Genomic DNA, 57,671 nt, shown 5'->3' with positions numbered 1-57,671 from the left:
CATCGAGGCCGAACAACCCGTGGCGTTCAACCTTGCAGAAACCCACGAGACGGACTCGTCAACCTCTGACCGCGCCGCTGCGTCACCTTATGCACCGCCACGCGCCGCAGTTGGCGACGACCTGCCGGAGTTCGCCACCCTAAAGGTATTCACCATCCACGGGCGCATCGGGCGCCTGCGCTACCTGGCTTGGACGCTGGCACTGACCGTCGCGATGCTGGTGGCAGCGGGCATCATCAGTACGGTGGGCTTCGCGGTGGCGACAGCCTCGCCAACCATCGCCATCATTATTGGCTCGCTGCTGGGTTTCGCGCTGTTTGTGGCATTGGTAGTGGTGAGCGTGCAAATCGGCGTGCAGCGCCTGCATGACCTGGGCTGGTCTGGCTGGCTGTACCTGCTCAACCTGGTTCCGCTGGTAAACAGCGTATTCCCACTCCTATTGCTGGTACTGCCAGGCAATACGGGCGCCAACCAGTACGGCGCGCCACCACCACGCAACTCCACTGCGGTGAAAATCCTGGCCTCGCTGTGGCTGGCGTTCATTCCCTTGATGCTCATCATCGTCGTCACCCTGGGTATGAATGGCTACCTGGACCAGCTTGAAGCCAACATGGACAGCAGCTACGAAAGCAGCTCCATTACCTCCGATGCAGACGCCGATCAAAGCGCTATCGTTGACGAAGCCGAAGCGCAAAGTGCTGACGATGCAGCCGAACCTGTAGACTCTCCAGAACAGTGAAGAAACGCCCGCCGCCTGTGACGCACTGTCATAGGCCGGTGGCGTTGCGATGGAGAAAGGCATGACCCGTTACGCTCTGATCACCGGCGCCTCCAGTGGCATCGGCCTGGCATTGGCCGAGGCCTTGGCACGGCGCGGCCGTAGCTTGATTCTGGTGGCCCGCCAGCGTGATCAGTTGGAAAGCATTGCATTGGAGTTGACCCAACGCTTCGGCGTCGAGGTGCTGTTTCGTGCCTGTGATTTGAGCGAGCCGCTGCGTTTGTCCGGCTTTTTGCTGGAGCTCGAAGAGGGTGAGCGACAGATCGACCTGCTGGTCAACTGCGCCGGCATCGGCACCAGCGGGCCGTTCCTGGCCCAGGACTGGATGACCGAGCAGGACCTCATCGAGGTCAACATCCTGGCCTTGACCCGCATGTGCCACGCACTGGGCAATGCCATGGCCCTGCATGGCGGCGGGCAAATCCTCAATGTGGCTTCGGTCGCCGCCTTCCAGCCTGGGCCGTGGATGAGCAGCTACTACGCCAGCAAAGCCTACGTATTGCACTTCTCCGAAGGGCTGCGTGAAGAATTGAAGACCTGCGGCATCAAGGTTTCAGTGCTGTGCCCCGGCCCCACGCGCACCGCATTCTTCGGCACCGCGCAGATGGATACGGCGAAACTCGACCGCAGCCAGCAGCTGATGAGCCCGGAAGAAGTCGCGCTCTACACCGTGCGGGCGCTGGAAAAGAACAAGGCCATTATCATTCCCGGGCGCCGCAATCGATGGCTGACGTTCAGCCCACGCCTGAGCCCACGCTGGCTCACTCGCAAAATTGCCGGCGCCATCAACAAGGCCTATTGCCCACGCTGATGGCCTACGTACACTCACCTCACTTTTCACGATGGAGATACAGCTGTGGATACTCTGTTCACCAAGATCATCAACAGGGAAATACCGGCGAAGATCATCTATGAAGATGACCAAGTCCTGGCTTTTCACGATATCGCCCCGCAGGCACCAGTGCATTTCCTGGTTATCCCGAAAAAACCCATTCGTACCCTCAACGACCTGACCGAGGACGATAAGGCGCTGGCCGGCCATATCCTGTTCACCGCCCAACGCCTGGCCGTGGAACAAGGCTGCGAAAAAGGCTTTCGTGTGGTGATGAATTGCAATGAAGACGGCGGGCAAACCGTTTACCACATCCATATGCACGTGCTGGGTCAGCGCCAGATGAACTGGCCACCGGGCTGAGTGCACAAGGGCAAATTGACTCAGCACAAACGCTGGACGCTCTCTTGCGGTAAACTGGCCGCCGAGATTCTTCCCGGAGGTCAGCATGACTACCCAACGTCACTACTCGCCGATTGACCGTCTGTTGCTGCAAGCCGACACGGCCATGCGCACCCTGCTGCCGTTCAGCGGCCAGCCCTACCGTCCCTCGCCCGCCATCGTGCAGCCGGATGTACAGCTGAGCGACACCGATACCCGTCACGTCGCTGGCCTGATGCGCATTAACCATACCGGTGAAGTCTGTGCCCAGGCGTTGTACCAGGGCCAGGCGCTGACCGCCAAGTTGCCACAGGTACGCACGGCGATGGAGCATGCGGCCGAGGAAGAGATCGACCATCTGGCCTGGTGCGAACAACGCATCCGCCAGTTGGGCAGCCATCCCAGCGTGCTCAACCCACTTTTTTATGGCTTGTCGTTTGGTATCGGCGCGGCTGCCGGGCTGATCAGCGACAAAGTCAGCCTGGGGTTTGTGGCCGCGACAGAACATCAGGTGTGCAAGCACCTGGACGAACACCTGGAGCAACTGCCGGCCGAAGACGAAAAGTCACGGGCCATTCTTGAGCAGATGCGCATCGATGAAGAACACCACGCAGAGAGCGCGCTGGACGCGGGCGGCTTCCGCTTTCCAGCCCCGGTACGGTTCGGCATGAGCCTGCTGGCCAAGGTCATGACCAAAAGCACCTATCGAATCTGAACCGAAAAAAAGGGCGCCCGAAGCGCCCTTTCTTTTGCCTGCTGCAATCAACCCAACTCGATGATTTCGTAGTCGTGGGTAATGACCACGCCCGCGGCCCCCAGCATGATCGATGCTGAGCAGTACTTCTCGGCCGACAGCTCGATGGCCCGCTTGACCTGGGCTTCTTTCAGCGCCCGGCCCTTGACCACGAAATGCATATGGATCTTGGTAAAAACCTTGGGGTCTTCAGTGGCGCGCTCGGCTTCCAGGAAGGCTTCGCAGCTTTCCACGGCTTGCCGGGACTTCTTCAAGATGCTGACCACGTCGAAATTGCTGCAACCGCCCACACCCAGCAGCAACATTTCCATGGGGCGTACACCCAGGTTCCGACCGCCGGCTTCCGGCGGGCCATCCATAACCACCACGTGGCCGCTGCCCGACTCACCGAGGAACATGGCTTCGCCCGCCCATTGGATGCGTGCCTTCATCGCCCAGACTCCACTGCTAAAAAAGGGTCGCCAGCTTAGCACAGGGCCTTGAAACAGCAGCGCCCTGCATAAAATCGATAAATGACAGCGTTTGCCCGCTAAATTGGCTAATCGCGACAGAAGGTGTCTGGTAAGCTGGCGCCAAATGAATGGCGCATTGCCATGTCTTGTACGGCGTGTATCAATGAGATGCCGCTGGATAAAAACAACGCCAACGACACCGCGCAGTCTTTTTCGGGATACAACCATGGTTGCTCTTACTCCCACATCCAAGATCAAGAACCTCGACAAGCTGCTGCTTCACTGCCAGCGCCGACGTCATCCGGCCAAACACAACATCATCTGCGCCGGCGAGCGTTCAGAAACCCTGTTCTTCATCATCAAAGGCTCGGTCACCATCCTGATCGAGGATGAGGATGGCCGTGAGATGATCATTGCCTATCTCAACGCCGGAGACTTCTTCGGGGAGCTGGGTTTGTTTGAACAAGCAGGCAAAGAGCAGGAACGTAGTGCTTGGGTACGGGCCAAAGTTGAGTGCGAAGTGGCCGAAATCAGCTATGCGAAATTTCGCGAATTGGCCCAGCATGATCCGGACATCTTGTACGCCCTGAGCGGTCAGATCGCCCAGCGCCTGCGCGACACCACGCGTAAGGTCGGCGACCTGGCGTTCTTTGATGTCACTGGCCGCGTCGCTCGCTGCCTGCTGGAATTATGCAAACAACCCGACGCCATGACCCATCCCGACGGCATGCAGATCAAAGTCACGCGCCAGGAGATCGGACGTATTGTCGGGTGTTCGCGGGAAATGGTCGGCCGCGTGCTCAAGGATTTGGAAGAACGCAACCTGGTGCACGTCAAAGGCAAGACGATGGTGGTGTTCGGTACTCGCTAGAGCGGCAGGAAGCCAGCCAGCATCTGCCGGTACAACGTGTCGAGCCGACGGATCGCGTCCGGCGCGGGAAACGCTTCGTGCAGTGCGATATGGCTATCGGCGCGAACCCGCTGCTCCAAGCCGCAGGCTTGATTGAAGCGGTTGACCGCCGCAATCAATTCCTCACGATCATTCTCCAGCAACATCGCCCCATGCACCAACCCGACCGGGCGGCCACCGCTTTGCCGCCAACGCTGGGCAGTGCCCACCATTTTGCGGCCATTGAGGTTGACGTTGTAACGACCGTCGCAAAACGCACCGTCAATTTCGCCGACGGACGCATCGCCACCCAACTCGATCAACAGATCACAGATCGGTTGGCACAAGCGCTGATAGCCGGTTTCGATGCGCCCCTGGTCGCCTTCGCTACGCGGTGGGGCATAGACCAGGGCGATGTTGACCGTGGCGCCGGACTGCGGCACCGGCTCACCGCCGGTTTCACGCAGCAATACCGGCCAACCCGCATCGGCCGAGACCTGGCTCGCCACCGCGAATGCCGGCAGCCGGCTCAAACGGCGCGGCATGACCAGCGCTTGGTCACTGGGCTGCCAGAACAGCAATCCGAATGCCTGCTCACCCGCGCAAACCGCTGCCAATAGGTCTTGCTCGGCGGCAAGGCCTGCTTCGACAGTCATGATCACGGGCTGGAGCATCGAACACCTACCTACCTGAATAAACACAAAACCAATGTGGGTGCTGGCTTGCCTGCGATAGCGGTGTGTCAGCTACACAGAGGTTGGCTGACCCGCCGCTATCCAGGCAAGCCAGCGCCTACAGTTCCGAGCGTATTTCAAATCAGTCTAGTGTCGAACCGCTGATCGTCGTACCGCGCTCCGGGAAGAACAAACGCTGCAGTTCCGCCCCCGGGTTCTCGGCGCGCATAAAGGTCTCGCCCACCAGGAACGAGTACACACCACTGATTTCCATCAATTCCACATCGGCGCGATTGACGATGCCACTCTCGGTAATCACCAAGCGATCGCGCGGAATACGCGGCAGCAGGTCGAGGGTAGTTTCCAGGCTGACGTCGAAGGTATGCAGGTTACGGTTGTTGACGCCCACCAGCGGAGTATCGAGGGTCTTCAATGCGCGCTCCAGCTCGTCGCCGTCATGCACTTCGACCAACACGTCCAGGCCGACGCTTTTGGCCACGGCCGCCAGCTCGGCCATCTTCACGTCATCCAATGCCGAGACAATCAGCAACACGCAGTCGGCACCCAAGGCACGAGCTTCGACGATTTGGTACGGGTCGACCATGAAATCCTTGCGGATCACCGGCAGCTTGCACGCAGCGCGCGCCTGTTGCAGGAACGGGTCGGAACCCTGGAAGTAGTCAATATCCGTCAGCACAGACAAGCAGGTTGCCCCACCCTTCTCGTAACTGACGGCGATCTCAGCGGGTACGAAGTGTTCGCGAATCACGCCTTTGCTCGGCGAGGCTTTCTTGACCTCGGCGATCACGGCCGGCTGCTTGAGCTTGGCCTGGGCGATCAAGGCATTGGCAAAGCCGCGTGGTGCCTCGGCGCTTTTCGCCTGCGCTTCCAACTCGGCCAGGCTCACCCGGGCACGGCGCTCGGCCACTTCTTCAGCCTTACGGGCCAGGATCTTTTCCAGAACAGTTGGCACACTCATCCTTCATTCTCCATCTTGAATACGGCGGTGAATGCTCCCAGCTCTTCGAGCTTCTCACGAGCCAGGCCGGTGTGCAGCGCATCGTGGGCCAAGGCGACACCTTCCTTGAGACTATAGGCATGGTCAGCGGCGTAAAGGGCTGCGCCAGCATTGAGCACAATCATCTCCGCAGCTTTCTGACCGTTTTCGCTCTTGCGACGCCCCAGGGCATCACGAATCAATTCCAACGAAGCTGCCGGGCTTTCCACCGCCAGGCCGTGCAAGCTCTGGCTTTTCATACCCAGGTCTTCGGGCTCGACCCAATATTCGGTGACCTCGTCGTTCTTGAGCTCGGCCACGAAGGTCGGCGCCGCCAAGCTGAATTCGTCAAGGCCATCCTTGGAATGCACCACCAGCACATGCTTGCTGCCCAGGCGTTGCAAGACTTCGGCCAGCGGCCGGCACAGCGCCTGGCTGAACACGCCTACCACCTGGTGCTTCACACCGGCCGGATTCGTAAGCGGGCCGAGCATGTTGAACAGGGTACGCAAGCCAAGGTCCTTACGCGGGCCGGCAGCGTGTTTCATTGCGCCATGATGGGACTGGGCAAACATGAAGCCGATACCAACGCTGTCAATGCAGCGCGCTACTTGCACCGGCGTGAGGTTCAGGTAAATACCGGCCGCTTCCAGCAAGTCGGCACTGCCGCTCTTGCCAGACACTGCACGGTTACCGTGCTTGGCGACGGTGCAACCAGCGGCGGCCACCACAAAAGATGAGGCGGTCGACACGTTGAAAATATTCGCACCGTCACCGCCGGTGCCCACCACATCGACGACGCCGTCGAGAGTCTTGAGCTCGACCTTGTCCGCCAGCTCACGCATCACCGACACCGCACCGACTATTTCGTCGATGCTTTCGCTCTTCATGCGCATCGCCATCATAAAGGCGCCGATCTGGGCATCGGTGCATTGGCCGGTCATGATCTCGCGCATCACATCGCTCATTTCCGCGGTGCTAAGGTCCAGATGGCCGACGATACGGCTCAGGGCAGTCTTGATATCCATGAAAAGTCCTTAGCGCGTGCCGCCGCTCTGCTTGAGAAAGTTGGCGAACAGCTCGTAGCCCTGCTCGGTCAGGATTGATTCAGGGTGAAATTGCACCCCTTCGATGTTCAGCGTCTTGTGACGCAAGCCCATGATCTCGTCGACCGAGCCGTCTTCCAATTGGGTCCAGGCGGTCAGTTCCAGGCATTCGGGCAAGGTTTCACGCTTGACCACCAGTGAGTGGTAACGGGTCACGGTCACCGGCAGGTTCAGGCCGTGGAACACGCCCAGGTCACGATGGAACACCGGGCTGGTCTTGCCGTGCATGACCTCCCGCGCGCGCACCACATCACCGCCAAACGCCTGGCCGATGGACTGGTGGCCCAGGCAGACGCCCAGGATCGGCAGCTTGCCGGCGAAATACTGGATAGCTTCCAGAGAGATGCCCGCCTCGGTCGGCGTGCACGGGCCAGGTGAGACGACGATGCGCTCGGGGTTCAACGCGGCGATTTCGGCAACAGTGAGTTCATCGTTGCGCACCACCTTGACCTCGGCACCCAGCTCGCCCAGGTATTGCACAACGTTGTAGGTAAAGGAGTCGTAGTTATCAATCATCAGCAACATGTGGGTTCAAACCTCTTGAATTCACTGATTTCAAATGACCGCCTTCCAAGAGTGTGACCCGCTGCCAGACACACGTTCCGGTTGCCAGGGTGAGTTGGCAAGGGGCGTCAGGCAACGGGTGAAGAAGGCAAATCGGTACAGGTCCGGCCAGGCCGGCAGAGAAAAATGTCAGGCGCGCCAACGCCAACGGGCGTGTGCCTTGACTACTCGCATCAAGAGTTTGCTGATGATCAACACGGGGAGGGTCTCATTCATACGTTCAGGCACAGTAACGTAGGCTCGCCAGCGGTGCAATATGGAGCCGCAAATACGGGGGCCAACGTAGGCAGATTCCACATATCCCTACAGAAAATGCTAGAAATTTTGCTAGTGTTTCACTTCCAACATAAAAACAACCGAATGGAATCTTGCATGCTCAGACCAGCGTTTTTCACGCCCCTTGCCGGCTGCCTCCTGTCATTGGCCTGCGCCCAGGCGTTCGCAGCCCCGTCACCTTATTCAACTATGGTGGTTTTCGGCGACAGCCTGGCTGATGCAGGCCAGTTTCCCGACGGTTCGGCCGGTGCCACGTTGCGCTTTACCAATCGAACCGGGGCGAACTTCCAGGGTGAGTACGGCCTGGTCTCCTCAACCCTATTGGGTGCCAAATTGGGGGTAGCCCCCAATGACCTGAATGCCTCCACCTCACCCGTTCGCGCAGCCCAAGGTTTGCCAGACGGGAACAACTGGGCAGTGGGTGGTTACCGTACCGACAATATCCTCGACTCTATTACCTCAGTCTCCGATGCTGCGATTCCCCCCGGCAATGCCGGGGGTGGCACCGTGTTGCGCAGCCGGCAGGGCTATTTGCCGGCCAATGGTGGGAGAGCTGACCCGAACGCGCTCTACTTCCTTTCCGGTGGGGGCAACGACTTCCTCCAAGGCCGGGTACTCAGCCCCGCTCAAGCGGTCGCCGCAGGTGGGCGTCTGGCGGACAGCGCCCAGGCCCTGCAACAAGCCGGCGCACGCTACATCATGGTCTGGATGCTACCCGACCTAGGACTGACGCCGGCCATCAACGGCACCCCACAGCAAGCATCGACCTCGGCCCTGAGCAATATTTTCAACCAGTCCCTGGTACAGCGCCTGTCACAAGTGGATGCGCAGGTTATTCCGCTGAACATCCCGCTGTTGTTGAACGAGGCTTTCGCCGATCCGGCCCGCTTCGGCCTCGCCACCGGCCAGAACCTGACCGGCACCTGCTTCAGCGGCAACAGTTGCACCGCCAACCCAACCTACGGCATCGGCGGTACCAATCCGGACCCGACCAAGCTGATCTACAACGACTCGGTCCACCCGACTGTGGCCGGGCAACGCTTGATTGCCGACTACGCCTATTCGCTACTCGCCGCGCCGTGGGAACTGACCTTGCTGCCGGAAATGGCCCAAGGCACATTGCGCGCCCACCAGGACGAGGTGCGTAACCAATGGCAAGCAGACAACGGCAGTTGGCAAGCCGTCGGCCAATGGCGCGCCATAGTGGCCGGCGGCGGCCAACGCCTGGATTTCGATGATCAGAGCAGCTCGGCCAGTGGCGACGGCAGCGGCTACAACCTGAATATCGGTGGCAGCTACCGGCTCGATGAAAACTGGCGCGTGGGCGTTGCCGCTGGCCTGTATCGGCAGACCCTCGAAGCCGGTGCCAATGATTCGGACTACAAGCTCAACAGCTATATGGGCACGGCTTTCGCTCAGTATCAGCAAAATCACTGGTGGGCCGATGCCGCATTGACCGGCGGCAAGCTGGACTTCGACAGCCTCAAGCGCAAGTTCGCCCTGGGTGTCAGTGAAGGCTCGGAGAAAGGTGATACCGATGGCTGGCTCTGGGCACTGAGCGGCCGCGTGGGGTATGACATCGCCACACCGGGCAGCGACTGGCACCTGTCGCCGTTCATCAGCGCCGATTACGCGCGGGTTGAAGTCAATGGTTACTCGGAGAAAAACAGCCGCTCCACCGCCCTGACCTTTGATGATCAACAACGCGACTCCAAGCGCCTGGGCGTCGGCCTGCAAGGCAGCTACCGCATCGCGCCGCAAACCCAGGTTTTTGGCGAAGTTGCACACGAGCATGAGTTTGAAAATGACACCCAGAAGGTGAACATTTCGCTCAACAGCGTCCAGGGAATCGACTTCAAGCTGGACGGCTATACGCCTCGCAGTAACTCTGACCGCTTGAGCCTGGGTGTCAGCCACAAGCTGACTCAGGACCTGGCACTGCGCGCGGCGTATAACCTGAGGAAGGATGACAATTTGACCCAGCAAGGCATCAATGTCGGGGTCAGTCTGGATTTCTAAATACTGCGCAAAACAAATGTGGGAGCTGGCTTGCCTGCGATGGCGGTGGATCAGTCACTGAATATCTCAAGTGACACACCGCCATCGCGGGCAAGCCCGCTCCCACATTTTTTATTCCAGCTTCAGTCTTGTGGAGTTTGCTCTGCCAATGCCACGGCACGGAACATCGCACGACGCTTGTTCAGGGTTTCTTCCCATTCAAGGGCCGGCACCGAGTCCGCCACAATCCCGCCGCCAGCCTGCACATGAAGTTCGCCATCCTTGATCACGGCCGTGCGGATCGCAATGGCGGTGTCCATATTGCCGTTCCAGGCAAAATACCCGACGGCGCCGCCGTAGACGCCACGCTTGACCGGCTCCAGTTCGTCGATGATTTCCATCGCACGGATCTTCGGCGCCCCCGACAATGTGCCCGCCGGCAAAATCGCCCGCAGTGCGTCCATCGCCGTCAACCCGGCCTTCAGCTCGCCGGTGACGTTGGACACGATATGCATCACATTGGAATACCGCTCAATGACCATCTTCTCGGTCAGTTTCACCGAGCCGATTTCCGAGACACGCCCGGTGTCGTTGCGCCCCAGGTCGATCAGCATCAGGTGTTCGGCGATTTCCTTGTCGTCGCTGAGCAGGTCTTCTTCCAGCGCCACGTCGGCTTCTTCGGTCGCGCCACGGGGGCGCGTGCCGGCAATCGGGCGCACGGTGATCAGGTTGTCTTCAACCCGCACCAGCACTTCCGGCGAACTGCCGACGACGTGGAAGTCGCCAAAATTGAAGAAGTACATATATGGCGTCGGGTTGAAGCAACGCAGTGCGCGGTACAGATCAATCGGCGCCGCCTTGAAGTCGATGGACATGCGTTGCGACGGCACTACTTGCATGCAGTCACCGGCGAGGATGTATTCCTTGATGGTATCGACGGCGCGCTCGTAGTCATCCTGGGTAAAGCTTGAGCGGAACACCGGGTCGGCCGCAGGTGGGCGGCTGAGGTCCAGGCCGCGACGCGGGGTGATCGGCTGGCGGAGTTTCTCAAGCAGCGCTTCCAGGTTGGCCTGGCCTTGCTCGAAGGCATCAGCCTGGGCAGGGTCGGCAAGGACAATCGCATGCATCTTGCCGGCGAGGTTGTCGAACACCACCACCGCGTCGGACACCATCAGCAAAATGTCCGGCACGCCCAGCGGGTCCGGGTTCGGGCATTTGCCCAAGCGCTTCTCCACATAGCGCACGCAGTCATAGCCGAAGTACCCCACCAGGCCGCCATTGAAGCGCGGCAGGCCAGCGATGGTCGGCACGTTGTAGCGCGCCTTGAAGGTTTCGACAAAAGCCAGCGGATCTTCTACGTCATGGCTTTCGATCTCCACACCATCATGGGTGATGCTCACATGATGGTCGTGTACCCGCAGCACCGTGCGGCATGGCAAGCCAATGATCGAGTAACGCCCCCACTTCTCACCGCCCTGTACCGACTCGAGCAGGTAGGAGTTGGGCTCGTCGGCCAGCTTCAAGTAGATCGACAGCGGCGTATCGAAGTCGGCCAGGGTTTCGCAAGCCATGGGGATACGGTTATAGCCGGCAGCGGCCAAACGCAGGAATTCTTCGCGGGTCATGAGGTGCCTCGTGGTGTGAGGGTCAAACAGTCAGGTAGGCAAACGTGCCGCAAACGCGGCCAGGATCAGTCAGGCGCGCCAACGCCAGCGGGCCAGGGCCTTGATGACTTTCATCCAGAGTTTGCGAGTGACCACCACGATGGAATTTCCAGAAGGGGACGAATCAATGTCGGGCAACGTTATCTCAGCGCCAGCGCCCAAGCAACCGGGGATTAGCAGTCGCAGGTCATCAATGACCAACGCTGGAGACTCCTCCGCAATCGGCCGGCCATGGTTGTAACCATAACTCAAGGCCACACACTGCACGCCCGCCGCCTTGGCCGCCAGCACATCACTGCGTGAATCGCCGACAAACAGCGACTGAGATGCCGGAATATTGGCCATTTTCATTACGAAAAACAGCGCCGCAGGGTCGGGTTTTTTCTGCGGCAAGGTATCGCCGCCGATGATCCAGCGGAAGTAGCGACCGATTTTCATCTGGTCCAACAACGGCGCAACGAAGCGCTCCGGCTTGTTGGTGATCAGGGCCATTTCCACGCCCTGCTTGTTCAACCACTTGAGGGTGTCGCGCACACCGGGGTAAACCACGGTCAGTTCGTGGCTGCTTTCATAAGCGGCATTGAACAGTTCCAAGGCATGTTCTGCCTCGACCTCATCCACACCCGTGGCATCGATGTCGTTGGCCAGGGCCCGGCGCACCAACATCGGTGCGCCATTGCCAACCCATTCGCGCACCGACTCGATCCCTGCCGGCTTGCGCCCCAGCTTGAGCAGCATCTGGTCCACCGCGGCCGCCAGGTCGGGCACCGAGTCGATCAAGGTACCGTCCAGATCGAACATCACCAGCCGTGGCAATTTGCCGGGGAACAACTGCTCAAAACCGCTCATGGACGCGCCAGCGCCAGTTCGGCACGCATCTTGTCGATGACGGCCTGGTAGTCCGGGGCGTTGAAGATCGCCGAGCCGGCCACGAAGGTATCGGCACCCGCTGCGGCGATCTCACGGATATTGTTGACGTTGACCCCGCCGTCGATCTCCAGGCGAATGTCACGCCCCGACGCATCGATCAGCGCACGGGCCTCACGCAGCTTGTTCAAGGTGCCAGGGATGAACTTCTGCCCGCCGAAGCCTGGGTTGACGCTCATCAGCAAGACCATGTCGACCTTGTCCATCACGTACTCAAGCACGCTCAGCGGAGTGGCCGGGTTGAATACCAGGCCCGCCTTGCAGCCGCCTTCGCGGATCAGTTGCAAAGTGCGGTCAACGTGCAACGTAGCTTCCGGGTGGAAGGTGATGTAAGTCGCACCCGCCTCGATGAAGTCACCGACGATACGGTCCACCGGGCTGACCATCAAGTGCGCATCAATCGGCGCAGTGATGCCGTACTTGCGCAACGCGGCGCACACCATCGGGCCGATGGTCAGGTTGGGTACGTAGTGGTTGTCCATGACATCGAAGTGCACGAAGTCGGCACCGGCGGCCAACACCTTGTCCACTTCCTCACCCAGGCGGGCGAAGTCGGCAGAGAGAATCGATGGAGCAATGACGAAGGGCTGCATGACGCACCTTTTTTGAGCTAAATCACGATGGCGCGCATTGTATACCTCATGCTTTGCTGCGCGCACCGTGACCTATCTCAACGGTTAGTAAGCTGCCCGGTAGATTTTTTCGATATCGGCGGCGCTGAGCTTGCGCGGGTTGTTACGCATCAAGCGTTCAATGCCTGCAGCTTCGCTGGCCATGGCCGGGATGGCGTCCTCGGGCACGCCGAAACTGCGCAGGCCGGACGGGATCTCCACCGCCCCACACAGCCGCGTCATCGCCGCTACAGCCTGGTCAGCAGCATCATTCACACTCAGCCCGGCGATATTGACGCCCATGGCTTGGGCGATGTCCTGCATACGCTCGACGCAGGCCAATTTGTTCCAGTGCATGACATACGGCAGCAACAGCGCATTACTGACGCCATGGGCAATATTAAAGCGCCCACCCAACGGGTACGCCAGCGCATGCACGGCACCGACGCCCGCGTTGCCAAAGGCCATGCCGGCCATCAGGCTGGCGGTGGCCATGTCGTCACGGGCCTGCAGGTTCGCCGGATTGGCGTAAGCCTTGGGCAACGCGCTGGCAATCAGCTTGATCGCACCGATGGCCAGGGCGTCGGTAATCGGCGAGGCATTCAGCGACAGGTAGGACTCGATGGCGTGCACCAAGGCGTCCACGCCACTGGCGGCCGTGACACCGCGTGGGCAGGTCAAGGTCATTTGCGGGCTGATCAGCGCGACATCCGGCAGCAAGTAATCGCTGACGATGCCTTTTTTCAGCTGTGCAGCCTTGTCGGACAGTATCGCCACATTGGTCACCTCCGAGCCGGTACCGGCCGTGGTGGGGATGGCGATCAACGGCGGGCCTTTGCGCGGCACCTGATCGACGCCAAACAAGTCCGCCAGCGCGCCGTGATAACCGGCATAGGCCGCCACGCTCTTGGCGATGTCGATGGCACTGCCGCCGCCCACACCGATCAGGCCGTCATGCCCCCCTTCGCGGTACGCACGCATGCAGTCTTCGACGATGGCAATTTCCGGATCGGGCAGCACGCGGTCGAAGATTTCGTAGGCTCGGTCACCCAGATGCTCCAAGGCCAGCGCCACGGTACCGGACTGGACCAGCGCGGCGTCGGTGACGATCAACGGATTATCCACATCCAGGCGCGTGAGTTCGGCAGCCAGTTGTTCGATGGCACCTGCACCGGTCAGCAGTTTGTGGGCGATCTTGAATGAGGAAGTACTCATGTGCGCGGCCTCTTATGAATGATGGGCTGGCACAAGAATAGCCGCACCTGGCGTGTTGTCTGCCATTCACTGGTTGAATGGTCGCGCCGCGCCCATCAAGGCAGCCAACAAACCGCCGATAGCTTGTTGGTAACGAGAACCACGCCTCATACCCCTGACAAATACCGACCAACCCATTAGGCTGCTGGAATCACTTCTGGCCGGGAATCAACGATGCTTTTTCTTCACCGTTCGGCACTGCCAGCACTGTGCCTGTCACTCCTGTTTACCAGTGTCTTGCCTGTTCAGGCCGAGGATGCGCCCTCGCCTGCCGTCGAAAAACCGGCTGAACGCCAGGCCTTGCCCGAGCGTAGCCAGCAAGAAGCCAGTGCGCTCGAACGGCAGGTGCCGCAGCAGGAGCAACAGCAATTGCAAGCTGGTAGCGATTCGTTCCTGGCGCTATGGAAACCCGCCAACAGCGCCGAAGCCGAGGGTGTGGTGATTCTCATACCAGGTGCTGGGGAGAACGCGGACTGGCCGCAAGCAATCGCGCCTCTGCGGCGCAAGTTGCCGGACGCAGCCTGGGGCACCCTCAGTCTGTCATTGCCTGACGTCAGTGTGGACACCCTGCCGCCACGGCTCATCGAACCGCCGAAAGCGGCGGTCGATACCAGCAGCAAGGAAGGCAGCACCGCAGCCAAGCCGGTCGAACAAGCCGCCAGTGCCGAGGCCGAGGGCACAGACCCGGCGGTGGTGCCGGGGGCGGATGAACAGGACAAGACCGACGCCAAGCGCATCTTCGACCGTATCGACGCCGCCGTCGCCTTCGCCCAGACCCAAAGCGCCCGCAGCGTGGTGTTGCTCGGCCATGGCACCGGGGCCTGGTGGGCGGCACGCTACCTCAGCGAGAAACAACCCTCCCAGGTGCAGAGGTTGGTGATGGTGGCCGGCAAGACGCCCGCAGCTCGCCAACCGGACCTGCAGCAACTGGCGCCGGCCTTGAAGGTACCCACGGCGGACGTGTTCTATCAAGAAGGCGCCCTGGAACGCAAAAACGCCCAGGAACGACTCCAGGCGGCCAAGCGCTCGAAGAATGACACCTATAAACAGGTATCGCTCACGGCGTTGCCCGGTAATAGCGCGGCGGAGCAAGAGCAGTTGTACCGCAGGGTTCGCGGGTGGTTGAGCCCGCAGGGCGGCGCAGACTGACACTCCGCTATAGGGGGCAACATCGCTTTCTGTAGGAGCGAGCTCGCTCGCGAAAAACGTCAACGATAATGCGTGCTTCCTGAATAAATGCGGCGCCTGGGAGTTTTTCGCGAGCAAGCTCGCTCCTACAATTAGGGCTTGCCACTGCCACATAGAGTTGAGTGGCGATAGCCTCAGCGAAAATCGCGCCGCTCACGAATCAACGCATAGGCGTTATGCAATTCACGGGTTCGTTCAGTCGCCTCCCGTACTTGCGCGGGGCTGGCACCCGTGCCGGCGATCTTGTCCGGATGGTGACGGCTGAGCAGGCGGCGGTAGGCGCGCTTGATCACCGAAGGCTCAGTGGTTGCCGTCACCCCCAGGATACGCAACGCCTCCTGATAGGCCCCCCCACGATTGGCCACTGGCTTGCGCTCCGGCGCGTAATCGGTCGCCAATGCCTGCAGCTGCTGCGGCGTCCAGCCCAGCCACTTACCCCACTGGTCGATCAGGTCGCGCTCGGCAGCATCCGCCCGGCCGTCCGCCCACGCCATGCGCCAACAGGCGCGCAGCACGCCTTCCGCCGCATGGGGCTGCGTCTTGAGCACCCGCAGGTAACTGCGTACACGGTCACTGCCGGACTTGCCACGGTTGAAGGCGCTGATCGCGCGGCGCTGGGCCGGCTCACTCATGTCCAGTGCGCGCATTTCCTGGCGCGCTTGCTGGATATGCCCATCGACAACCCGGCCATTACTCTTGGCCAGGCGTCCCAGCAGCACGAACAACAGCTCGTCGTTGCGCAAGGCCGGACGCCCACCCAGGCGCTCACGTAACTGCGCCCAACTGTGCAATTGCAAGCGACGATCCAAGGCCTGCCCCAGCAATGCCCCCAACAAAGCCCCCGGAATACTGGCAATGGCAAAGCCAGCCCCGGCGCCGATCAGCGTCCCTGGCCACAACATCCTAGCGTCCCTTTGTCAGCAAGGTTTCGACCTGCGCCAGTCGCTCCAGCGTCCCCACATCCACCCAGCGTCCTGCCATGTGCTCCCCCGTTACCAGACCTTTGGCGATGGCCTCGCGCAACACCGGGGCCAACTTGAAGGCACCGGCGCTGCAACCCGCGAACAACTTGGGGTCGAGCACTGAAATGCCACTGAAGGTCAGGTTATCGGCACCGGGCGCGGCATCATGAAGCACACCGTGATCCAGGTAGAAATCCCCGCCCGACGGGTGGTGCGCAGGGTTGTCGACCATCACCAAGTGCGCCAGGCCCCGGATCGGCTGCTTGAGCTGGGTGAAATCGTAGTCAGTCCAGATATCGCCATTGACCACCAGAAACGGTTCGTCGCCCAGCAGCGGCAATGCCTGGAATATGCCGCCCCCCGTTTCCAGCGGTTCTCCCTCCGGGGAGTAGCGGATGCGCAGACCGAACTGGGCACCGTCGCCCAAGTAGCTTTCGATCTGCTCGCCGAGCCAGGCGTGGTTGATCACGATCTCGGTAAAGCCGGCCTTCGCCAAGGCTTCAAGGTGATACTCGATCAGCCGCTTGCCGCCGGCTTGCACGAGCGGCTTGGGCGTATGCAGGGTGAGCGGGCGCATGCGCTCGCCCTTGCCCGCCGCCAGGATCATCGCCTTCATACGCTGGCCTCAGCAGGTTCGCGCAGGCTGGCGAGCAATTCGCCCAGGTCACTCAACTCAGGTCGGTCGGCCAGCACCGCTTCTATATAAGCAAAGAAACGCGGCACGTCGGCCAGGTAGCGTGGCTTGCCGTCGCGGTGGCAGATACGCGAAAAAATGCCGATAACCTTGAGGTGACGCTGCACGCCCATCAGGTCGCTGGCACGCAGGAACTCTTCAAAGTCGTCCTGTACGGGAATCCCCAACTGCCCGGCGCGCTGCCAATAGCCGCGCTGCCATTCACGCACGCGGGCCTGGGGCCAACTGAGGAAGGCGTCCTTGAACAGGCAGGTGATGTCGTAGGTCACTGGGCCGTAGACCGCGTCCTGAAAGTCCAGCACGCCGGGGCTCGGCTCACTGATCATCAGGTTGCGCGGCATGTAGTCGCGGTGTACCAGCACCTTGGGCTGGGCCAGGGCGCTGTCGATCAACTGCTGGCTGGCACGTTGCCAGAGGGCTTGTTGCTCAGGGTCGAGGTCGATGCCCAGGTGACGACGCACGTACCATTCCGGGAACAGTTCCAGCTCGCGACGCAATAAGGCCACGTCATAGCTGGGCAACGGCGCATCCATCGGCAATTGCTGAAAAGCCAGCAGCGCGTCGATGGCATCGGCAAATAATTGATCGGCATTTTCACCGTCAATCACGTCCAGATAGGTTTTTCTGCCCAGGTCATTGAGCAAAAGAAAGCCACGGGGCAAATCTTCTGCATAAATTTTTGGCACATTTATTCCCGATTTCGCGAGCAAATGCGCAATATCGACGAAAGGTTTGCAGTTTTCCTGGGGGGGTGGCGCGTCCATGACGACGAACGTATGGGCACCGCCCTCCCATCGAAAATAACGCCTGAAACTCGCGTCGCTGCTGGCCGCGGTCAATGTGGCCGGGGGCACGGGGCCCCAGTCCTGAGCGTTGAAGAGGATCGGCAACTGCTCATCCAGCCAGACTTCCAGCTGTTGTAAACGTAGATCTTGCTCGGGCATTACAAGGGTCTCCGACGGCGCTAGCCGTCAAGCGGGGCATGCTTTATTATCACGCATCTTTTTCAGACCATCGAGAGGCGTGCGGCCCAAACCGCGGGCAGATGGCACGCAGGAAGCCCGGACTAATAAGATGGCATTGAAATCCCCCGCGTTTCGTAGAAAATTTCCGTTGCTGGTAACCGGCAGTCTGCTGGCCTTGCAACCTTTCGCCACCTCATTCGTGGTCGCCGCGGAACAGTATGACTGCTCAGTCTCTGCTTCGGGTGCCTGGGATTGCGCGCCGAAGACCGCCGCCGCCCCATTGCCACCGCGCCCGGTGCATGACGGTGCTGCCGTCAGCTCGGCCAACAGCACGCCGCAAGGCAAAGCTGGCGGCAGCGTCGACGCCGAACCCAAGACCATGCTGGTCACCGAAGCCAAGGGCCGTGGCCTGCGTTCGCGCAGTGCCGACTACAGCCACCTTGACTGGGTACCTCGCGACAAGCTGACCGCAGCACAGCTGGCCGAAACCGGCCCTTACTGCGGCGGCGCCTACATCGAGCCGACTCGTCCTGGCATGAACGACAAGACGAACAAGAGCGATGCGCCGACCTTCATCGGCGCCAAGGCTTCTCGTTACGAGCAGGAGCAGCAGGTCGCTACCCTGGCCGGTGACGTGGTCATGCGCCAGGGCAGCATGCAACTGGAGTCGGACGAAGCCAGCCTGTACCAGGCGGAGAACCGTGGCGAACTGAATGGCAAGGTGCGCCTGCGCGATAACGGCGCCCTGATCGTGGGTGACCATGCCCAGGTCCAGCTCGACACCGGTGCCGCCCAGATCGACAATGCCGAATACGTGATGCACAAGTCACGCATCCGCGGTAACGCGCTGTACGCCAAGCGTGCAGAAAACGCGATCATCCGTCTCAAGGACGGTACGTACACCACCTGCGAGCCGGACAGCAACGCCTGGCAGCTCAAGGGCAACAACATCACGTTGAACCCGGCCACCGGTTTCGGTACGGCGACCAACGCGACGTTGCGGGTCAAGAACATCCCGATCCTGTACACCCCGTACATCTACTTCCCGATCGATGACCGTCGTCAATCCGGCTTCCTGCCGCCGAGCTTCAGCACCGGCAGTGAGACTGGCTTTACATTGGTAACGCCGTACTACTTCAACCTGGCACCGAACTACGATGCCACGTTGTACCCGCAGTACATGACCAAGCGCGGCTTGTTGATGGAGGGCGAATTCCGCTATCTGACCAAGTCGAGTGAAGGGCAGTTTGGTGGGGCGTATCTCAATGATGATAGCGACGAGCGGAAGAAGCAGACTGATTACGAAAAGACCCGCTATATGCTCAATTGGCAGCATAAAGGTGGGCTGGATTCGCGTCTGACGACCCAGGTCGATTACACCAAGATCAGTGATCCGTTCTACTTCCAGGATTTGAAGTCGTACCAGGAAGGCGTAGAGAGCCAGGACTTCCTGAACCAGCAAGGCTCGGTTACCTACCGCGGTGATAGCTATCAAGCTCGGGTGAACCTGCAGTCCTATCAACTGGCAACGATTTCCCAGATTACTCCGTATGACCGCTTGCCGCAGATCACCTTTAATGGTCAGCTGCCGTATCATCCGGGGGGGCTCAACTTCTCCTACGAGACAGAAGCCGTAAGATTCGATCGGGACCTCAGAAACGGAAATGTGGTCAATGAAGACGGCGGGCCGTTCAACTCCGATGGCACTATCGGTGAACGGCGCCTGGATAACTACGTAAGCGGCCTGACCCGTGCGAACGGTACACGCCTAAACGTAGCACCCGCTGTAGAGTACCCAATGAACTGGAGCTATGGCTTTATTACGCCGAAGCTCAAATACGTCTACACCAAATATGACCTTGACCTGGATAGCAAAGGCAAGAATGACATTATCGCCGCGCAACTGGCCGCAGCTCAGCCTGGGGCCGCTCCTTACGCCGGCGGCGTATTCAAAAGCTCACAAGACCGTGCAGTCCCGATTGCCAGCATCGACAGCGGCCTCTACTTTGACCGCACGACCAATTGGTTCGGCAAGGATTACAACCAGACGCTTGAGCCTCGCGCCTACTATCTTTATGTGCCGAATAAAGATCAAAGCGATATTCCGGTCTTCGACACGGGTGAGTACTCGTTCAGCTACTCCTCCCTGTTCCGCGATAATCGTTTCAGCGGTTCGGATAGAATCGGTGATGAGAACAAGCTATCCCTTGGCGTAACCAGCCGTTGGATCGAAGAAAACGGCTTTGAACGCCAGCGAGTTTCCGTCGGTCAGGCGCTGTATTTCAAGGATCGCGAAGTTCAACTGCCGGGTGTATTGGCTGCTGACCGCGACGATGCACGCTCCGACGTTTCGCCTATCGCTTTGGAATACGCTTTCCGCTTCAACCGCGATTGGCGCGCCACGGCCGACTACAACTGGGACACCGAAAGCCATGCCCCACGCTCCGGTAGTGCGATGTTCCACTATCAGCCAGAAGACAACCCGAACAAGGTCGTCAACCTCGGCTATCGCTACCGCAATGACCAAGTGGTCTACAACCAACTGACCGGCAAATGGCAGTTCGGTGGGGACTACGGCACGCCAGGTCAAGAGAACTACGTGAAGGATTACTACAAAATCCAGCAACACGACTTCTCGATGATGTGGCCGATCATTCCGCAGTGGAATTTGATCACTCGCTGGCAGTATGACTATGCACGCAACCGCACCCTGGAAGCCTTCGGTGGTTTCGAGTACGACAACTGCTGCTGGAAACTGCGCGTCATCAACCGCTACTGGGTTTCCAACGACGAGTACAGCCAGATCGCCCCGCTCAACGAAAAGGGTGACCACGGGCTCTTCTTCCAGATCGTCCTCAAAGGACTCGGCGGCCTGACCGGCGCCAAGGTAGAGAGCTTCCTCGACAAAGGCATTGAAGGTTATCGTGAACGTGAAGACAAAGCTTTCTGAGTGTTTGCGCCCGCTAGTGCTGGGCGCGCTGTTCCTGGGTACTGTTTCGGCACACGCCGCAGTTCAACAGCTGGATAAAGTAGCGGCCATCGTCGACAACGACGTGATCATGCAGAGCCAGCTGGACCAGCGGGTCAAGGAAGTTCAGCAGACCATCGCCAAACGTGGCGGTGGGGTGCCACCGACCAGCGTCCTGGAATCTCAGGTACTGGAACGCCTGATCGTCGAAAACCTGCAACTGCAGATTGGCGAACGTTCCGGCATCCGTATTTCGGACGAAGAACTGAACCAGGCTGTTGGCACCATTGCTCAACGCAACAACATGAGCATTGATCAGTTCCGCGCCGCCCTGGCCCACGATGGCCTGTCCTATGAGGACGCCCGTGACCAGATCAAGCGTGAAATGATCATCAGCCGTGTGCGCCAGCGCCGTGTGGCCGAACGGGTTCAGGTGTCCGAGCAGGAAGTGAAGAACTTCCTGGCTTCGGACCTGGGCAAGATGCAGCTCTCCGAAGAGTTGCACTTGGCCAATATCCTGATTCCAACCCCGGACGGAGCCAACTCGGAGCAGCTCAATGCCGCTGCCGCTAAAACCCAGGCGATCTACGAGCGCCTGAAAGCGGGTGCAGATTTTGCCCAAATGGCCATTGCTCAGTCCGGCAGCGATAACGCCCTCGAAGGCGGTGATATGGGCTGGCGTAAAGCCGCTCAATTGCCACCTCCGTTTGATCGCGAATTGAGCGCCATGGAAGTCGGCGGCATTACCCAGCCAGCCCGCACCCCGGGTGGTTTTATCATCCTCAAGCTGCTGGAACGTCGCGGCGGCGAAACCTCGTTGAAAGACGAAGTTCATGTTCGTCACATCCTGGTCAAACCGAGCGAAATCCGCACCGAAGCACAAACCAAGGAACTGGCCCAGAAGATCTATGACCGCATTGAAAGCGGTGAAGACTTCGCCACCCTGGCTAAAAGCTTCTCGGAAGACCCGGGCTCTGCCCTTAACGGCGGCGACCTGAACTGGATCGACCCGAGGGCACTGGTGCCCGAGTTCCAGCAGGTCATGGCCGACACGCCACAAGGTGTATTGTCCAAGCCGTTCAAGACCCAATACGGTTGGCATGTCCTGGAAGTCCTTGGCCGTCGCGCCACGGACAACACCACCCAGGCCCGCGAGCAACAAGCCCTGACCGTGTTGCGTAACCGCAAATACGACGAAGAGCTGCAAACCTGGCTGCGTCAGATCCGTGACGAAGCGTATGTAGAGAACAAGCTGCCAGGCGCCGAGCAAACAGGCACCGACCAGGCAACCCAGTGAAACCCCAGCGTTTCGCAGTGACACCCGGCGAGCCGGCCGGCATTGGTCCAGACCTGTGCCTGCTGCTCGCCTCGCAACCCCAGCCACACCCCCTGATTGCCATTACCAGCCGCGACCTGCTCCTTGAGCGGGCCGCGCAGCTGGGTGTGGCCGTCAACCTGCTGGAGGTGGCGCCGGGCAACTGGCCCGACCTGGCGGCCCCCGCTGGCAGCCTGTATGTGTGGGACACCCCGCTGCAGGCCAAGGTGGTGGCCGGGCAGTTGAACACGGCCAACGCGGCATTCGTGCTGCAGACGTTGACCCGTGCGGGCCAGGGCTGCATCGACGGCGACTTTGCCGGCATGATCACCGCACCGGTGCACAAAGGCGTGATCAACGAATCCGGCATCGCCTTTTCCGGCCATACCGAATTCCTCGCGGAACTGACCCATACCGCTCAAGTGGTGATGATGCTCGCCACCCGCGGCCTGCGTGTGGCGCTGGTGACCACCCACTTGCCGCTGCGTGAAATCGCCGATGCCATCACTGCCGAGCGCGTGGAGCGTGTCACGCGCATCCTGCACAGCGACCTGCAACACAAATTCGGCATTGCCCAACCGCGCATCCTGGTCTGCGGGCTCAACCCCCACGCCGGTGAAGGCGGCCACTTGGGCCATGAAGAAATCGACATCATTGAACCAACACTAGAGCGCCTGCGCCAAGAAGGCATGGACCTACGCGGCCCATTGCCTGCAGACACTCTGTTCACCCCCAAATATCTGGAGCACTGCGATGCAGTGCTGGCGATGTACCACGACCAGGGGCTGCCCGTGCTGAAATACAAAGGCTTCGGCGCCGCAGTCAACGTGACACTGGGCCTGCCGATCATCCGCACCTCCGTCGACCATGGCACGGCCCTGGACCTCGCAGGCAGCGGCAAGATCGATACCGGCAGCCTGCACGTGGCCCTGGAAACCGCCTATCAGATGGCCGAGACCCGTATATGACTGAGCATTACCAACACCGGGCGCGCAAGCGTTTCGGGCAGAACTTCCTGCACGACGCTGGCGTGATCGATCGCATCCTGCGCTCAATCCACGCCAAGCCAGAAGACCGCCTGCTGGAAATCGGCCCGGGCCAGGGCGCGCTGACCCAGGGCCTGCTGGCCAGCGGCGGGCAACTGGACGTCGTGGAACTGGACAAGGACCTGATCCCGATCCTCAACCAGCAGTTCGCCGGCAAAGCCAACTTCAACCTGCACCAGGGCGACGCGCTGAAGTTCGACTTCAACAGCCTTGGCGCTGCGCCCAACAGCCTGCGGGTGGTGGGTAACCTGCCGTACAACATTTCCACGCCGCTGATTTTCCACCTGCTGAACAACGCCGGAATCATCCGCGACATGCACTTCATGCTGCAAAAGGAAGTGGTGGAGCGCCTGGCCGCAGGCCCTGGCGGTGGTGATTGGGGTCGTTTGTCGATCATGGTCCAGTATCACTGCCGCGTGGAGCACCTGTTCAACGTCGGTCCGGGCGCGTTCAACCCGCCGCCGAAGGTCGATTCGGCCATCGTACGCCTGGTGCCGCATGCCGTGCTGCCGCACCCGGCCAAGGACCACAAACTGCTGGAACGAGTGGTGCGGGAAGCGTTCAACCAGCGCCGCAAGACCTTGCGTAACACCCTCAAGGCCCTGCTGAGCAATGCCGAGATCGAAGCTGCCGGCGTTGATGGAAGCCTGCGCCCCGAGCAACTGGACCTGGCCGCGTTCGTACGCCTGGCCGACCAACTTGCCATCCAACCTGCATCCGTAGTGGAATAGGCCGTAAGAACTCGATGCAATCCAATGTGGGAGCGGGCTTGCTCGCGAATGCGCAGTACCAGTCACCAAATGTGTAACTGATGCACTGCCTTCGCGAGCAAGCCCGCTCTCACATTTGCTCCGCGTTATACCGATAACGCTTGCCGGCTGCCCGACACATGTCTGGCCTAGCGCCCTCCTCTTGGCCTAGACTGACCCGCATCTGCTGTCCTTCGCTTTTAAGGCCTCTTGCATGTCCGACCCTCGCTATCAGATAGACGTCAGCGTCGTCACCCGCTTCCTGGCGGACCAGTCGCAACCCGAACATAACCGCTTCGCCTTTGCCTACACCATTACAGTGAAGAACAACGGGCTGGTGCCGGCCAAGCTGCTGTCGCGCCACTGGGTCATCACCGATGGCGACGGCCAGGTCGAGGAAGTGCGCGGGGCAGGCGTTGTCGGCCAGCAACCGTTGATCGACAGCGGCGCCAGCCACACTTATAGCAGCGGCACGGTGATGACCTCCAAGGTCGGCACCATGCAAGGCTCGTATCAAATGAAGGCCACTGACGGCCAACTGTTCGATGCAATCATCAAGCCCTTCCGCCTGGCCGTGCCAGGAGCCCTGCACTGATGGCGACGTATGCTGTCGGCGACCTGCAAGGCTGCCTGGACCCTCTCAAGCGCCTGCTGGATCGCGTAGCCTTCGACCCCGCAAATGATCGCTTGTGGTTGGTGGGCGACCTAGTCAACCGCGGCCCCCAGTCCCTGGAAACCCTGCGCTACCTCTATAGCCTGCGTGATTCTTTGGTATGCGTGCTGGGCAACCATGACCTGCACTTGCTTGCGGCCGGCAACAACATCGAGCGCCTCAAAAAAGGTGACACCCTGCGGGAAATCCTCGAAGCCCCGGACCGCGCTCAACTGCTCGACTGGCTGCGCCGGCAAAAACTCATGCACTACGACGAGGACCGCAACATGGCCTTGGTGCATGCCGGTATCCCGCCGCAGTGGACGCTGAAAAAAGCCCTCAAGTGCGCCGCCGAAGTTGAAAGTGCATTGGCCGATGACAACCTGTACACCGCTTACCTCGACGGCATGTATGGCAACGACCCGGTGAAGTGGGACAACGAGCTCACCGGCGTCGCCCGCCTGCGAGTGATCACCAACTATTTCACACGCATGCGCTTCTGCACGGCCGAAGGCAAACTGGACCTCAAGAGCAAGGAAGGTGCCGACAGCGCCCTCCCCGGCTATAAGCCCTGGTTCGCCTACAAGGAACGCAAGACCCGTGACACGAAGATCATCTTTGGTCATTGGGCCGCGCTGGAAGGCAAGTGCGATGAGCCCGGCGTGTTCGCCCTCGACACCGGTTGCGTGTGGGGCGGCGCCATGACCCTGATGAACATCGACACCGGCGAGCGCCACGACTGCCAGTGCGAATCCCCCCTTTCCATTACCCAGCCGGCCGCCACCAAGCCATAGGAGCCCGCCATGACCGAATTCAAACGTATCCCCCCCGAACAAGCCCAGGCCCTGCGCGAGCAAGGTGCTGTAGTCGTCGACATCCGCGACCAGCCTACTTACGCCGCCGCCCACATCAGCGGCGCGCAGCATCTGGACAACGTCAACATCGCCGACTTCATACGCGCCGCCGACCTCGATGCGCCGTTGATCGTCGCCTGCTACCACGGCAATTCCAGCCAGAGCGCAGCCGCGTACTTGATCAGCCAGGGTTTCTCTGACGTCTATAGCCTGGACGGCGGGTTTGAGCTGTGGCGTACGACCTATCCTGCGGAAATTTCTTCAGGCGATTCGCAATAATTTTTTTCACACCCCGCTACCCCGCGTGACGCTTGGGCTTGCGCCGTTTCTGACGAACGGCGCAGCCAAACTAATTGCGCATCGCGCCTTGACCTCCCGGATTCCGAACTATCCTTAAGCGCAGGCCATCCGAATCAGGGGAGAGCCGGTACACCGGCGTACGGGTCATCGGTAACGTTTCAGGGTGTTCTGGGGGGAAAACAGCCATTGGCGTGCGCCAATGACTGCCAGCATCGACTGATTGATCCGGCGTCGGCTCCACGTATCGAGCGAGGTGACGACGTCATGAGTATCTTTAGCCACTTCCAACAACGCTTCGCGTCCACACAGCAGGAAGAACTCACGCTTCAGGAGTATCTCGAGCTGTGCAAGCAGGACCGCAGCACCTACGCCTCTGCCGCCGAACGCTTGCTACTGGCGATTGGCGAGCCAGAACTGGTGGAAACCGCCAATAATTCGCGCCTGTCGCGGATATTTTCCAACAAGGTGATCCGCCGCTATCCGGCCTTTGAAGACTTCCATGGGATGGAAGAATGCATCGACCAGATCGTTTCCTACTTCCGCCATGCCGCCCAAGGCCTGGAAGAGAAGAAGCAGATCCTCTATCTGCTGGGCCCGGTCGGCGGCGGCAAGTCGTCCCTGGCGGAAAAACTCAAGCAATTGATCGAAAAGGTGCCCTTCTATGCGATCAAGGGCTCGCCCGTCTTCGAGTCCCCCTTGGGCCTGTTCAACGCCACGGAAGATGGCGCGATCCTCGAGGAAGACTTCGGTATCCCGCGGCGCTACCTCAACACCATCATGTCGCCCTGGGCCACCAAGCGCCTGGCCGAGTTCGGCGGTGATATCAGCCAGTTCCGCGTGGTGAAACTCTACCCGTCGATCCTCAACCAGATCGGCGTGGCCAAGACCGAACCGGGCGATGAAAACAACCAGGACATTTCTGCGCTGGTGGGCAAAGTCGATATCCGCAAGCTGGAAGAATTCCCGCAGAACGACGCCGATGCCTACAGCTATTCGGGCGCACTGTGCCGGGCCAACCAGGGCCTGATGGAATTCGTGGAGATGTTCAAGGCACCGATCAAGGTGCTGCACCCACTGCTCACCGCTACCCAGGAAGGTAACTACAACAGTACCGAAGGCCTTGGGGCGATTCCGTTTACCGGGATCCTGCTGGCTCACTCCAACGAATCGGAATGGCATACCTTCCGCAACAACAAGAACAACGAAGCCTTCATCGACCGGATCTATATCGTCAAGGTGCCGTACTGCCTGCGGGTCAGCGACGAAATCAAAATCTACGACAAACTGCTGTTCAACAGCTCCCTGGCCAAGGCCCATTGCGCGCCCGACACTCTGAAGATGCTTGCCCAGTTCACCGTGCTGTCGCGCCTCAAGGAGCCGGAGAACTCGAACATCTACTCAAAAATGCGGGTGTATGACGGCGAGAACCTCAAGGACACCGATCCCAAGGCCAAGTCGATCCAGGAATACCGTGACACGGCGGGTGTAGACGAAGGCATGAACGGTCTGTCGACGCGCTTTGCGTTCAAGATCCTGTCCAAGGTTTTCAACTTCGACCCCCACGAGATTGCCGCCAACCCGGTGCACTTGCTCTACGTGCTGGAACAGCAGATTGAACAAGAGCAGTTCCAGGCCGAAACCCGTGAGCGCTACCTGCGCTTCCTCAAGGAATACCTGGCGCCGCGCTACATCGAGTTCATCGGCAAGGAAATCCAGACCGCCTATCTGGAGTCCTACAGCGAATACGGCCAGAACATCTTCGACCGCTACGTGCTGTACGCAGATTTCTGGATCCAGGATCAGGAATACCGCGACCCGGAAACCGGCGAAATCCTCAATCGCGTGGCCCTCAACGAAGAGCTGGAAAAAATCGAGAAACCCGCCGGCATCAGCAATCCGAAGGATTTCCGCAACGAAATCGTCAACTTCGTACTGCGCGCCCGTGCCAACAACAACGGCAAGAACCCCACTTGGCTCAGCTACGAGAAGCTGCGGGTGGTCATTGAGAAGAAAATGTTTTCCAACACCGAGGACCTGCTGCCCGTCATCAGCTTCAACGCCAAGGCCAGCAAGGAGGATCAGCAAAAACACAACGACTTCGTCACACGCATGGTCGAGCGAGGCTACACCGACAAACAGGTACGACTGCTCTCCGAGTGGTACCTGCGGGTTCGCAAATCGCAGTAAGGCAGCGGCAAGCGCGCACTGCCAGGCATCCGGCCTGGCAGTTGACCGCTTGTCTCTAAGCTTCCAGCCCGCGGCTTGAAGCTTGTAACGTGAAGCTGCCCGGAGGGCTCCCCATGAGCTATGTGATCGACCGACGCCTCAATGGCAAGAACAAGAGCACGGTAAACCGTCAGCGTTTCCTGCGGCGTTACCGTGACCACATCAAAAAGGCGGTAGAAGAGGCCGTCAGCCGCCGCTCCATCACCGATATGGAGCATGGCGAACAAATCAGCATTCCCGGACGGGACATCGACGAACCGGTGCTTCACCATGGCCGCGGCGGCAAACAGACCGTGGTGCACCCCGGCAACAAGGAATTCACCACCGGCGAACATATCCAGCGCCCACAGGGCGGTGGCGGCGGCAAAGGTCCGGGCAAAGCCGGCAACTCTGGCGAAGGCATGGATGAATTCGTATTCCAGATCACTCAGGAAGAATTCCTCGAATTCATGTTCGAAGACCTCGAACTGCCCAACCTGGTCAAACGCAACCTGACCGGCACCGATACCTTCAAGACCGTACGCGCAGGGATCAGCAACGAGGGCAACCCGTCGCGCATCAACATCATCCGCACCCTGCGCTCAGCCCATGCACGGCGTATCGCCCTGTCCGGCAGCAGCCGCGCCAAACTCAAGCAGGCCAAGGAAGAGTTGGCACGCTTGAAGCGCGAAGAACCGGACAACTTCGGCGATATCCAGGAAATAGAGGCGGAAATCGAAAAACTCAGCGCGCGCATCCACCGCGTGCCGTTCCTCGATACCTTTGACTTGAAATACAACCTGCTGGTCAAGCAACCCAACCCCAGCTCCAAGGCTGTGATGTTTTGCCTGATGGACGTTTCCGGCTCCATGACCCAGGCCACCAAGGACATCGCCAAGCGCTTCTTTATCCTGCTGTACCTGTTCCTGAAACGGAACTACGACAAGATTGACGTAGTGTTCATCCGCCATCACACCAGCGCGCGAGAGGTGGACGAAGAGGAGTTTTTCTACTCGCGGGAAACCGGCGGGACCATTGTTTCCAGCGCACTGAAGCTGATGCAGGAGATCATGGCCGAGCGCTACCCCGCCAACGATTGGAACATCTACGCCGCCCAAGCTTCCGACGGCGATAACTGGAACGACGACTCCCCAATCTGCCGGGACATTTTAATCAACCAGATCATGCCGTTCGTGCAGTACTACACTTACGTCGAAATCACCCCCCGTGAGCACCAGGCCCTGTGGTTCGAATACGAGCGCATCGGCGAAGCCTTTGCCGACACGTTCGCCCAGCAGCAACTGGTCTCGGCCGGCGATATCTACCCGGTCTTCCGTGAACTCTTCCAGCGCAGGTTAGTGACATGACCGCCAAAAAAGAGAACAAGCGCCAACCCATTTCCACTGGCTCCGAGTGGACCTTCGAACTGATCCAGGCCTATGACCGGGAAATCAGCCGTATCGCGGCGGGTTATGCCCTGGACACTTATCCCAACCAGATAGAAGTCATCACCGCTGAACAGATGATGGATGCCTATGCCTCGGTGGGCATGCCCTTGGGCTATCACCATTGGTCCTACGGGAAACACTTCCTCAGTACCGAGAAGTCCTACACACGCGGCCAGATGGGCCTGGCCTACGAGATCGTGATCAACTCCGACCCGTGCATCGCGTACCTGATGGAAGAAAACACCATCTGCATGCAGGCGCTGGTAGTAGCCCATGCCTGCTATGGGCATAACAGTTTCTTCAAGGGCAACTACCTGTTTCGAACCTGGACCGATGCCAGTTCGATCATTGATTACTTGGTGTTCGCCAAGCAATACATCATGCAGTGCGAGGAGCGCCACGGTATCGATGCGGTAGAAGACCTGTTGGACTCCTGCCATGCGCTGATGAATTACGGCGTTGACCGCTATAAACGCCCCTATCCGATTTCCGCAGAAGAGGAGCGCCTGCGCCAGAAGGAACGCGAGGAGCACCTGCAGAAACAGATCAACGACCTGTGGCGCACCATCCCCAAGCGCGCCGACAAGAACAGCGACAAAGACAATGCACGCTTCCCCGCCGAACCTCAGGAAAACATCCTGTATTTCCTGGAAAAACACGCACCGCTGCTGGAGCCCTGGCAGCGTGAAATCGTGCGGATCGTACGCAAGATCGCGCAATATTTTTATCCACAGCGCCAAACCCAGGTGATGAACGAGGGCTGGGCGACCTTCTGGCATTACACCCTGATGAACGACCTGTACGACGAGGGCCTGGTCACTGACGGCTTTATGATGGAGTTCCTCACGTCCCATACCAGCGTGGTCTTCCAGCCAGGCTTCGACAGCCCGTATTACAACGGCATCAACCCCTATGCACTGGGTTTTGCCATGTACCGCGATATCCGCCGCATGTGCGAGCACCCCACCGAGGAAGACCGCCGCTGGTTCCCGGAAATCGCCGGCAGCGACTGGCTATCGACCATCAAGTTCGCCATGAGCAGCTTCAAGGATGAGAGTTTCATCCTGCAGTACCTGTCGCCCCAGGTGATCCGCGACCTCAAGCTGTTCAGTATCCTGGACGACGACCTCAAGGACGACCTGGTAGTACCTGCCATCCACGACGAACCCGGCTACCGCATCATTCGCGAAACCCTGGCCGCGCAATACAACCTCGGTAACCGCGAACCTAACGTGCAGATCTACAGCATCGATGTGCGTGGCGACCGTTCGCTGACCTTGCGTCACCAGCAGCACGACCGCAAACCCTTGGGCGAATCCACTGAGGAAGTGCTCAAGCATCTGCATCGGCTCTGGGGCTTTGATATTCATCTGGAAACCCTGCAGGGCGACCAAGTGATGAAAACCCATCATGTGCCACCGCGCAGCGATCATAACGACAACGACTACGGCCGCCTCGACATGGCCGTCGTTCATCTCTGAAACAGCAAAGCCTCCATTGGCCAAGCTCAGGCGTTATCCTGTGCCGCTAATGGAGGCTTTTTCATGAAAATCTACAAAGTCGGCGGCGCCGTGCGTGATCGCCTACTGGGCATCAAGGTCACCGATATAGACCGCGTCGTCGTTGGCGCGACGGCCGAAGAGATGCTCGCCAAGGGTTATAAACCGGTGGGCGCCGATTTCCCGGTATTTCTCGACCCGAAGAACGGTGACGAATACGCCCTTGCTCGCACCGAACGCAAGAATGGCCGGGGTTACGGCGGCTTTATATTCCATGCGAGCCCCGACGTTACGCTGGAAGAAGACCTGATTCGGCGTGACCTGACCATCAATGCCATGGCGGAGGACGACGAGGGTAACCTGACCGATCCTTATCAGGGCCAACGCGACCTTGAAGCGCGTATTTTACGGCATGTTTCCCCCGCGTTCGCCGAAGATCCACTCCGTGTATTGCGCGTTGCGCGTTTCGCCGCGCGCTATGCGCCTCTTGGCTTCACAGTCGCCCCTGAGACCCTGGAGTTAATGCGCCAACTCAGTGAGTCCGGCGAGTTGGAGGCCCTTACCCCCGAGCGCAGTTGGAAGGAAATCTCACGGGCGCTGATGGAAGATCAACCCCAGGTATTTATCCAAGTACTGCGTGACTGCGACGCGCTGAAAACCTTGATGCCGGAGGTGGATGCGCTGTTCGGCGTGCCGCAGCCCGCAGCTCACCACCCGGAAATTGACACCGGCGTGCACACCTTGAGCGTGCTGGAACAAGCTGCCCTGCACAAGCAACCGCTGAGCGTGCGCTGGGCCTGCCTGCTGCACGACCTGGGCAAGGGCCTGACACCTGTGGATAAGTTGCCGCAGCACATTGCCCACGAACATCGCGGCTTGAAGCTGATCAAAGCGGTGAACGAGCGTTTCAAGGTGCCGAGGGATTGCCAGGAGTTGGCCTTGCTGGTGGGGCAATATCATACTCACGGGCATCGAGCGCTTGAACTCAAGGCCTCGACATTGCTGGAGTTGCTGCAAAGCTTCGACGTGTACCGTCGGCCGCAACGCTTTGAGGAGTTCGTGGTGGCCTGCGAAATGGACGCTCGTGGCCGCAAGGGTTTTGAACAGCGCAGTTATCCACAGGCCGATTATTTGCGCGGAGCGGCAAAGGCTGCACGCGAAGTGCCGGTCGCGCCGCTGCTAGAAAAGGGTTTCAAAGGCTCCGAGCTGGGCGAGGCGCTCAAGCGCGAACGGTTAAGCGCATTGAAAGCCTACAAGGAAAACCCCTCTCCTTAGGCGATGGCCGTTGTGGCGAGGGAGCTTGCTCCCGCGGGACCGGGCTGGCGCTCCAGTGCGAAGCGCTCCCAAGATAATGGGGCTGCTGCGCAGCCCAGCGGGAGCAAGCTCCCTCGCCACAACAAGCTCGGCTCCTACAAAAGAGCTTGTGGCGTGAGTGGTTGACCCTGCCACTCGAACGCCACAGGTGCCAATACCTGATCAATCTGCGCGTCTCGCCATAACTCGGCCATTGTCTTGCCCGCCTCAGGGTGCATACGGTCCGGCGCCATCATCGACAGCGGCCACAACACAAAGGCGTTTTTCAGGATTTCGGCTCGCGGCAAGATCAAGCCATCGAAATTGCCCACCAGATCGCCATACAACAACACATCGATATCCAGCGGCAGGCCTTTGCGGTCTGGCGCGTAGCGGCCATTGTCAGCCTCGATGGATTTCAAGCGACGATCCAACTCCATCAACGGCAGGTCGGTATAAGCCGACACCACCAGATTGAAAAACGGCCCACTTTTGATCCCCACCGGCTGGCTTTCGAACACCGCCGAACAGCGCATATCCGTCAAGAAACCCGCCAAAGCATCCAAGCCGGCACATAGACGAGCCTCGCGGTCGATATTGCTGCCAAGCCCGAGGTAAACCTGAGTCAACGACATCCGCGCTCGATCTCCACGCCCACACCCTTGGCAGCCGGTACCGCGCCGGGCTTGGTCAACTTGAGGTGCAGCCAGGGAATCTGGAACTCACTCATCAGCACTTCGGCCAGACGCTCGGCAAAGGTTTCCACCAGTTGGTACTGGGACTGCTCGGCAAAGGCCTGGATACGCGCAGACACCCTGGCGTAATCCAGTGCCAGGGTCAGGTCGTCACCTGCCGCAGCTGGGCGATTATCCCAGGCGAAGCTCAGGTCCAGGCGCAGGCATTGCCGGATTCCGCGCTCCCAGTCGTAAGCCCCGATCACGGTGTCGACTTCCAGGCCTTCGATAAACACTCTGTCCAAGCACTTTTCTCCGCAGCACGACAAGGGCGCGATGCCCCGTTAGAATCAGGGCGTCCTCGCCCGGAATAGTTAGCATGTTTTGGTCACTGGCGATTTTCGCCTACCTGCTCGGCTCGCTGTCCTTCGCCATTTTGCTCAGCCGCCTGACGGGAAATCCCGACCCGCGAATGAGTGGCTCAGGCAATGCCGGCGCCACCAACATGTTGCGCCTGGCCGGCAAGAAACTCGCCGTCCTGACCTTGCTGGGCGACGTTTGCAAGGGCCTGCTGCCCGTGCTGATCGCCAGCCTCGTCGGCCTTGGCTTGCAGCAGCAAGCCTGGGTGGGCCTATGTGCCGTCCTGGGCCACCTGTTCCCGTTGTACTTCCGCTTTCGCGGCGGCAAGGGCGTCGCCACGGCGGCCGGCATGCTGCTGGGCATTTACCCCCCTGCGGCGTTACTGGCCATGCTCGCCTGGCTGCTGACGTTCTACCTGACCCGCACCAGCTCGCTGGCCGCGCTGATTGCCACGCCGCTGACCCTGCCGCTGCTGGCCTGGCAGGAACCAGAAGCGCTGCTACCGATGAGCGTGCTGACACTGCTGATCGTCTGGCGCCACCGCGGCAATCTACGCGACCTGTTTGCCGGGCGCGAACGGCATTTTTAAATATACCGCCTGGACCCGGTGCCCTTGAACCTTACAACGGCGGCAATTGTTCCATCGGCCAGCGCGCCTGCACGCTGATCGCCAGGCTTTCGTGCTGCCCGGCCTGCAAGCGCTGGCAACCGGCATAGGCGATCATTGCGCCGTTGTCAGTGCAGAACTCAGGGCGTGCGTAGAACACATTGCCATTCATGTCGCCGAGCATTTTTTCCAGGGAACTGCGCAACGCCTTGTTGGCGCTGACGCCGCCTGCGATCACCAGCCGCTTCATGCCCGCCTGTTTCAGGGCGCGCTTGCACTTGATGGTCAAAGTCTCCACCACAGCCTGCTGGAACGCCAGCGCGATGTCGCAACGGGCTTGCTGGCCGTCGTCCCCGGCGCTGACGCTCTGCTGCCAGGTGTTCAAGGCAGAGGTTTTCAAGCCGCTGAAACTGAACATCAAGCCAGGGCGATCACACATCGGCCGCGGGAAGGTGTAGCGACCGGCAACGCCGTTCTCGGCAAGGCGGGCGATTTCCGGACCACCCGGATAATTAAGTCCCATCATCTTCGCGGTTTTGTCGAACGCTTCACCGGCGGCATCGTCCAGCGACTCGCCCAACAGTGTGTATTGGCCGATCCCGTCCACCTGAACCAGCTGCGTATGCCCCCCCGACACCAACAAAGCGACGAACGGGAACTCCGGCGGTGTTTTTTCCAGCATGGGCGCCAATAAATGGCCTTCCATATGGTGCACACCAAGGGCAGGAATGCCCCAGGCAAACGCCAACGCCTGGGCGCAAGAGGCCCCAACCAGCAGGGCTCCGACCAATCCGGGGCCGGCGGTGTAAGCGATGGCATCGATCTCGGTTGCCACACAGCCGGCTTCATCCAGCACCTGGCGGATCAGCGGCAGCATGCGCTTGACGTGATCGCGGCTGGCAAGCTCCGGCACCACGCCGCCATAGGCGCGATGCAGGTCGATCTGACTGAACAGTGCATCGGCCAAAAGCCCGCGTTCACTGTCGTATAGTGCGACTCCGGTTTCGTCGCAGGAGGTTTCAAGTCCCAGTACTAGCATGGGTTTGCGCCTTGTAGAGGCTGAATTCGAAGGCGCGCATAATAGTCGCCACTCCCCCTCCCGACTAGCGGTTTTCGATCAGAGGCTTTGCATTCCGGGCAATGAGGGGTTAACATCCGCAACCCTTAAAAACCGACGACCTCAGCCGCGAATTTTTTGCGACGAGAACGTTGATTCCCGGTAATGAAAGAAGGTAGCTCTGGATGCCAGCCGTCAAAGTAAAAGAGAACGAACCCTTCGACGTAGCTCTGCGTCGTTTCAAGCGCTCCTGCGAAAAAGCCGGTGTTCTGGCTGAAGTTCGTAGCCGCGAATTTTATGAGAAGCCAACTTCTGAGCGTAAGCGCAAAGCAGCAGCCGCTGTTAAGCGTCACGCTAAGAAAGTTCAGCGCGAACAGCGCCGCGCCGTTCGTCTGTACTAATACACAGACGTTCGTAGCAAGCTTCTGCCAAGCCCGGCCCTCAGCCGGGCTGTTGGCATTTGCGGATATCGCTTGATGCTTCACCGTCGACGCCGCACATGCGACCGAGACACTGCTTCACACGTCAGGGCTGGCTCTTTTGCCAGCGGTGCACGTCTCTTCTGACGAGCCTAACAAGGCTACTGACGAGCACACCTATTCTTCAAACAGACGATCAACCGTGTCGGCTGTGCCCATCGATGCGTTTCCGAGGCTGCCATTGGCCAAGACCGGACGCCCGGGCAACATTTCCATGCCGAAGACTGATCAGAAACTACCCTCAGTGAATATTCGGCAGATACACTTCCTGATGACCCATGCAGACGATGATGATCGAGCCCCCTATACGTGCGCTTGAACACCTCACGGGTCCTCATTTACACGCAGTGATGACGAGAACGCCATGGCCGGGCTGATTCCCCAGAGCTTTATTGACGACCTTCTGAACCGCACCGACATCGTCGATGTTGTCAGCTCACGCGTACAACTGAAAAAAGCCGGCAAAAACTACACCGCCTGCTGCCCGTTCCATAAAGAAAAAACCCCATCCTTCAGCGTCAGCCCCGACAAGCAGTTCTATTACTGCTTCGGTTGCGGGGCGGGCGGGAATGCCCTGGGCTTCCTGATGGACCACGACAACCTGGACTTCCCCCAGGCTGTCGAGGACCTGGCGAAAGCCGCCGGCATGGAAGTGCCCCGCGAAGAAAGTGGCCGCCCGCACAAACCCCGGCAACCCACCGATTCGCCGCTGTACCCGCTGCTGACCGCTGCCGCCGATTTTTACCGCCAGGCACTCAAGAGCCATCCGCAGCGCAAGGCCGCTGTCGACTACCTCAAAGGCCGCGGCCTCACTGGCGAAATCGCTCGGGACTTCGGTCTCGGCTTCGCTCCGCCGGGCTGGGACAATCTGTATAAACACCTGAGCAGCGACACCCTCCAGCAAAAGGCCATGATCGATGCCGGCCTGCTGGTGGAAAACGCCGAGACCGGCAAGCGCTATGACCGCTTCCGCGACCGGGTGATGTTCCCAATCCGCGACAGCCGTGGCCGCATCATCGCCTTCGGCGGCCGTGTACTCGGGGACGACAAGCCCAAGTACCTGAACTCTCCGGAGACCCCGGTGTTCCACAAGGGCCAGGAACTCTACGGCCTGTTCGAGGCGCGCAAGAACAACCGCAACCTCGACGAAATCATCGTGGTTGAGGGTTATATGGACGTGATCGCCCTGGCCCAACAAGGCCTGCGCAACGCGGTCGCGACCCTCGGCACCGCCACCAGCGAAGAACATCTGAAGCGCCTGTTCCGTGTCGTGCCCAGCGTGCTGTTTTGCTTCGACGGCGACCAGGCTGGCCGCAACGCCGCCTGGCGCGCGCTCGAAGCCACGCTGTCGAGCCTGCAGGATGGGCGTCGCGCACGCTTCCTGTTCCTGCCCGAAGGCGAAGACCCGGACACGCTCGTGCGCTCGGAAGGTACCGATGCGTTCCGTGCACGCATCAATCAACATGCACAGCCGCTGGCGGATTATTTTTTCCAGCAACTGACCGAAGAAGCCGACCCGCGCTCCCTGGAGGGCAAGGCCCATATGGCCACCCTTGCGGCGCCGCTGATCGACAAAGTCCCGGGCGCCAATTTGCGCACACTGATGCGCCAGCGCCTGCTGGAGATCACCGGCTTGAGCGGTGAAGCCGTAAGCCAGCTGGTGCACAGCGCTCCGCAAGAGGCGCCGCCAGCCTACGACCCCGGCATGGATTACGACGCCATGCCGGACTACGCTGACTTTCACCAACCTCAGGAGGCCTTCGCCCCCCAGCAGGAATGGACGCCGAAGAAGCCCGGCGCAGGCGGCAAGAAGTGGGATAAAAAGCCGTGGAGCAAAAACGGTAAACGCGGTGATCGCGATGAAGCCTACGCTCCACGCACACCCGTAGCGGTGGAAGCCCCCACATTGATTGCACTGCGCACACTGATTCACCACCCGCAATTGGCCGGTAAGGTTGAAAGCGCCGACCATTTTGCCAACGAGAGCAACACCTACGCCCAGGTGCTTATTGCACTGATCGAAGCCGTGCAGAAAAACCCTAAGCTAAACTCAATCCAGTTGATGGCTCGCTGGCATGGCACGGAACAGGGCCGTTTATTACGGGCACTGGCGGAAAAGGAGTGGCTAATTGACGGCGACAACCTTGAACAACAGTTTTTAGACACCATTAATAGGTTATCCGCGGGTCAACACACTCAGACCCTCGACGAACTTATCAAGAGAGCAAGGCAGCCGGGATTATCGGCTGAAGAGCAAATTCAGATAGCAAAACAGATGCGCGACCTCTTAAAACAGAATGTTTACGCATCAAACCCGACCTCAGCTGGCGTGTGAGGTCATAGCTCGGGTATAATCCTCGGCTTGTTTTTTGCCCGCCAAGACCTTCAGTGGATAGGGTGTTATGTCCGGAAAAGCGCAACAGCAGTCTCGTATCAAAGAGTTGATACTTCTTGGTCGTGAGCAGGGTTACCTGACTTACGCGGAGGTCAACGACCACCTGCCTGAGGATATTTCAGATCCTGAGCAGGTGGAAGACATCATCCGCATGATTAACGACATGGGGATCAACGTATTCGAAGTCGCGCCAGATAAGGATTCCCTTATGCTGGCCGACGCTGATACCGACGAGGCCGCCGCTGAGGAAGCTGCTGCCGCGCTGGCTGCAGTAGAGACCGATATCGGCCGCACGACAGACCCCGTGCGCATGTATATGCGCGAAATGGGTACCGTCGAGCTGCTGACACGCGAAGGCGAGATCGAAATCGCCAAGCGTATCGAAGAGGGTATCCGTGAAGTGATGGGCGCCATTGCGCACTTCCCTGGCACGGTTGACCACATTCTCTCCGAGTACACTCGCGTCACCACCGAAGGTGGCCGCCTGTCCGACGTCCTGAGCGGTTATATCGACCCGGACGACGGCATTGCGCCGCCTGCCGCCGAAGTACCGCCGCCTGTTGATGCGAAAGCCGCAAAAGCGGACGACGACTCCGACGACGACGAAGCTGAAAGCAGCGACGACGAAGAAGAAGCCGAAAGCGGTCCAGACCCGGTCATCGCTGCTCAGCGCTTCGGTGCGGTTTCCGACCAAATGGAAATCACCCGCAAGGCCCTGAAGAAGCACGGTCGCGGCAACAAGCAGGCAATTGCCGAGCTGGTGGCCCTGGCTGAGCTGTTCATGCCGATCAAGCTGGTGCCCAAGCAATTCGAAGGCCTGGTTGAGCGTGTTCGCAGTGCTCTTGAGCGTCTGCGTGCCCAAGAGCGTGCGATCATGCAGCTCTGTGTGCGTGATGCGCGCATGCCGCGTACCGATTTCCTGCGCCAGTTCCCGGGCAACGAAGTTGACGAAAGCTGGAGCGACGCACTGGCCAAGGGCAAGGCGAAATACGCCGAAGCCATCGGTCGCCTGCAGCCCGATATCATCCGTTGCCAGCAGAAGCTGACCGCGCTTGAGACCGAAACCGGCCTGACGATTGCAGAAATCAAAGACATCAACCGTCGTATGTCGATCGGTGAGGCCAAGGCCCGCCGCGCGAAAAAAGAGATGGTTGAAGCGAACTTGCGTCTGGTGATCTCCATCGCCAAGAAGTACACCAACCGTGGCCTGCAATTCCTTGATCTGATCCAGGAAGGCAACATCGGTTTGATGAAGGCGGTGGACAAGTTCGAATACCGTCGCGGCTACAAGTTCTCGACTTATGCCACCTGGTGGATCCGTCAGGCGATCACTCGCTCGATCGCCGACCAGGCCCGCACCATCCGTATTCCGGTGCACATGATCGAGACCATCAACAAGCTCAACCGCATTTCCCGGCAGATGTTGCAGGAAATGGGTCGCGAACCGACTCCGGAAGAGCTGGGCGAACGCATGGAAATGCCTGAGGATAAAATCCGCAAGGTACTGAAGATCGCTAAAGAGCCGATCTCCATGGAAACGCCGATTGGTGATGACGAAGACTCCCATCTGGGCGACTTCATCGAAGACTCGACCATGCAGTCGCCAATCGATGTAGCCACTGTTGAGAGCTTGAAAGAAGCGACTCGCGACGTACTGTCCGGCCTCACTGCCCGTGAAGCCAAGGTACTGCGCATGCGTTTCGGCATCGACATGAATACCGACCACACCCTTGAGGAAGTCGGTAAGCAGTTTGACGTGACCCGTGAGCGGATCCGTCAGATCGAAGCCAAGGCGCTGCGCAAGTTGCGCCACCCGACGCGAAGCGAGCATCTGCGCTCCTTCCTCGACGAGTGATACCAGAACCCCCGGCCCAGGCCGGGGGTTTTGCTTTCTACCGATTGCTTTGACAGATTAACTGCCCCGCACCACCCCACCCTCGCAATGCCCGTCTACACTCGAGACATTCCCCGTGCCATAACGAGACCGTTATGCCCAGATTGCCGACCGTGATACTGCTGTCGCTGCTGACCTGGACCGCAACGGCTGGCGCGTTGACTCTTACGGATGATGAGCGTAGCTGGTTGGCGGACCATCAGGAGCTGCGCCTAGGCGTGGATGCGTCTTGGCCACCTTTTGAATATCGCGATGAAAATGGCCGATATCAGGGCTTGGCAGCCGATTACGTACGCCTGCTTCAGGACCGCCTGGGTGTGCGAATCAAACTGATCGAACCGGTGAACTGGACCGCAGTGCTTGAACAAGCCCGCAATAATCAGCTCGACCTGCTGCCGGGCATCATGTCCACCCCCGAACGCCAAAACTTCCTGGCGTTCACACGCCCCTATCTCGACTTTCCCATCGTCATCTTGGCCCATGAAGGCGGCGCGAAACCACGCAGCCTCAAGGATCTGTACGGGCTTAAAATTGCCGTGGTGGAAAACTACGCGCCCCATGAATTGCTCCGCACCCACCATCCGGACCTGAATCTGGTCGCCCTGCCCAACGTCAGTTCGACGCTGCAAGCCCTGGCCACCGATGAAGTGGATGCCGTTGTCGGCGACCTCGCCTCCAGCGTCTGGAGCCTGCGCCAACTCAAGCTCGACGGCCTGTACGTCAGCGGCGAAACGCCCTACCGCTACCAACTGGCGATGGGTGTCCCGCGGGATGAAAAAATCCTGGTGGGCATCCTGGACAAAGTCCTCGCCGACCTCAGCTCAGCGGAAACGGATGCAATCCAGCAACACTGGGTCGGCAGCTTCACCGATCACCGCACCTTCTGGGCTGATCTGCTCACGTACGGCCTGCCAGCGGTGCTGTTGTTGAGTACGGTGCTGGCTATCGTCATTCGGATCAATCGCCGGCTCAGCTCGGAAATTTCCCGTCGGGTCGCCCTTGAGCAAGAACTGCGAAGCAGCGAGTACCACTATCGCGGCTTGGTGGAGAGCTTGTCCGCCATCGCCTGGGAAGCAAGCATCAGCGACTTCACCTACAGCTATGTGTCGCCCCATGCCGAAGACCTACTTGGCTATCCCCGCGCCCATTGGCTGATTCCAGGCTTCTGGCGCAACATCATCCATCCCGCTGACCTGACCCGCGCCGAGGCCTATTGCTATCGGGAAACTCGTGCCAACCGTGATCACAGTATTGATTACCGGGTCATCACCGCTGATGGCCGCTGCCTGTGGGTACGTGACATTGTCAGCCTGATCGAACACGGCCACGAGCCAGTGCTGCGCGGCCTGATGATCGATATCAGCGAAGCCAAGCGCACCGAAGAAGCCCTGCAATTGTCCGAGCAGAAATTTGCCTCGGTGTTTCAGCAGTGCCCGGACATCCTGGTGATTGCCCGGATGTCTGATGGCTGCCTGCTGGAGGTCAACAAGGCATTCGAGGACCAGATTGGGCTGCGCGCCGACGAGGTGGTAGGCAAAACCGCCACCGACCTGAATATATGGGGCATTCAAGGGGGCGGCCCGGATTTGCTGCAACGGGTACAGACCACCAGCATCCGCAACCTGGAAATGCCTTTTCTGCGCAGCAATGGCCAGGCCTTTACCGGGCTGATCTCAGCCGAGCCGTTCCAACTCGACACCACCGAAGCCTTGGTGGTGGTGGTGCGGGACATCACCCAGCTCAAGGAAACCCAACAGCGACTGCAAACCTCCGAAGAAAAGTTTGCCAAAGCCTTCCATGCCTCCCCAGATGGCTTACTGCTGAGCCGCCAGAGCGACGGCCTGCTGATCGAAGTAAACGAGGGTTTCAGCCACCTGACCGGATTCACCAGCGCCTCCTCACTGGACCAATCTGCCTTGGACCTGGGCATCTGGGTCGACCTCAACGAACGCAAGCACATGCTGGAATTGATGCAACGCGACGGCTTTGTCCGCGATTTCATCTGTCATATCCGTCGTGCCGATGGCCAGATTCGCCTCTGCGAAGTGTCCAGCCGCCCACTGCCGATTGGCGACGAAGATTGCATGCTGACCATCGCCCGGGACATCACCGAACGCCAGTTGATGCAGGAAAAACTGCAGCAGGCCGCCACGGTGTTCGAAAGCACCGCCGAAGGCGTCTTGATCACCGACACACGACAGAACATCAGCGCCGTCAACCGCGCCTTCACTGAGATAACCGGCTACAGCGAGGTTGAAGCCCTTGGCCATACCCCGCGCCTGCTCGCCTCCGGCCTGCACGACAGCGCGTTCTATGCGGCGATGTGGCACCAGTTGACGACCCATGGCCACTGGCAAGGAGAGATCTCCAACCGCCGCAAGAACGGCGAGGTGTATCCGAGCTGGCTGACCATCAGCGCTGTGCGTAACCGCGAGCAATTGGTCACGCACTTCGTTGCTGTGTTTGCCGACATCTCCAGCCTCAAGCTGGCCCAGGCCCGCCTGGATTATCAGGCCCACCACGACCCATTGACTGGCCTGCCCAACCGCACCCTGTTTGAAAACCGGTTGCAGGCCGCACTCAACGGCCAGCAGGAAAGTGGCAAACAGGGCGCGGTGCTGTTTCTCGACCTCGATCGCTTCAAACACATCAATGACAGCCTCGGCCACCCGGTCGGCGACCTGCTGCTCAAAGACATCGCCGTACGCCTCAAGGAGCAGTTGCGGGACGTGGACACCGTTGCTCGCCTGGGCGGCGATGAATTCATCATCCTGCTGCCCGGCTTGCAACAGGCCAGCGACGCCCAGCACTTGGCGAACAAACTGCTCGACTGTTTTACCCCGCCATTCCAAGCCGGCGAGCATGAGTTCTTTATCAGCGCCAGTATCGGCACCAGCCTGTATCCGCAAGACGGTACCGACGTCGCCACCCTGGTCAAAAATGCCGACGCCGCGATGTATCGCTCCAAAGCCAAGGGGCGCAACCGGGTCGAGCGCTACACCCGCGACCTGACCGCCCAGGCCAATGAACGCGTAGCGCTGGAGCACGAACTGCGCCGCGCCATCGAACGTGAAGAATTGAGCCTGTATTACCAACCCAAACGCAGCCTGGTCACCCAACAACTGATCGGCGCCGAAGCCTTGATCCGTTGGCACCACCCGACCTTGGGCGAGGTCCCGCCCGAGCACTTTATTGCCCTGGCCGAAGAGAACGGCATGATCCTGCAAATCGGCGACTGGGTACTGGAACAGGCGTGCCGGCAGTTGCACGCCTGGCAAGCGGCTTTCAAGGATTTCGGCCCCCTGTCGGTCAACCTTGCAGGCGCGCAACTGCGTCACCCCAACCTGCTATCACGCATCGAACAACTGCTGCGCGATTACCACCTCGAACCCGGCTGCCTGCAGCTGGAGATCACCGAAAACTTCATCATGAGCCAAGCCGAAGAAGCACTGGCGGTGTTGCACCAACTCAAGCGTCTGGGCGTGCAGCTGGCAATCGATGATTTCGGCACCGGCTACTCGTCCCTCAGCTACCTCAAACGCCTGCCCCTGGACTTCCTCAAGATCGATCAATCCTTCGTCCGCGGCTTGCCCGACGACCCTCACGATGCAGCAATCGTGCGCGCCATCATCGCCCTTGGCCACAGCATGCAATTCACCATCATCGCCGAAGGCGTGGAAACCCCGGCACAACAAGCATTCCTCGCAAGCGAGGGGTGTGAACAGATGCAGGGCTACATCGTCAGCCTGCCCCTGCCGCCGGAGCTTTTTGCCGCCAGCTTCCTTCGTACACAGCACAAGGATTTTTCGGATGGCACAGTGAACAAACCATCGCTATAATCCGCGACCTACTGAGGGCCTATAGCTCAGTTGGTTAGAGCAGGGGACTCATAATCCCTTGGTCGTAGGTTCGAGTCCTACTGGGCCCACCATACTCAAAGCCGCGCACTGCGCGGCTTTTGCGTATCTGGCATCACGGTTCTTTCAGCCAGGCCAAGCCTGTACCATGCTTGCCCATTGCCCCCGCACTGGAGCCCCCCCTTGCCCGCCCTAGACGAAATCGACCGCCAACTGATCGCCGCCCTGCAGCTCAATGCCCGTGAAAGCGTGGCCATGCTTGCCCGGCAGTTGGGCATCGCCCGCACCACCGTCACGTCGCGTCTGGCCCGCCTGGAGAAAACCCAGGTCATCACCGGTTACGGCGTGCGCCTGGGCCAGCGCGTTGCGGATGGTGGGTTGCAGGCTTACGTGGGCATTACCGTGCAACCCCGCTCCGGCAAAGAGGTGTTGCGCAGGCTGAGCGCCATGGCGCAAGTGCAGCAGCTGTGCGCGGTGAGTGGGGAGTTCGATTACGTGGCTTGGCTGCGCACCGATTCGCCGGAGCAACTGGACCAATTGCTGGACCAGATCGGCAGTGTCGACGGCGTGGAAAAAACCACCACCTCGATCATCCTCAGTAACAAACTGGATCGCGGACAACCAATCTGATCACTACCTTCGTCACATTGACTAAAACTAGTACAATCCGACGACACATTGCGTCTTATTAACGAGCGCAACGCTCCCTAAACTGGCTGCCATCTTTTCCTATACTCAACGGGCCCTCCTCCCGCCGAGCCGTCAGTAAGGTCAGCCATGAGCATTCCGTCCAGCACCCTCAGCAAACCCAATCGCCACCCGGGCGACGGCAAGAAACCCATCACTATCTTCGGCCCGGACTTCCCGTTTGCCTTTGATGACTGGATTGAACACCCCGCCGGGCTGGGCAGTATTCCTGCGGCTAATCACGGCGCCGAAGTGGCGATCGTCGGCGCCGGGATCGCGGGCCTGGTCGCGGCCTACGAGCTGATGAAACTCGGGCTCAAGCCCGTGGTGTATGAAGCCTCGAAGATGGGAGGCCGCTTGCGCTCGCAGGCCTTTGAAGGCGCCGAAGGCATCATCGCCGAGCTGGGCGGCATGCGGTTCCCGGTGTCGTCCACGGCGTTCTACCATTACGTGGACAAGCTGGGACTGGAAACCAAGCCCTTTCCCAACCCGCTGACGCCGGCGTCCGGCAGCACTGTGATCGATCTGGAAGGCCAGACTCACTACGCGCAAAAACTTTCCGATTTACCGGCACTGTTCCAGGAAGTCGCCGATGCCTGGGCCGACGCCTTGGAGGCCGGTTCGCAGTTCGGCGATATCCAGCAGGCGATCCGCGACCGCGACGTGCCGCGCCTCAAAGAGTTGTGGAACAAGCTCGTGCCGCTGTGGGATGACCGTACCTTCTACGACTTCGTCGCCACTTCCAAAGCCTTCGCCAAATTGTCGTTCCACCACCGCGAGGTGTTTGGCCAGGTCGGTTTCGGTACCGGCGGCTGGGACTCTGACTTCCCCAACTCCATGCTGGAAATCTTCCGCGTGGTGATGACCAACTGCGATGATCATCAACACTTGATCGTCGGTGGCGTGGCCCAAGTGCCCATGGGCATCTGGCGCCATGTGCCGGAACGCTGCGCCCACTGGCCGGCCGGTACCAGCCTGAGCTCGCTGCATAGAGGTGCGCCACGGGCCGGCGTGAAGCGCATCGCCCACGCCGCCGATGGCCGTTTCGCCGTTACCGACAACTATGGCGACACCCGTGAATACGCGGCGGTGCTGACCACCTGCCAAAGCTGGTTGCTGACCACCCAGATCGAATGCGACGAAACCCTGTTCTCGCAAAAAATGTGGATGGCCCTGGATCGCACTCGCTACATGCAGTCCTCGAAAACCTTCGTGATGGTTGACCGCCCATTCTGGAAAGACAAAGACCCGCAAACCGGTCGCGACCTGATGAGCATGACCCTCACCGACCGCCTGACCCGTGGCACCTACCTGTTCGATAACGGCGACGACAAGCCGGGGGTGATCTGCCTGTCCTACTCGTGGATGAGCGACGCGCTGAAGATGCTGCCCCAGCCCATCGACAAGCGGGTGAAACTGGCCCTCGATGCACTGAAGAAGATCTACCCCAAAGTCGACATCAAGGCGCGCATCATCGGCGACCCGATCACCGTATCCTGGGAGGCCGATCCGCATTTCCTCGGGGCCTTCAAAGGTGCCTTGCCCGGTCACTATCGTTACAACCAACGGATGTATGCGCACTTCATGCAGAAGGATATGCCCGCCGAACAACGCGGGATATTCATCGCGGGTGATGATGTATCGTGGACGCCTGCCTGGGTCGAAGGCGCGGTACAAACCTCGCTCAACGCGGTATGGGGCATCATGAACCACTTCGGTGGCAGCACCCACCCGGAGAACCCAGGCCCAGGCGACGTGTTCGATGAAATAGGGCCAATCGCCCTGGCAGAATAAGGAGTTGAGCATGCGTGTCGCCCTGTACCAATGCCCGCCGCTGCCGCTGGATGTGGCCGCCAACCTGAAGCGCCTGCACCAGTTGGCCCATGAGGCACACGGCGCCGATGTGCTGGTGCTGCCAGAGATGTTCCTCACCGGCTATAACATTGGCGCCGAAGCCGTTGGCGCGCTGGCCGAGGCACAGGATGGGCCATCGGCGCAGGCGATTGCCGAACTGGCGCAAAGTGCCGGGCTGGCGATCCTGTATGGCTACCCGGAACGGGCCGAAGACGGCCAGGTCTACAACGCCGTGCAGTTGATCGACGCCCAGGGCACGCGCCTGTGCAACTACCGCAAGACCCACTTGTTTGGCGATCTTGACCATTCGATGTTCAGCGCCGGCCCCGATGATTTTCCGGTGGTGGAATTGAACGGTTGGAAGGTGGGCATGCTGATTTGCTACGACCTGGAGTTTCCGGAAAACACCCGGCGCCTGGCCCTCGCCGGTGCCGAACTGATTTTGGTGCCCACCGCCAATATGGTGCCGTTCGACTTTGTTGCCGACGTCACCGTGCGGGCGCGAGCCTTTGAAAACCAGTGTTTTGTGGCCTATGCCAACTACTGCGGGCACGAAGGCGAGATTCACTACTGCGGGCAAAGCAGCATTGCCGCGCCGGACGGCCAGCGAATTGCCCAGGCCGGCCTGGATGAAGCCTTGATCGTCGGCACCCTGGATCGCCAATCTATTGTCGACGCCCGCGCCGCCAACCACTACCTGCAAGACCGTCGCGCCGAACTCTACGGCGCACTGCACAAGCCCTGACCCATTGGGTTTGCTAGCATAGGCACTTCCCACGCCTCGGAAGTGCCCATGCCTGCGCCGGTTCACCCTCATCCCCTTCACCTGACCCTCGCCAATGGCCTGCGGGTTTGCCTGCGCCATGCGCCACGCTTGAAACGCTGCGCCGCCGTTTTACACGTGGCTGCCGGCAGCCATGACGTGCCATTGGCCTGGCCTGGGCTGGCGCATTTTCTTGAGCACTTGTTGTTTCTCGGTACCGAGCGTTTTCCAGCCGGCGAAGGGCTGATGGCCTACGTGCAGCGCCACGGTGGGCAGGTCAACGCCAGCACCCGTGAGCGCACCACCGAGTTCTTCTTTGAACTGCCGGTGCCGGTTTTTGCAGACGGGCTGGCGCGTTTGGCGGACATGCTGGCTCACCCGCGCCTGGCCCTCGACGATCAACAACGTGAACGCGAAGTGCTGGAGGCGGAGTTCATCGCCTGGTCCCAGGATGCCAAGGCCCAACAGCAAGTGACGCTGCTGCAAGGCTTGGCGGCGGATCATCCCCTGCGCGGTTTTCATGCCGGCAACCGCGACAGCCTGCCGGTGGAAAGCGACGACTTTCAGCATGCCTTGCGAGGGTTCCACGCACGCTTTTATCAAAGCGGGCAGATGACCTTGAGCCTCGCCGGTCCACAATCGCTGGCCGACCTGCAGGCCTTGGCCCAGCAGTTCAGTGACCAACTGACGCCCGGCCCATTGCACCCCCAGGCCGCTCCACCGGCCTTGATGCATGGCCCGGCACACCGTTATCAGCACGTCGCCGGCCAACACCTGCATCAGGTCATTACCTGTAACGCGCCACGGGAAGCGCTGGCGTTTCTCTGCACCTGGCTCAACGCCTCGGCCGCCGGTGGGTTGCTCGCCGAGCTGCAAGCACGACGACTGGCCACCGCGCTGCAGGCGTCCGTGCTGTACCAATTCGCGGATCAAGCCGTGCTGGATATCCACTTCACTCTCGGCAGCGCGCGCGAACCGGCCACGTCGATCGAAGAGTTGCTGCACGACTGGCTGAGTTTCTTCGCACACAGCGACTGGACAGTATTACGCGAAGAGTTCGCCTTACTCAATGCTCGCCAGCAACAGGTCCAAGGCGCCCTGGCGTTGGCGCGCAACGATGCCCAAGACCTGTCGGAACAAGGCGCCGCAGTCCTCAAGGCCATGCTCGACTCACTGCACCTGCCCGCCTCCCGGCACCCTTGGCAACTGCCGCCCAATAACCCTTTGCTTCGTGCGCCCGCCAAGGAAGAACGCGCGGGCCTGATTCGTGGCCAAACCAGCGCCCACCGTGGCTTGCGCACCTTTGCCCAGGATCGCTCACGGGGCCGACGGGAGCTGTCAGCGTTGACCTTCAGCCAGGCGTTGGCGGAGGACACTGGCGAAGGCGCGCTGTACCTGCAGTGGCGGTTTGACTCGGCGGTACCCACCGGGCTGGAAAGCCTGTTGCGGCCGTTGCGCGAACAGGCACGCCAGGCCGGCGTCGAGTTGTCTTGCGAAACGATCGCCACTGACTGGCAAGTGAAGATGCACGGCCTCCACGAGCCCATGCCGGCGGTGCTCGAAGCGTTGGCGCGGTGTCTGAGTGACTCGGATGAACCTTTGCCACCGACCGCTCCCGTGCCGATGATCGCCATCCGCGAACTGCTCAAGGCGTTGCCCGCTTGCTGCGCGGGTGTTCAGCCCCAGCCTCAGGAGACAACAGCATCATGGGCTACCGCGCGCTGGCAGGCGCTGGGCGCTGGCCTACCCCCCGCCAGTGAAGCCGCGATCAAAGCCGCAGCGGCCCGGCTGCCTGGGCAACCGGCAAGCGTGCCTTATACACCTCACGTCCTTGACGGACAAAAGCGCTGGCACGCAGTCAGCACCGAATCCAGCGAAGCAGCGCTACTGTTATTCTGCCCGACGCCGACTCAATCCCTAGCCGATGAAGCCAACTGGCGGTTGCTCGGGCACGTGCTCCAGGGGCCGTTCTACCAGCGCTTGAGAGTCGAACTGCAAATCGGCTACGCCGTGTTCAGCGGCATCCGACAGATCAACGGCCAAACAGGCCTGTTGTTTGGGGTGCAGTCGCCCACCATCTCCCTAGACGGCATCGTCCAACAGTTGCAGGCCTTCCTGGGGCAACTGCCGTCGTTGATCGAGCGCAGTCCCGACTTGGGTAACCAGGCCCTCGCACAGCAGTTCGCGGCCCAGACGCTGCCTATCAACGAAGCTGCCGACTTGCTCTGGCATGCGCACCTGGCAGGCCATTCGTCGGGTTATCTGGATCAGATTCAACAGTTGATCCAAGCGTGCACGCGCGAGGATGTGCAGCGCGCCGCGCAACAACTCAATAACGCCGCAGGCGGCTGGCAATGTGTGGCCAACGGGCCGCGCATCAGCGACGACTGGCAAGCAGCGCCGTGATCATTGCCAACCCTGCAACAGGCTTTCTCCACCGAGACAGCGCTAACTTGAATAAAATTGCGTAACATTGCGCAGCAATATCTGAACATCTCCAATGGGAGGTGGACTATATGTATTACTTGGTAGTGAACGTCCCATCCCTTGATAGGAGTAAGAATATGACCTGGTCCAAACCTGCTTACACTGATCTGCGTATTGGTTTCGAAGTCACCATGTACTTCGCCAGCCGTTAATTGGCTGAGTGACACAACGCCTCGGTTCGCCCGGGGCGTTTTTGTTTTGAGCTGTGCTTGATGGAGCGATCATGTTTGTCCAGATTCTAGGTTCCGCCGCCGGCGGTGGCTTCCCGCAGTGGAACTGCAACTGCGTGAACTGCGCAGGTTTTCGCGATGGCAGCCTGCGGGCCCAGGCGCGTACCCAGTCGTCCATCGCGATCTCCGACGATGGCGTGAATTGGGTGCTCTGCAATGCCTCGCCGGATATCCGCGCGCAACTCCAGGGTTTTGCGCCCATGCAACCGGGCCGCGCCCTGCGCGATACCGGCATCAGCGCAATCATCCTCATGGACAGCCAGATCGACCACACCACCGGCCTGCTGAGCCTGCGCGAAGGCTGCCCGCACCAGGTGTGGTGCACCGACATGGTCCACGAAGACCTGAGCACCGGTTTCCCGTTGTTCACCATGCTGACCCACTGGAACGGTGGCCTGGCCTGGAACCGCATCGAACTGGACGCCAGCTTCACCATCCCGGCCTGCCCCAACCTGCGCTTCACCCCGCTGCCGCTGCGCAGCGCCGCACCACCCTATTCGCCGCACCGCTTCGACCCGCACCCCGGTGACAACATCGGTCTGATCGTCGAAGACCTGCGCACCAACGGCAAATTGTTCTACGCCCCGGGCCTGGGCAAGGTCGACGCACCGCTGCTGGACATCATGGCCGGCAGTGACTGTCTGCTGGTTGACGGCACGATGTGGGACGACGATGAAATGCAGCGCCGTGGCGTCGGCACCCGCACCGGGCGTGAGATGGGCCACCTGGCACAGAACGGCCCCGGCGGCATGCTTGAAGTGCTGGAGCAACTGCCCAAACAGCGCAAAGTGCTTATCCACATCAACAACACCAACCCTATCCTCGATGAAGACTCCCCTGAGCGAGCGGAGCTGGTGCGGCGCAATGTCGAAGTGGCTTACGACGGCATGAGTATTGAATTGTAGGAGCGATCGAAATGACCGACACACCGTTGAGCAAGGCTGAGTTCGAAGCGGCCCTGCGCGCCAAGGGCGCCTTCTACCATATCCATCACCCTTACCATGTGGCGATGTACGAAGGCCGCGCCAGCCGTGAGCAGATCCAGGGCTGGGTCGCCAATCGTTTCTACTATCAGGTGAATATCCCGCTGAAAGACGCGGCGATCCTGGCCAACTGCCCAGACCGTGAAATCCGTCGCGAATGGATCCAGCGCCTGCTCGACCATGACGGCGCGCCCGGTGAAGACGGCGGTATCGAAGCCTGGCTGCGCCTGGGCCAGGCCGTGGGCCTGGACCCCGACCAACTGCGCTCCCAGGAGTTGGTGCTGCCCGGCGTACGCTTCGCCGTGGACGCCTATGTCAATTTCGCCCGCCGCGCCAGCTGGCAAGAAGCCGCCAGCAGCTCGTTGACCGAGCTGTTCGCGCCACAAATCCACCAGTCACGCCTCGACAGTTGGCCCCAGCATTACCCGTGGATCGACCCGGCCGGTTACGAGTACTTCCGCACACGACTGGGCCAGGCCCGTCGCGATGTGGAACACGGCTTGGCGATCACCCTGCAGCACTACACCACCCGCGAGGGGCAGGAGCGCATGCTGGAAATTCTCCAGTTCAAACTGGACATCCTCTGGAGCATGCTGGACGCCATGAGCATGGCCTATGAACTCAAACGCCCGCCGTATCACAGCGTGACCGAACAGCGGGTATGGCATAAAGGGATCACCCTATGAGCTTTGATCGCAGCAAAAAACCGACCTGGCGCCAGGGCTATCGCTACCAGTACGAGCCTGCACAGAAAGGCCACGTGTTGCTCTACCCCGAAGGCATGATCAAGCTCAACGATAGCGCCGCATTGATCGGTGGCCTGATCGACGGCGAGCGCGACGTTGCGGCAATCATTGCCGAGCTGGATAAGCAGTTCCCCGGTGTGCCAGAGCTGAGTGACGACATCGAGCAATTCATGGAGGTCGCCCGTGCTGAGCACTGGATCACCCTTGCCTGAAAAGCCAGCCATAGGCCTGCCTCTGTGGCTGCTGGCCGAGCTGACCTATCGCTGCCCGCTGCAGTGCCCGTATTGCTCCAACCCGCTGGATTTCGCCGAGCAGGGCAAAGAGCTGAGCACCGAACAATGGATCAAGGTATTTCGCGAAGCCCGTGAAATGGGTGCTGCGCAGTTGGGTTTTTCCGGCGGCGAGCCGCTGGTGCGCCAGGACTTGGCCGAGCTGATCGGCGAGGCTCGCAAGCTGGGTTTCTACACCAACCTGATCACCTCTGGCATCGGCCTCACCGAACAAAAAATCAGCGACTTCAAGAAAGCCGGCCTGGACCATATCCAGATCAGCTTCCAGGCCAGTGACGAACAGGTGAACAACCTGCTGGCCGGCTCCAAAAAAGCCTTCGCGCAAAAACTGGAAATGGCCCGAGCGGTGAAAGCCCACGGCTACCCGATGGTGCTGAACTTCGTCACCCATCGCCACAATATCGACAAGATCGACCGCATCATCGAGCTGTGCATTGCGCTGGAAGCGGATTTCGTCGAACTCGCCACCTGCCAGTTCTACGGCTGGGCACAGCTCAACCGCGTGGGCTTGCTGCCCACCCGCGAGCAGTTGGTGCGCGCCGAACGCATCACCAATGAATACCGTGCCAAGCTGGAAGCCGAAGGCCACCCTTGCAAGCTGATCTTCGTGACACCGGATTATTACGAGGAGCGACCCAAAGCCTGCATGAATGGCTGGGGCAGCATCTTCCTGACAGTCACACCCGACGGCACCGCCCTGCCCTGCCACGGCGCGAGGCAGATGCCCGTGCAGTTTCCCAATGTGCGCGACCACAGCATGCAGCACATCTGGTACGACTCGTTTGGCTTCAATCGCTTTCGTGGCTACGACTGGATGCCTGAGCCATGCCGTTCATGCGACGAAAAAGAAAAGGACTTCGGCGGCTGCCGTTGCCAGGCCTTCATGCTCACTGGTGACGCCAGCAATGCCGACCCTGTATGCAGCAAGTCCGAGCAGCACGGCATCATCCTGCAAGCGCGGGAAGAGGCCGAACATGCCACCCAGACCATCGAGCAACTTGCCTTTCGCAATGAGCGCAACTCAAGGCTCATTGCAAAAGGCTGAGGGCCTCAACGCTTGGCGATGATGTACACCGCGTGGATGATGCCAGGGAAGTAACCGCACAGGGTCAGCAGGATATTCAGCCAGAATGCACCGCCGAAACCTACTTGCAGGAACACACCCAATGGCGGCAGCAGAATGGCGATGATGATACGAATGATGTCCATGGGTCAGCTCCAGAAAATCGGCTCGTGTGAGCCGTGTAGCTAATCGACCTTGGCGGTTCGTGAGGGTTCAGTGGATTCTGGCATTGGGCCATCTCAGGTCAGAATCTCCCACCATCTTTTCACGCCAGAAATTACCCAGACAAAAAAACGCCCCCAGCCAAAAAAATCAGGCTGGAGGCGCCGCGTATGCCGCGAGACGGTTCAGGAAACTGGGGTCAAACGGCGATGCCCTTGCGGCATTGCACTTGAGCGGTACGCACCCGAGAAAAAGCGCGGGCAAGCCGAAGAAGCATTTCGTCGATATGGGTTTTGCTGATGTTCAGCGCAGGGGTAAAGCGCAGGCAGTCAGGTTGCGCGGCAGTGAGAATCAAGCCTTCGTGCAGCGCGGCCTTGACCACTGCAGCGGCGCAATCGTCCGACAGTGTCAGGCCCCAAAGCAGCCCGTTGCCGCGCAAGGGCCCATGGCCGTAGCGATAGGCGAGGCGGGCAAGGCCTTCTGCCAGGTACAAGCCCGATTCACGTAGGTGCTCGAGAAAGCCGTTCTCCAATAGAGCGTCGAGTACTGCGATACCCGCAGATGCCATCAGTGCATTGCCATGATGTGTACCGTCCAGCTCGCCCGGTTCGAAGCAACAGGCAGTGCCACGCGCCAGCAGCGCCGCCAGGGGCACACCGCCGCCCAGGCCTTTGCCCAGGGCAATGATGTCGGCGCGCACGCCGTATTGCTGTTCGGCGAGCAAGCTGCCGCAGCGGCCGATACCGGTTTGCACTTCGTCGAAGATCAGCAGGATCCCCAGCTCACGACACAGGCGTTCGACGCCCTTGAGGTAATGTTCTGTCGCAGGGAGGACACCGCCGCCGCTTTGTATCGGCTCCAGCATGATGGCGACGGTCTGCGCATCGACCGCTGCATGCAGGGCCGGCAGATCGTTAAACGGCACTTGGCTGAAACCTGGCAACTGCGGTTCGAATCGGTTTTCGCAGGCCACAGCCGACGCCGACATCGCCCCCAGGCTCCGCCCATGACAGCCATTGTTTACGGTGATGATGTGGTAAGCGCCACCGCGATGCAGTTGGCCCCACTTGCGTGCCAACTTGATGGCCGCTTCACAGGCTTCGGCACCGCTGTTGAGCAAATAGGCCTGGTCGCTGCAGGTGTGGTGGCACAGACGATCGACAAGATCCAGTTGCGCGCGGTTGTGCAAACCCAGGCCAGGGTTGATCACGGTGTGCATCTGTTGGGCAATGGCGTCGCGTACGGCCTGGGGACTGTGACCCAGGCTGTTGGCCCCACCGCCTTGACTGAAATCCAGATAAGCGCGGTCGTCAGCGTCCGAAAGCCAGGAACCCTGCCCCTGTACAAACACCTGGGGCGGGCGCGCCACAGTGGGCATCAGGCACTGGCTGGAAACATCTGCACGCGGGGCATGCACAACCAGGTCATCCAGACTCGGCGCGCAGCGACGGAACAAGTTCACACTTCCCCCCCGCTGGCAACCTGACCTTGGTCGATGCCACCTGCCAATGAGGCCTTCAGATTTTTTGCCTTGCCTATGTAAACGCTATCAACAAAAACGCTGTTCATTGTCCGATCCGGCCCTGTAAGCCCTGCGAATAGGCGCTAGACTAGGCGCCTCGGGGGCCAGCGGCCATTTCGATTTTCCAGCTTTTTCGATAAGCAAACCTTATGGATTTCAAGCAACTGCGTTATTTCGTCGCGGTGTATGAGGAAGGCCACGTAGGCCGCGCCGCGGAGCGTCTGTCGATCTCCCAGCCAGCGCTGTCGCAACAGGTTCGCCAACTGGAACAGAACCTCGACGTCAGCCTGTTCGAACGCAGCAGCAAGCGTCTGTTGCCGACCTTGGCGGCCCACACCTTATACAACCACGCATTACCGCTCATTGATGGTATGCAGCAAGCCGTCGAGGCACTGCGCAATTTCAAGGGCCAGGCCATGCGCAGCCTGGCCATCGGCGTGCTGCAAACCGTGCACACCAGCCTGGTACCGCAGATGCTTGAGCGCGTGCGCAAGGCCCAGCCCCATCTGGTGGTGCAGATTTACGAGCTGACCGGGCTTGAGATTGAGCGGCGGTTGCTCAATGGCTCACTCGACATTGGCATCAGCTACCTGCCACCCCGTCAGCCGGGCCTGCATGGCGTGCTGCTGTATGAAGACGAGTTGAAGGTGGTGATACCCGAAGATCATCCGTTGCGCGAGTTCAAGAAAGTCTCGCTCAAACAAGCCGCCGAATTACCGATGTTGCTGCTGGGGGAAGAGTTTCAGGTTAGGCAGATCTGGCAAGGCCAACTGTCCAACCTCGGGCGGCGTCCGCAAGTGCAGGCGGAACTCAATACCATGGTGGGCATTCTCGACAGCCTGCCTCACACCCGCTTGGCGACCGTGCTGCCTGGGCGGTCCCAGGATGAACACAACAGCAAGGCGCTGCTGTGGAAACCCTTGAGCGAGCCCAGGGTACCGCTGAAAGTAGGATTGGTATGCCGCGATGTGCAACGCCAGCAGGCGACGGTGGCGTTGCTGCGTACCCTGCTGGAAGACGTGATGAATGCCCCGCCGGCAACCGCCTGACTTTTTCGCGGGCAAAAGAAAACCCCGCCGAAGCGGGGCTTTGCAGACTGTTTCCCTGACATCCATTTCACTCCGCCGTCCTGGCAGAATCCTACGTGTCCGTGTTGTTGCTTTGCGCTTCCTGCGCGACGTCCATGTGAAGTAGATTAGCCGTGGATCCAATGTGGCGATAGAGGACGATTAGCAGCACGTCATGTAAGAGAATGCTTACACGCCCTCTTCCCCCTTAAAACAGGGCTTCATCCATCAGGAACAGTGATTCGCTACCGGCTTTTACCGATGCACTCAACGAGTGGATACGCGGCAACAGGCGGGCAAAGTAGAAACGCGCAGTCCCCAGTTTGCTGGCGTAGAAATCCTCTTCGCCCTCCTTGCCTAACGCCGCCTTGGCCATGCGCGCCCACATATAGGCATAGGCCATGTAGCCGAACGCATGCAGGTATTCCACCGAGGCTGCGCCGATTTCATTAGGATTGCTCTTGGCGCGGTCCAGCACCCAGGCCGTCAGCTCATCCAGGTTACCTACTGCCACACCCAGCGGCTTGGTGAACTCGGCCAACTCAGGGCCCGATGCGGCGATGAACTGGCGGATCTCATCGGCGAACAAGGTATAGAACGCACCGCCGCTGCCGACGATCTTGCGCCCCATCAGATCCAGGGCCTGAATGCCGTTGGTACCTTCGTAGATCTGGGTGATGCGCACGTCACGCACCAATTGCTCCTGGCCCCACTCGCGGATGTAACCGTGACCACCAAACACCTGCTGGCCGAGTACGGTGGTTTCCAGGCCCAGGTCGGTGAGGAACGCCTTGGCAACTGGCGTCAACAACGCCACCAGGTTATCGGCACGCTCGCGCGCCTGCGCATCGTCGCTGAACTTGGCGATGTCCAACTGCGTCGCCACGTAGGTGGAAAACGCCCGGCCGCCTTCGTTCGCCGCCTTCATGGTCAGCAACATACGACGGACATCCGGATGCACGATGATCGGGTCTGCCGGCTTGTCCTTGGCCTGTGCGCCTAGCGGGGAACGGCTCTGCAGACGGTCACGGGCATATTCAATCGCGTTCTGATAGGACCGCTCGCCAGAAGCCAAGCCCTGGATACCGACGCCCAGGCGCTCATAGTTCATCATGGTGAACATCGCAGCCAAGCCACGGTTGGGCTCACCGACCAGGTAACCCACGGCTTCGTCGAAGTTCATCACACAGGTGGCGGAGGCCTGGATGCCCATCTTGTGTTCAATGGAGCCGCAGTTCACCGGGTTACGCGCGCCCAGGCTGCCATCGGCATTTACCAGGAACTTCGGCACCAGGAACAGCGAGATGCCCTTGGGCCCGGCCGGTGCGTCCGGCAGTTTGGCCAGCACCAGGTGGATGATGTTTTCGGTGAGGTCGTGCTCGCCACCGGTAATGAAGATCTTGGTGCCGCTGACCTTGTAGGAGCCGTCCGCCTGAGGCTCGGCCTTGGTGCGGATCATCCCCAGGTCGGTACCGGCATGGGCTTCCGTCAGGCACATGGAACCGGCCCACTCACCGGAATACATCTTCGGCAGGTAGGTGGCCTTGAGTTCTTCACTGGCGTGGGTGTTGATCGATACACAGGCACCGGAGGTCAACATCGGGTACAGGCCGAAAGCCAGGCTCGACGAGTTGATCATCTCTTCAACCTGCGCCGACACCGCCTTGGGCATGCCCATGCCGCCGTAGGTCGGGTCGCCGCCCACGCCTACCCAGCCGCCTTCGGCGTAGGTGCTGTAGGCCTGGGGAAAACCGTCGGGAGTCGTCACGGCGCCGTCCGCCCAGTGGCAGCCTTGCTCATCGCCGCCGCGGCTGAGCGGGGCAATGGATTTGGCGGTGACCTTGCCGGCCTCTTCCAGGATCGCTTCGACGGTTTCGGCGTCAACGCTGTCTGCCAATGCCGGTAACTGGGCCCAAGTATTAGCGACCTCAAACACTTCGTTGAGGACGAAGCGCATATCACGCAACGGCGCTTTGTAATCAGCCATGGCAAACCTCGTGAGAACGTGAAAAGTAATTCGATAGGATCGGTTTTACAGACGTCGAGTGTACCCGAACAACTTTTCAGACACATAGGGTCCGTTCGTGACCATTAAGTATTTACAAGTCACACAAAGAGCCTTCTTGTAGGAGCGAGCTTGCTCGCGAAAAACTCACAGGCGCCGCGTTCATTCAGCAAGCACGCGTTATCGTTGACGTT

General features: G+C 60.0%; 51 protein-coding genes and 1 tRNA gene (1 of these 52 running past the window's edge). 34 read left to right on the top strand and 18 right to left on the bottom strand.

Annotation, left to right across the window (positions count from 1 at the left end):
• From OC445_RS22400 to coq7, 4 genes are all read left to right on the top strand, one after another.
• On the top strand, positions 1-739 hold the 3' portion of the coding sequence (locus OC445_RS22400) for a DUF805 domain-containing protein (protein ID WP_054896807.1). Its footprint begins 218 nt before the window's first position; only the last 739 of its 957 coding nucleotides appear in the window; its start codon lies off the left edge, out of view; the stop codon is at positions 737-739.
• 61 nt (positions 740-800) lie between these two features.
• Complete coding sequence (locus OC445_RS22395; protein ID WP_072445541.1) at positions 801-1,589, top strand: SDR family NAD(P)-dependent oxidoreductase; 789 nt, start codon at positions 801-803, stop codon at positions 1,587-1,589.
• A gap of 45 nt (positions 1,590-1,634) precedes the next feature.
• Positions 1,635-1,973: a histidine triad nucleotide-binding protein gene (locus tag OC445_RS22390; protein ID WP_003194682.1), complete on the top strand. Its 339-nt coding sequence runs from the start codon at positions 1,635-1,637 to the stop codon at positions 1,971-1,973.
• A gap of 85 nt (positions 1,974-2,058) precedes the next feature.
• Complete coding sequence (gene coq7 / locus OC445_RS22385; protein ID WP_054920673.1) at positions 2,059-2,706, top strand: 2-polyprenyl-3-methyl-6-methoxy-1,4-benzoquinone monooxygenase; 648 nt, start codon at positions 2,059-2,061, stop codon at positions 2,704-2,706.
• A gap of 47 nt (positions 2,707-2,753) precedes the next feature.
• On the opposite strand, the gene OC445_RS22380 is transcribed toward coq7, so the two are convergent.
• Positions 2,754-3,176, bottom strand: coding sequence for an OsmC family protein (locus OC445_RS22380; protein WP_003194686.1), 423 nt, complete (start codon positions 3,174-3,176; stop codon positions 2,754-2,756).
• A gap of 247 nt (positions 3,177-3,423) precedes the next feature.
• Here OC445_RS22380 and crp point away from each other — a divergent pair, with 247 nt between their 5' ends.
• Positions 3,424-4,068 (top strand): cAMP-activated global transcriptional regulator CRP, encoded by a 645-nt coding sequence (gene crp, locus OC445_RS22375; RefSeq protein ID WP_054920677.1) that lies wholly within the window; start codon positions 3,424-3,426, stop codon positions 4,066-4,068.
• On the opposite strand, the gene OC445_RS22370 is transcribed toward crp, so the two are convergent.
• From OC445_RS22370 to OC445_RS22355, 4 genes are all read right to left on the bottom strand, one after another.
• Positions 4,065-4,760: a biotin/lipoate A/B protein ligase family protein gene (locus OC445_RS22370; protein ID WP_054920679.1), complete on the bottom strand. Its 696-nt coding sequence runs from the start codon at positions 4,758-4,760 to the stop codon at positions 4,065-4,067. The genes crp and OC445_RS22370 overlap by 4 nt on opposite strands.
• A 142-nt stretch (positions 4,761-4,902) precedes the next feature.
• Complete coding sequence (gene trpC / locus OC445_RS22365) at positions 4,903-5,739, bottom strand: indole-3-glycerol phosphate synthase TrpC (protein WP_034128811.1); 837 nt, start codon at positions 5,737-5,739, stop codon at positions 4,903-4,905.
• On the bottom strand, positions 5,736-6,785 hold the full coding sequence (gene trpD / locus OC445_RS22360; protein ID WP_072445542.1) for an anthranilate phosphoribosyltransferase: 1,050 nt from the start codon (positions 6,783-6,785) through the stop codon (positions 5,736-5,738). Before trpD ends, trpC begins: the two co-directional genes overlap by 4 nt.
• Positions 6,786-6,794: 9 nt before the next feature.
• Positions 6,795-7,388 (bottom strand): aminodeoxychorismate/anthranilate synthase component II, encoded by a 594-nt coding sequence (locus OC445_RS22355; protein ID WP_032895052.1) that lies wholly within the window; start codon positions 7,386-7,388, stop codon positions 6,795-6,797.
• A 411-nt stretch (positions 7,389-7,799) separates the two neighbouring features.
• Between OC445_RS22355 and estP the strand changes: the two genes are divergently transcribed.
• Positions 7,800-9,722, top strand: coding sequence for an esterase EstP (gene estP / locus OC445_RS22350; protein WP_054896804.1), 1,923 nt, complete (start codon positions 7,800-7,802; stop codon positions 9,720-9,722).
• Between the two features lie 122 nt (positions 9,723-9,844).
• Here the strand turns inward: estP and trpE are convergent, their stop codons facing one another.
• The 4 genes from trpE to OC445_RS22330 all read right to left on the bottom strand — a co-directional run bounded on the left by trpE (position 9,845) and on the right by OC445_RS22330 (position 14,118).
• Entirely contained in the window at positions 9,845-11,326 is a 1,482-nt protein-coding gene (gene trpE, locus OC445_RS22345; protein WP_034128814.1) for an anthranilate synthase component I, read from the bottom strand.
• Positions 11,327-11,395: 69 nt separating this feature from the next.
• Complete coding sequence (locus OC445_RS22340) at positions 11,396-12,214, bottom strand: phosphoglycolate phosphatase (protein ID WP_262020362.1); 819 nt, start codon at positions 12,212-12,214, stop codon at positions 11,396-11,398.
• A complete protein-coding gene (gene rpe / locus OC445_RS22335; RefSeq protein ID WP_003194703.1) occupies positions 12,211-12,885 on the bottom strand; it encodes a ribulose-phosphate 3-epimerase in 675 nt (224 codons plus the stop codon). The genes OC445_RS22340 and rpe overlap by 4 nt, the downstream gene beginning before the upstream one ends.
• A gap of 84 nt (positions 12,886-12,969) precedes the next feature.
• On the bottom strand, positions 12,970-14,118 hold the full coding sequence (locus OC445_RS22330; protein ID WP_198791607.1) for an iron-containing alcohol dehydrogenase: 1,149 nt from the start codon (positions 14,116-14,118) through the stop codon (positions 12,970-12,972).
• A 213-nt stretch (positions 14,119-14,331) separates the two neighbouring features.
• On the opposite strand from OC445_RS22330, the gene OC445_RS22325 reads away from it, so the two are divergent.
• Positions 14,332-15,306 carry an alpha/beta hydrolase family protein gene (locus tag OC445_RS22325; protein ID WP_197880477.1) on the top strand — a complete coding sequence of 325 codons (975 nt, stop codon included), beginning with the start codon at positions 14,332-14,334 and terminating at the stop codon, positions 15,304-15,306.
• Between the two features lie 173 nt (positions 15,307-15,479).
• Here OC445_RS22325 and OC445_RS22320 read toward each other — a convergent pair whose 3' ends face one another.
• From OC445_RS22320 to OC445_RS22310, 3 genes are read right to left on the bottom strand one after another with little or no spacing between them, the layout of a single operon-like run.
• Positions 15,480-16,247 (bottom strand): TerB family tellurite resistance protein, encoded by a 768-nt coding sequence (locus OC445_RS22320; RefSeq protein WP_054920689.1) that lies wholly within the window; start codon positions 16,245-16,247, stop codon positions 15,480-15,482.
• A gap of 1 nt (position 16,248) precedes the next feature.
• Positions 16,249-16,923 (bottom strand): N-acetylmuramate alpha-1-phosphate uridylyltransferase MurU, encoded by a 675-nt coding sequence (gene murU, locus OC445_RS22315; protein ID WP_054920691.1) that lies wholly within the window; start codon positions 16,921-16,923, stop codon positions 16,249-16,251.
• Positions 16,920-17,945 carry an aminoglycoside phosphotransferase family protein gene (locus OC445_RS22310; protein ID WP_072445544.1) on the bottom strand — a complete coding sequence of 342 codons (1,026 nt, stop codon included), beginning with the start codon at positions 17,943-17,945 and terminating at the stop codon, positions 16,920-16,922. The genes murU and OC445_RS22310 overlap by 4 nt, the downstream gene beginning before the upstream one ends.
• A gap of 130 nt (positions 17,946-18,075) precedes the next feature.
• Here OC445_RS22310 and OC445_RS22305 point away from each other — a divergent pair, with 130 nt between their 5' ends.
• The 11 genes from OC445_RS22305 (at position 18,076) to OC445_RS22255 (ending at position 32,277) form a co-directional block, all read left to right on the top strand.
• Positions 18,076-20,916 carry an LPS-assembly protein LptD gene (locus tag OC445_RS22305; RefSeq protein WP_054896799.1) on the top strand — a complete coding sequence of 947 codons (2,841 nt, stop codon included), beginning with the start codon at positions 18,076-18,078 and terminating at the stop codon, positions 20,914-20,916.
• Positions 20,897-22,231: a peptidylprolyl isomerase gene (locus tag OC445_RS22300; protein WP_136624693.1), complete on the top strand. Its 1,335-nt coding sequence runs from the start codon at positions 20,897-20,899 to the stop codon at positions 22,229-22,231. The genes OC445_RS22305 and OC445_RS22300 overlap by 20 nt, the downstream gene beginning before the upstream one ends.
• Positions 22,228-23,217: a 4-hydroxythreonine-4-phosphate dehydrogenase PdxA gene (gene pdxA, locus OC445_RS22295; protein WP_054896797.1), complete on the top strand. Its 990-nt coding sequence runs from the start codon at positions 22,228-22,230 to the stop codon at positions 23,215-23,217. The genes OC445_RS22300 and pdxA overlap by 4 nt, the downstream gene beginning before the upstream one ends.
• A complete protein-coding gene (rsmA, locus tag OC445_RS22290) occupies positions 23,214-24,026 on the top strand; it encodes a 16S rRNA (adenine(1518)-N(6)/adenine(1519)-N(6))-dimethyltransferase RsmA (RefSeq protein ID WP_034128823.1) in 813 nt (270 codons plus the stop codon). Before pdxA ends, rsmA begins: the two co-directional genes overlap by 4 nt.
• 232 nt (positions 24,027-24,258) lie before the next feature.
• On the top strand, positions 24,259-24,639 hold the full coding sequence (gene apaG, locus OC445_RS22285; protein ID WP_003194726.1) for a Co2+/Mg2+ efflux protein ApaG: 381 nt from the start codon (positions 24,259-24,261) through the stop codon (positions 24,637-24,639).
• On the top strand, positions 24,639-25,490 hold the full coding sequence (locus tag OC445_RS22280) for a symmetrical bis(5'-nucleosyl)-tetraphosphatase (RefSeq protein WP_034128824.1): 852 nt from the start codon (positions 24,639-24,641) through the stop codon (positions 25,488-25,490). Before apaG ends, OC445_RS22280 begins: the two co-directional genes overlap by 1 nt.
• 9 nt (positions 25,491-25,499) lie before the next feature.
• Positions 25,500-25,829 carry a thiosulfate sulfurtransferase GlpE gene (gene glpE / locus OC445_RS22275; protein WP_034128825.1) on the top strand — a complete coding sequence of 110 codons (330 nt, stop codon included), beginning with the start codon at positions 25,500-25,502 and terminating at the stop codon, positions 25,827-25,829.
• 285 nt (positions 25,830-26,114) lie between these two features.
• Entirely contained in the window at positions 26,115-28,037 is a 1,923-nt protein-coding gene (locus OC445_RS22270; protein ID WP_003194732.1) for a PrkA family serine protein kinase, read from the top strand.
• Between the two features lie 113 nt (positions 28,038-28,150).
• Positions 28,151-29,422: a YeaH/YhbH family protein gene (locus OC445_RS22265; protein ID WP_034116083.1), complete on the top strand. Its 1,272-nt coding sequence runs from the start codon at positions 28,151-28,153 to the stop codon at positions 29,420-29,422.
• Positions 29,419-30,984: a SpoVR family protein gene (locus OC445_RS22260; RefSeq protein WP_003194736.1), complete on the top strand. Its 1,566-nt coding sequence runs from the start codon at positions 29,419-29,421 to the stop codon at positions 30,982-30,984. The genes OC445_RS22265 and OC445_RS22260 overlap by 4 nt, the downstream gene beginning before the upstream one ends.
• Positions 30,985-31,047: 63 nt before the next feature.
• Positions 31,048-32,277, top strand: a complete 1,230-nt coding sequence (locus OC445_RS22255; protein ID WP_198791606.1) for a multifunctional CCA addition/repair protein — start codon at positions 31,048-31,050, stop codon at positions 32,275-32,277.
• A gap of 134 nt (positions 32,278-32,411) precedes the next feature.
• Here the strand turns inward: OC445_RS22255 and folK are convergent, their stop codons facing one another.
• Together folK and folB are read right to left on the bottom strand one after the other, a co-directional pair.
• Positions 32,412-32,930 (bottom strand): 2-amino-4-hydroxy-6-hydroxymethyldihydropteridine diphosphokinase, encoded by a 519-nt coding sequence (gene folK / locus OC445_RS22250; RefSeq protein ID WP_034128829.1) that lies wholly within the window; start codon positions 32,928-32,930, stop codon positions 32,412-32,414.
• Positions 32,921-33,274, bottom strand: a complete 354-nt coding sequence (folB, locus tag OC445_RS22245; RefSeq protein ID WP_032895029.1) for a dihydroneopterin aldolase — start codon at positions 33,272-33,274, stop codon at positions 32,921-32,923. The genes folK and folB overlap by 10 nt, the downstream gene beginning before the upstream one ends.
• Positions 33,275-33,348: 74 nt before the next feature.
• Here folB and plsY point away from each other — a divergent pair, with 74 nt between their 5' ends.
• A complete protein-coding gene (gene plsY, locus OC445_RS22240; protein WP_198791605.1) occupies positions 33,349-33,918 on the top strand; it encodes a glycerol-3-phosphate 1-O-acyltransferase PlsY in 570 nt (189 codons plus the stop codon).
• Between the two features lie 31 nt (positions 33,919-33,949).
• On the opposite strand, the gene tsaD is transcribed toward plsY, so the two are convergent.
• The gene (tsaD, locus tag OC445_RS22235) at positions 33,950-34,975 is read right to left on the bottom strand and encodes a tRNA (adenosine(37)-N6)-threonylcarbamoyltransferase complex transferase subunit TsaD (protein ID WP_003194748.1); all 1,026 of its coding nucleotides are present in this window, start codon (positions 34,973-34,975) and stop codon (positions 33,950-33,952) included.
• A gap of 203 nt (positions 34,976-35,178) precedes the next feature.
• Between tsaD and rpsU the strand changes: the two genes are divergently transcribed.
• From rpsU to pqqE, 14 genes are all read left to right on the top strand, one after another.
• A complete protein-coding gene (gene rpsU / locus OC445_RS22230) occupies positions 35,179-35,394 on the top strand; it encodes a 30S ribosomal protein S21 (RefSeq protein ID WP_002551877.1) in 216 nt (71 codons plus the stop codon).
• Positions 35,395-35,836: 442 nt separating this feature from the next.
• Entirely contained in the window at positions 35,837-37,807 is a 1,971-nt protein-coding gene (gene dnaG, locus OC445_RS22225) for a DNA primase (RefSeq protein ID WP_014720188.1), read from the top strand.
• Between the two features lie 67 nt (positions 37,808-37,874).
• Complete coding sequence (gene rpoD / locus OC445_RS22220) at positions 37,875-39,722, top strand: RNA polymerase sigma factor RpoD (protein WP_034128833.1); 1,848 nt, start codon at positions 37,875-37,877, stop codon at positions 39,720-39,722.
• Between the two features lie 134 nt (positions 39,723-39,856).
• Positions 39,857-43,600, top strand: a complete 3,744-nt coding sequence (locus OC445_RS22215; protein WP_198791604.1) for a bifunctional diguanylate cyclase/phosphodiesterase — start codon at positions 39,857-39,859, stop codon at positions 43,598-43,600.
• 15 nt (positions 43,601-43,615) lie between these two features.
• Positions 43,616-43,692 (top strand) — tRNA-Ile (locus OC445_RS22210).
• Between the two features lie 109 nt (positions 43,693-43,801).
• The gene (locus OC445_RS22205) at positions 43,802-44,248 is read left to right on the top strand and encodes an Lrp/AsnC family transcriptional regulator (RefSeq protein ID WP_003194755.1); all 447 of its coding nucleotides are present in this window, start codon (positions 43,802-43,804) and stop codon (positions 44,246-44,248) included.
• 147 nt (positions 44,249-44,395) lie between these two features.
• Positions 44,396-46,099 (top strand): flavin monoamine oxidase family protein, encoded by a 1,704-nt coding sequence (locus OC445_RS22200; RefSeq protein ID WP_034128835.1) that lies wholly within the window; start codon positions 44,396-44,398, stop codon positions 46,097-46,099.
• 10 nt (positions 46,100-46,109) lie between these two features.
• Positions 46,110-46,904 carry a carbon-nitrogen hydrolase family protein gene (locus OC445_RS22195; protein ID WP_198791602.1) on the top strand — a complete coding sequence of 265 codons (795 nt, stop codon included), beginning with the start codon at positions 46,110-46,112 and terminating at the stop codon, positions 46,902-46,904.
• 48 nt (positions 46,905-46,952) lie between these two features.
• On the top strand, positions 46,953-49,328 hold the full coding sequence (gene pqqF, locus OC445_RS22190; protein WP_198791601.1) for a pyrroloquinoline quinone biosynthesis protein PqqF: 2,376 nt from the start codon (positions 46,953-46,955) through the stop codon (positions 49,326-49,328).
• A 158-nt stretch (positions 49,329-49,486) separates the two neighbouring features.
• The gene (gene pqqA, locus OC445_RS22185; RefSeq protein WP_003194766.1) at positions 49,487-49,561 is read left to right on the top strand and encodes a pyrroloquinoline quinone precursor peptide PqqA; all 75 of its coding nucleotides are present in this window, start codon (positions 49,487-49,489) and stop codon (positions 49,559-49,561) included.
• A gap of 71 nt (positions 49,562-49,632) precedes the next feature.
• Positions 49,633-50,544 (top strand): pyrroloquinoline quinone biosynthesis protein PqqB, encoded by a 912-nt coding sequence (gene pqqB / locus OC445_RS22180; RefSeq protein WP_057976573.1) that lies wholly within the window; start codon positions 49,633-49,635, stop codon positions 50,542-50,544.
• 11 nt (positions 50,545-50,555) lie between these two features.
• Positions 50,556-51,308 (top strand): pyrroloquinoline-quinone synthase PqqC, encoded by a 753-nt coding sequence (gene pqqC / locus OC445_RS22175; protein WP_003194770.1) that lies wholly within the window; start codon positions 50,556-50,558, stop codon positions 51,306-51,308.
• Positions 51,305-51,580, top strand: a complete 276-nt coding sequence (gene pqqD, locus OC445_RS22170; protein ID WP_034128838.1) for a pyrroloquinoline quinone biosynthesis peptide chaperone PqqD — start codon at positions 51,305-51,307, stop codon at positions 51,578-51,580. The genes pqqC and pqqD overlap by 4 nt, the downstream gene beginning before the upstream one ends.
• Positions 51,573-52,703 carry a pyrroloquinoline quinone biosynthesis protein PqqE gene (gene pqqE, locus OC445_RS22165; protein ID WP_052200001.1) on the top strand — a complete coding sequence of 377 codons (1,131 nt, stop codon included), beginning with the start codon at positions 51,573-51,575 and terminating at the stop codon, positions 52,701-52,703. Before pqqD ends, pqqE begins: the two co-directional genes overlap by 8 nt.
• Positions 52,704-52,708: 5 nt before the next feature.
• Here pqqE and OC445_RS22160 read toward each other — a convergent pair whose 3' ends face one another.
• A complete protein-coding gene (locus tag OC445_RS22160) occupies positions 52,709-52,867 on the bottom strand; it encodes a YqaE/Pmp3 family membrane protein (RefSeq protein WP_003194776.1) in 159 nt (52 codons plus the stop codon).
• A 215-nt stretch (positions 52,868-53,082) separates the two neighbouring features.
• Complete coding sequence (locus OC445_RS22155; protein ID WP_054896784.1) at positions 53,083-54,345, bottom strand: aspartate aminotransferase family protein; 1,263 nt, start codon at positions 54,343-54,345, stop codon at positions 53,083-53,085.
• Positions 54,346-54,554: 209 nt separating this feature from the next.
• Here OC445_RS22155 and OC445_RS22150 point away from each other — a divergent pair, with 209 nt between their 5' ends.
• Positions 54,555-55,454 carry a LysR family transcriptional regulator gene (locus OC445_RS22150; RefSeq protein WP_034128841.1) on the top strand — a complete coding sequence of 300 codons (900 nt, stop codon included), beginning with the start codon at positions 54,555-54,557 and terminating at the stop codon, positions 55,452-55,454.
• A gap of 226 nt (positions 55,455-55,680) precedes the next feature.
• Here the strand turns inward: OC445_RS22150 and OC445_RS22145 are convergent, their stop codons facing one another.
• On the bottom strand, positions 55,681-57,459 hold the full coding sequence (locus OC445_RS22145) for an acyl-CoA dehydrogenase C-terminal domain-containing protein (RefSeq protein WP_057976569.1): 1,779 nt from the start codon (positions 57,457-57,459) through the stop codon (positions 55,681-55,683).
• Positions 57,460-57,671: the final 212 nt, after the last annotated feature.

The organism is Pseudomonas sp. Pse35 (assembly GCF_024519715.1).
GTDB classification, from domain to species: domain Bacteria; phylum Pseudomonadota; class Gammaproteobacteria; order Pseudomonadales; family Pseudomonadaceae; genus Aquipseudomonas; species Aquipseudomonas paracarnis.
Note: the sequence above shows the minus strand (reverse complement) of the source record. Positions and strands in the feature narration are given on the sequence as shown.

Bases quoted from the DNA above. Each gene is read 5' to 3' on its own strand.
- OC445_RS22195 (WP_198791602.1), top strand. From the start codon at position 46,110: ATGCGTGTCGCCCTGTACCAATGCCCGCCGCTGCCGCTGGATGTGGCC.
- OC445_RS22325 (WP_197880477.1), top strand. From the start codon at position 14,332: ATGCTTTTTCTTCACCGTTCGGCACTGCCAGCACTGTGCCTGTCACTC.
- pqqC (WP_003194770.1), top strand. From the start codon at position 50,556: ATGACCGACACACCGTTGAGCAAGGCTGAGTTCGAAGCGGCCCTGCGC.
- OC445_RS22160 (WP_003194776.1), bottom strand. From the start codon at position 52,867: ATGGACATCATTCGTATCATCATCGCCATTCTGCTGCCGCCATTGGGT.
- OC445_RS22395 (WP_072445541.1), top strand. From the start codon at position 801: ATGACCCGTTACGCTCTGATCACCGGCGCCTCCAGTGGCATCGGCCTG.
- OC445_RS22200 (WP_034128835.1), top strand. From the start codon at position 44,396: ATGAGCATTCCGTCCAGCACCCTCAGCAAACCCAATCGCCACCCGGGC.
- OC445_RS22380 (WP_003194686.1), bottom strand. From the start codon at position 3,176: ATGAAGGCACGCATCCAATGGGCGGGCGAAGCCATGTTCCTCGGTGAG.
- OC445_RS22215 (WP_198791604.1), top strand. From the start codon at position 39,857: ATGCCCAGATTGCCGACCGTGATACTGCTGTCGCTGCTGACCTGGACC.
- coq7 (WP_054920673.1), top strand. From the start codon at position 2,059: ATGACTACCCAACGTCACTACTCGCCGATTGACCGTCTGTTGCTGCAA.
- trpC (WP_034128811.1), bottom strand. From the start codon at position 5,739: ATGAGTGTGCCAACTGTTCTGGAAAAGATCCTGGCCCGTAAGGCTGAA.
- trpE (WP_034128814.1), bottom strand. From the start codon at position 11,326: ATGACCCGCGAAGAATTCCTGCGTTTGGCCGCTGCCGGCTATAACCGT.
- OC445_RS22355 (WP_032895052.1), bottom strand. From the start codon at position 7,388: ATGTTGCTGATGATTGATAACTACGACTCCTTTACCTACAACGTTGTG.
- apaG (WP_003194726.1), top strand. From the start codon at position 24,259: ATGTCCGACCCTCGCTATCAGATAGACGTCAGCGTCGTCACCCGCTTC.
- OC445_RS22320 (WP_054920689.1), bottom strand. From the start codon at position 16,247: ATGTTGTGGCCAGGGACGCTGATCGGCGCCGGGGCTGGCTTTGCCATT.
- rpe (WP_003194703.1), bottom strand. From the start codon at position 12,885: ATGCAGCCCTTCGTCATTGCTCCATCGATTCTCTCTGCCGACTTCGCC.
- rsmA (WP_034128823.1), top strand. From the start codon at position 23,214: ATGACTGAGCATTACCAACACCGGGCGCGCAAGCGTTTCGGGCAGAAC.
- pqqF (WP_198791601.1), top strand. From the start codon at position 46,953: ATGCCTGCGCCGGTTCACCCTCATCCCCTTCACCTGACCCTCGCCAAT.
- OC445_RS22370 (WP_054920679.1), bottom strand. From the start codon at position 4,760: ATGCTCCAGCCCGTGATCATGACTGTCGAAGCAGGCCTTGCCGCCGAG.
- estP (WP_054896804.1), top strand. From the start codon at position 7,800: ATGCTCAGACCAGCGTTTTTCACGCCCCTTGCCGGCTGCCTCCTGTCA.
- OC445_RS22310 (WP_072445544.1), bottom strand. From the start codon at position 17,945: ATGCCCGAGCAAGATCTACGTTTACAACAGCTGGAAGTCTGGCTGGAT.
- pqqD (WP_034128838.1), top strand. From the start codon at position 51,305: ATGAGCTTTGATCGCAGCAAAAAACCGACCTGGCGCCAGGGCTATCGC.
- crp (WP_054920677.1), top strand. From the start codon at position 3,424: ATGGTTGCTCTTACTCCCACATCCAAGATCAAGAACCTCGACAAGCTG.
- OC445_RS22150 (WP_034128841.1), top strand. From the start codon at position 54,555: ATGGATTTCAAGCAACTGCGTTATTTCGTCGCGGTGTATGAGGAAGGC.
- OC445_RS22260 (WP_003194736.1), top strand. From the start codon at position 29,419: ATGACCGCCAAAAAAGAGAACAAGCGCCAACCCATTTCCACTGGCTCC.
- OC445_RS22145 (WP_057976569.1), bottom strand. From the start codon at position 57,459: ATGGCTGATTACAAAGCGCCGTTGCGTGATATGCGCTTCGTCCTCAAC.
- dnaG (WP_014720188.1), top strand. From the start codon at position 35,837: ATGGCCGGGCTGATTCCCCAGAGCTTTATTGACGACCTTCTGAACCGC.
- glpE (WP_034128825.1), top strand. From the start codon at position 25,500: ATGACCGAATTCAAACGTATCCCCCCCGAACAAGCCCAGGCCCTGCGC.
- OC445_RS22340 (WP_262020362.1), bottom strand. From the start codon at position 12,214: ATGAGCGGTTTTGAGCAGTTGTTCCCCGGCAAATTGCCACGGCTGGTG.
- pqqB (WP_057976573.1), top strand. From the start codon at position 49,633: ATGTTTGTCCAGATTCTAGGTTCCGCCGCCGGCGGTGGCTTCCCGCAG.
- OC445_RS22255 (WP_198791606.1), top strand. From the start codon at position 31,048: ATGAAAATCTACAAAGTCGGCGGCGCCGTGCGTGATCGCCTACTGGGC.
- OC445_RS22305 (WP_054896799.1), top strand. From the start codon at position 18,076: ATGGCATTGAAATCCCCCGCGTTTCGTAGAAAATTTCCGTTGCTGGTA.
- rpoD (WP_034128833.1), top strand. From the start codon at position 37,875: ATGTCCGGAAAAGCGCAACAGCAGTCTCGTATCAAAGAGTTGATACTT.
- rpsU (WP_002551877.1), top strand. From the start codon at position 35,179: ATGCCAGCCGTCAAAGTAAAAGAGAACGAACCCTTCGACGTAGCTCTG.
- OC445_RS22270 (WP_003194732.1), top strand. From the start codon at position 26,115: ATGAGTATCTTTAGCCACTTCCAACAACGCTTCGCGTCCACACAGCAG.
- trpD (WP_072445542.1), bottom strand. From the start codon at position 6,785: ATGGATATCAAGACTGCCCTGAGCCGTATCGTCGGCCATCTGGACCTT.
- OC445_RS22280 (WP_034128824.1), top strand. From the start codon at position 24,639: ATGGCGACGTATGCTGTCGGCGACCTGCAAGGCTGCCTGGACCCTCTC.
- OC445_RS22265 (WP_034116083.1), top strand. From the start codon at position 28,151: ATGAGCTATGTGATCGACCGACGCCTCAATGGCAAGAACAAGAGCACG.
- folK (WP_034128829.1), bottom strand. From the start codon at position 32,930: ATGTCGTTGACTCAGGTTTACCTCGGGCTTGGCAGCAATATCGACCGC.
- murU (WP_054920691.1), bottom strand. From the start codon at position 16,923: ATGAAGGCGATGATCCTGGCGGCGGGCAAGGGCGAGCGCATGCGCCCG.
- plsY (WP_198791605.1), top strand. From the start codon at position 33,349: ATGTTTTGGTCACTGGCGATTTTCGCCTACCTGCTCGGCTCGCTGTCC.
- tsaD (WP_003194748.1), bottom strand. From the start codon at position 34,975: ATGCTAGTACTGGGACTTGAAACCTCCTGCGACGAAACCGGAGTCGCA.
- OC445_RS22330 (WP_198791607.1), bottom strand. From the start codon at position 14,118: ATGAGTACTTCCTCATTCAAGATCGCCCACAAACTGCTGACCGGTGCA.